Below are 55829 nucleotides of genomic sequence, written 5' to 3' on the forward strand. Positions count from 1 at the left end.
CGAGTTTGCGCGGACCCCACGAAAAGCGAGCACCGCAGGTTGCCCGTAGCGCAGCGAAGGGACGCCCACAGCAGGGTCGCCTTTCTTTTGCTTCCTTTTCTTTGGCGAAGCAAAGAAAAGGAAGTCGCCCGCCGGGGCGAGTCCCGGCCCCCACCCCCAAAACCGCATACATCAACAGCAACACCCCCACCCGGCGGAAGCCCCCCCGCCCATGACCCCCCTCCCATCCCTCCAGTCCCTCCCCAGAGAAACCCGAGACACCCTCTTCCTCCTATCCGTCATCACCCTCATCCTCCTCCCTCAAACCCCCAACCTCCCGTGGTGGTGCACCCTCCTGGCCGCCATAGTCCTCATCTGGCGCGGCACCCTGGCCATCCAAGCCAAGCCTCTGCCGACAAAGTGGTGGCGAGCCGCCCTGTTGGCGCTGACCCTCATAGCCACTTTCTCCACTCACCGCACCCTCCTGGGCCGCGACGCAGGCGTCACCCTCATCGTCATCCTGCTAGCCCTCAAGACGCTTGAGCTGCGAGCCCGCCGAGACGCCTTCGTGATCTTCTTCCTGGGCTTCTTCACGATGCTCACGAACTTCTTCTATTCGCAATCGCTCCTGACAGCCTTCGCGATGCTGCTGGCTCTGCTGGGCCTCCTGACGGCGCTGGTCAACGCCCACATGCCCGTCGGCAAACCCCCGCTGTCGCAAGCCGCGCGCACTGCAGGCTGGATGGCGCTGCTCGGCGCACCGATCATGCTGGTGCTGTTCATGCTGTTCCCGCGAATGGCCCCCCTCTGGGGAACGCCGACCGATGCAATGGCCGGGCGCACCGGGCTGTCGAACACCATGCGCGTGGGCGCGATCGCGCAACTGGCGCTGGACGACGGCATCGCCGCACGCATCAAGTTCGACGACGGACGCCTTCCGCCACGCGCCAGCCTCTACTTCCGCGGGCCCGTGCTGTCGGAATTCGATGGTCGTGAATGGACGGCCCAGTCCCCTTTCATACGCCGGCAAATGCCTCTCAACCTGCGTGTGCAGGGCGAACCCTCGCGCTATGAGGTCACGCTGGAGCCCTCCAGCCGGCCCATGCTGCTGACGCTCGACGCCACGCCCAATCGGCCGGAGCTTCCCGGCTTCGAGGTCTTAGGCACCTCTGACTTGCAATGGGTCACGAACCGACCGCTCACCGATCTCGCGCGCTATCGCGCCGAAAGCTTCACGCAGTTCGAGTACGGGCCGGCGCGCCGCACGGCCGCCTTGCAGTCCTTCGTGGCGCTGCCCCGCGGGTCGAATCCGCGCACTGTGGCGCTCGCAGCGCAGATGCGCAACGACCCGGCCCTGCGCGGCGCTTCGACGCAGGCCTATGTCCAGGCCGTTCTGCAGCGCCTTCGCACGGGCGGCTATTCGTACACGCTCGAACCCGGCCTCTACGGGGACAACACCGCCGACGAGTTCTGGTTCGACATCAAGGCGGGCTTCTGCGAACACATCGCGTCGGCATTCGTCGTGCTGATGCGCGCGCTGGACATTCCGTCGCGTATCGTCACCGGCTACCAGGGCGGCGAGCTCAATGGCGTGGACAACTACTGGATGCTGCGCCACAGCGATGCACACGCCTGGGCCGAGGTCTGGCAGGAAGGCACGGGCTGGGTCCGCGTCGACCCGACCGGCGCGATATCGCCCGACCGGGTCGGCCAGTTCCGGCGTCTCGTGGCGCAGCCGGGGCTCATCGAAGGCGCATTCGAAGTCGTGACTCCGAGCCTTGCGCACAACCTTCGCGCCGCGTGGGAAGCCGTCAACAACGGTTGGAACCAATGGGTGCTCAACTACACGCAAAGCCGCCAGCTCGATCTTCTGAAGAACCTCGGATTCGAAGCGCCAAGCATGCAGGACCTCATCATGGTGCTGCTGGTGCTGATGGTGGCGGCCAGCGTGGCCGGCGCCGGCTGGACCCTGTGGGAACGCAGCCGGCATGACCCCTGGCTGCGGTTGCTGGGCCAGGCGCGCGCGCGCCTGAAGCAGGCGGGCATCGATGTGCCGGAGACTGCACCACCGCGCCAGATGGCGGCACGCCTGACCGAGCACTTCGGTGCGAATGCACAGGCGGCGCATGACTGGCTGCTCCGGCTCGAAGCGCAGCGTTATGCCAAGACGCCAGGCGCCGGGCTGTCGGCATTGCGCTCCGAGTTCCGCCGACTGTCGTGGCCGCGCTGAAACCGCATGTGAAGTTTTCCGGCGCACGCCGCGTGAACGGCACAATGCGCGCCATGCCTCGCCCTCTGACCGTCACTTCGGCCCTTTCCCTCTCCGTTTCCCTGACCTTCTCGGCCGCATTCGTCACTTCGATACCCGCTTCCGCGGCGCAGGGGGTGCACAAGAAGGCCGCCACTGCCGCCCAGAGCGGCATCCCTTACGCCACGCGCACCGACGCGATGCAGTTCGCCGACGAGGTCGCCGATCGCCGCAAGCTCGATCGCCAATGGGTGCGCGCCACCATCGGCAGCGCCAAGCAACTGCAGAACGTCCCGCGCCTGATGCTGCCCGCCCCCGTCGGCACGCCAAAGAACTGGTATGCCTATCGCGGCCGCTTCATCGACCCGGTGCGCATCTCGGCGGGCGTGCGCTTCTGGCGAAACAACGCCGACACGCTCGCACGTGCCCAAGCACAGTTCGGCGTGCCGCCAGAAATCATCGTCGGGATCATCGGCGTCGAGACCATCTATGGACGCAACATGGGCAGCTTCCGCGTCATCGACGCGCTGGCGACCTTGTCCTTCGACTTCCCGCAGGCGCATCCACGCGCCGCCGAGCGGCAGGCCTTCTTTCGCAGCGAACTCGAAAGCTTCCTGAGCACCGAAAGCCGCACGGCTGAAGATCCATTGGCGCCGCTGGGCAGCTACGCCGGCGCGATGGGCATGCCGCAGTTCATGCCGAGCAGCATCGCCAAGTACGCTGTCGACTTCGACGGCGACGGGCGCATCGACCTGGTCAACAACCCCGTCGACGTGATCGGCTCGGTGGCGAACTATTTCAAGGCCTTTGGCTGGCAACCGGGCATGCCGCCCATCTTTCCAGTGAGCTTCGACGAATCGCGACTCCAGAAAGCGGTGCTGCTGGCGCCGGACATCGTGCCGACCTTCAGCGCGGACGCCTTCGTGGCGGGCGGCGCCGTGCTTCAAGGTGAGGCACTCAGGTTCAAGGGACTGCTCGCGCTCATCGAACTGCAGAACGGCGCGGAAGCCCCCAGCTATGTGGCCGGGACACAGAATTTCTACGTGATCACGCGCTACAACTGGAGCAGCTACTACGCGATGTCCGTCATCGAACTCGGACGCGAAGTGCGCGCCGCAATGGATCAGTGATTTCTCTCTGTGGCGGACATCCGCCTCCGGCCGGAGCACGCACTTGCCACAAGAATTCCATCTCGATGCCTACGTCAGTTTCACGCTCGCGGTCTTGCTGCTCTTCGTCGGCAAGGCGTGCACGCGCCGCTTCGAACTTCTGCGGCGCTACAGCATTCCGGAGCCCGTCGTGGGCGGGCTCGTGTGCATCGCCGTCGTCAGCCTGCTTTTCCTCGCCTTTGGGCTGAAGGTCGATTTCCAGCTCGGCGTGCGCGACGTCCTGCTGCTGTATTTCTTCGCGGCGATCGGCCTTGCTTCGGATGTGCGGACCTTGAGCAAGGGCGGGCGACCGCTGGCGGTGCTGCTAGGGCTCTCCGCGGGCTACATGGTGATGCAGAACCTGCTCGGCATGGCCGTCGCGACCGGCTTCGGACTCGATCGGCGCGCGGGACTTCTGACGGGCTCCATCTCCCTCACCGGCGGCGTCGGGACCACTCTGGCGTGGGCTCCGCATTTCGTCAGCGACCTGGGCATCGGCAACGCGGAAGTCATCGGCCTGTCCGCCAACATGGCGGGGTTGATCGCCGCATGTGCGATCGGCGGGCCGCTCGCTGCCTACCTGATGCACAAGCATCGCCTCGTCTCTTCGTCCGAGGCCACTCTGGAGCCGGGCGCCCACTACGAGGACGAGAACCGCACCCGCCTGGACTACAACAGCGTGCTGCTCGCGCTGCTCTGGCTAAACGTGGCGTTGATCATGGGTCGCGGCATCAGCGACCTGATCGCGATGACAGGGCTGAGATTGCCTGCATTCGTCGGAAGCCTGGTGGCCGGCATCCTGGTGCGCAACCTCACGGCCTTGTTCACTGCGCAAAAGGGCCAGTTGTGGCACTGGGACCGCATGCGCGCGGGCGTGTCCCTGATCGCCGACATCTGCCTCGGCGTCTTCCTGACGATGGCGCTGATGGGCCTGCAGCTCTGGCAGATGCACGGCGTTGCGCTCTTCGTGCTGACTGCGGTGGTGCTGCAGGTGATCATGGCGGTCGCCTTCACCGTCTTCGTGGTCTACCTTTGCATGGGGCGCGACTATGAATCGGCCGTCATCTGCGCCGGCTTCGGCGGCATTGCACTCGGCTCGACCGCGACGGCCATCGCCAACATGAGCGCCGTAGCGCGTGAACACGGCCCGGCACCACGCGCGTTCGTGGTCGTGCCGCTGGTCTGCGGATTCTTCATCGACCTGGTGAATGCCTTCGTGATCGGCTTCATGGCCCGATGACTCAAGGCGCCCTGTGCAGCCGGTGCAACGCAATCTCCGGCGGACAGTTGAGCCTGACGTCGACCACTGACGAGCCGCAGCCCACCGAGGTGTAGCCGACCATTCCTTGATGCCGCCACGGACCTCGCGCCGTGAAGCGTGGTACGTCAGCGTCGGTGAGGATGGGTATGCCGCCCGGCAGGCAGATCTGTCCGCCGTGCGTGTGGCCGCTGAGCATCAGGCTGATGTCGGCGTGCGCCGCGAGCCGATAAGGCTCCGGCGTGTGCGAAAGCAGGATCGCGCAGGCGTCCGGCGCGATGTCGGCAGTGGCCTTGTGAAAGTTATGCGTTCGAAAGTAGTGCGCATCGTCGATGCCGGCCAGCGCGAGCGCATCACCATCGCGTTCGATACGCACCGCTTCATTCATGAGCACGCGGATGCCCAGTTCCTCCATGCCTGGCACCATGCGAATGGAGTCGTGATTACCCAGCACCGCGTAAACCGGCTCGCCCAGGTGAGGCCGCAAGCGCGCCAGCGCCTGGAGTGTCGGCGCATAAGGCCCGAAGCTCCGAAACCGGAAGTCGCCGGTCAGCACGCAGACGTCATGGGCCACGCCGCGCAGACTTTCGATCAAGCGCTCCAGATGGACTTCGCTCATGTCGATGTGGAGATCGCTCAGGTGCAGCACCCGGAAGCCCTCGAAGGCCGCCGGCAGACGCCCGAGCCGGACCTCGTTGTCCCGTACTCGGATGTCCAATACATTGCGCCGGCCGCGCGAGCGCAACCCCGTCATGTTGAGCCCGAGGCGGATCATGCTCTGAAAGGAGAACCACTTCTGCAGATGGAAGTAGCGCGTGCTCCGCCGAACGCTGAGAGCCTCATGCTCGCCTTCCAGGCCCAGGCGTTGGTGGAGGTGCGCACGACCGATCCGCGCCTCGAGCACGGCAAGATCCCTGCGTTCTTCTTCGCTGCAGTCGGAAAAGTTCATGGCCAGTCGACTTTACCTGCGCGCCGGGACTTGCGCGGGGACGTAGTTGTCGGGCTAGCGTTGAAGGCGGTCCATTCACATAATCCGTTCACCTGAACCAGGAGGCGCCGTGCGATCCACCTTTGCAGATCAACGACTTCAATCCAAATGGCTGTTGGCGCTTTATGCGCTGATGCTGCTGTTCACCGGCTGCGCATCGATCAAGCCGGATCCGCTTCCCTCGTGGAACGAAGGCAGCACCAAGCAGTCGATCGTCGCCTTTGTCGCCAAGGTCACGGCGCAGGGCTCGCAGGATTTCGTGCCGCCACCCGAGCGCATCGCGGTCTTCGACAACGACGGCACGCTCTGGGCCGAGCAGCCGATGTACTCGCAGGTGTTCTTCGTCGTGGATCGCGTCAAGGCGCTCGCGCCGCAGCATCCGGAGTGGAAGACGACAGAGCCTTTTGCGTCTGTGCTGAGAGGCGATATCAAAGGCGCAATGGCGGGCGGCGAGAAATCCATCCTCGCGCTGGTGGCGGCCACGAGCACCGGCATGTCGAGCGCCGAGTTCGATTCGCTGGTGCGTGACTGGATCGCAACGGCGAAGCATCCACGCTTCAACCAGCCGTACACCGCGATGGTGTACCAGCCAATGCTCGAACTGATGGCCTACTTGCGCGCAAACGGCTTCAAGACCTTCATCGTCTCAGGCGGCGGCATGTCCTTCATGCGGCCTTGGACCGAAAAAGTCTATGGCGTCCCGCCCGAGCAGGTGGTGGGCAGCAGCGGCAAGACGCGTTTCGAGGAGCGAGGCGACACGCCGGTGATCATGCGCTTGGCGGAACTGGACTTCATCGATGACGGCCCCGGCAAGCCCGTCGGCATCCAGACGCACATCGGTCGCCGACCCATCTTCGCCTTCGGCAATTCAGACGGTGACCTGCAGATGCTGCAGTGGACCGCTGCCGGCCCGGGCGCGAGCTTCATGGGCATCGTCCATCACACGGACGCGGCGCGAGAGTGGGCCTACGACAGCCCATCGAGCGTCGGCAAGCTCAGTCCACCGACACTCGACATCGCGCGCGCCAAGGGCTGGACGGTTGTCGACATGAAACGGGACTGGGGCGTGGTCTTCCCGTTCCAGGCCGCAAAGAACTAGCGGTGCTGCTCCACGTGACGGGCGAAGTTGTCCAGGATGGCTTGCCAACCTTCGCGTTGCTGCTCGATCGGATAGGTCGACTCGCTATCGAAGGTCACACGCACTTTCACGCCATCGGCGCCCTCGGCAAACTCGACTTCGCCGGTGCGGTCGCCGAATGAATATTCGATGCGTGAATGCGGCACGATCTTGGTGTAAGTGCCGGCGAAGTCGAATCCCATGCTGCCGTTTTTCGCCTCCATGCGCGAGGTGAAGGTGCCACCGACGCGCAGATCGACGGTGGCAGCGGTCGTGTGCCAGTCGTCGGACGCGGCGTTCCATTGCTTGATGTCTTCGGGGGTCGTGTAGGCGCGCCAGACTTCGGCAATGGGAGCGGCGATGGTGGTTTCTACAGTGATTTTCATAAAGACTCAAAGGATTGGGTTGGTCTCGATCAGTCCGAACCGCATGCAGCGAATTCGCGGCCAAGATCATAGGGGCAGCCCGTCAGCCCCGGCACGAGATGGACGGGCCGGCCGGCGGCACAATCAGCCCGATGCAAAGCCCGCCCTCCCCCGACGACGATGACGCCGCCGCCGCGCAAATCGTGCGTTTGCGCGCTGCGTGGGCCGGGGCCTGGCGGGCGCTCGGCAGCGACGCACCAAGCGATCCCCTCCTCTCGCAATTGCTGGCCCGCTACGCCGAGCCGCATCGCCACTATCACTCGCTCCACCATCTGGACGAATGCCTGCGGCTTCTGGAGGCTCACCGCGCAGCGGCCGAGCACCCGACGGAGGTGGCGCTCGCGCTCTGGTTCCATGACGCGATCTACGACGTCAACCGCCACGACAACGAAGCGCAAAGCGCCGCCTGGGCCGTCGAGGCGTTGACCGCTGCCGGTCTGCCCGGCGAGGTCATCCGCAGAGTGCATGCGCTGGTGATGGCCACGCGCCATGATGCAGTCCCGGAGGGCCGCGATGCAGCGCTGCTCGTTGACATCGATCTCTCGATCCTGGGCGCCCCGCCGCCGCGGTTTGCGGAATACGAGCGCCAGATTCGCGCGGAGTACGCCCACGTCCCCGCAGAGCAATTCGAAGAGCGACGGCGCGCCATCCTTTCTCGTTTTCTCGAACGACGGCCGCTCTATGTGACGCCCGGACTCCGCGCCGAACGCGAGGCGCAGGCGCGCGCCAACCTCCAGTCCGCCATCGACGCGGCGGCAAACCGAGCGCCAACCCCGGCGCCATCTGTGGAGGCGTTGCTGGCGCTCGCCATCCAGCAAGTCAACGCAGGAAATGGCGCGCAAGCAAGAGCACTTTGCGACCAGGCATCGGCAGCGCACGGACCTCATCCTGCGGTTCTTCAGTTGCTCGCGCTGCTCGATCTGCAGAAAGGCGACATCCCCGAGGCGCAGGAACACGTCAGGCAAAGCCTCGCGATGCGCCCCGCGCACGGACCGACGCTCGCACTGGCCGGAGACATCGCGCGTGCAGCCGCCGCACCTGAAGAAGCGTTGGCCCTGTTCGAGCGCGCTCATGGCCTGCAGCCCGATCGCCCCGAACGCCGTCACGCCGTCGGTGCCGCGTGGTTCGAACTCGCGCTGAAGCGTCAGGACGCCGGCGATCTTGCCGGCGCTGCCGCCGCCCTGCGAAGTGCGCTGTTCCTGCTGCCGCACTATGCGGAGGCGGAAGTGAATCTAGGCATCGTGCTGCAGGAAAGCGGCGACATGAACGGCGCGATGCAAGCCTATGGCCGCGCCTATCGCCTGCGCGAAGACACCTTTGGTCGCATCGCCCATGCGCTGGGCGCAGCGAGCACAGGACAGCTCTGGCTCGACCTCGACGCACTTCGCACCGCGCTGCGCGACACGCCCGCCGCCTGACCCGACTCTTCAGGTCCTCAGGTCCTCAAGCCCGATCCCGCTTGGATCGATAACCCCTGCGATAGACGCCAGGAGCGGCCATGATCCCGGCCGACACTTCGTTGTAGCGTTCAATGTGCTGCGGCGACATGGCTTCGCACACCAACGCAGGAGCCTCGCGCCGCACGGGGTAGCACTGGGCCACTGGCGTCCCACGCGGGAGTACGCCGCAGAAGTCGGGCTCGGTCCACAGGGCCGGAAAGTTGATTCCGATGTCGATGAACTTGTCCGAGTCGACCATGCCGGTGATCAGCCGAAACGGCAGATCATCGCGATGGACCGGATGCACCACCATCAGCGACCAGTCCGCCTCGAGCTCGATGGTCCAGAAGCTGTTGAACTTCAATGCGGAGCGCCCTTCATGCGAAAAGGGAGAGCCTTCGATCTGCTCCGGCACATGAAAGCTCAAAGGCGCGCGCGGATGCGCAGCCGAGGCTAACGGCGGCAAGGGCCAGTCCCAGCTGAATTGCATGCGCTCCACATGAACATCGCAAGGCAGCAGCATCAGAAAACCATGCGTCATCGCATCGACGAAGGGCGGGCACTGCTTCACCGTCCGCACGGCGCGCTGATGCACGGCCGATTGCACCCGCGGCGGCATCGTGCGCAGCCAGTCGGGCAGCATGGCGTGCGCCGGCACCGGGCGCGGCAGCAGCTCGATCAGCGCCGGGTCGCAGCGAAAGGTGATGTTCATGCGCCGGAAGGATATGCGCTCCGCCGATCTGCGCAACCGGCGGAGTGACAGCTCATGCGGGGCGCCGCTTCAGCGGACCCGCCCATCCCTCCACGCACCCACGAGCTTGTCGTAGTTGATGGTCTCGCCCTGCGGCTTTTCGTTGGCGAGCTTCTTCCACGGCGCGCCCTTGTCGCTCAGCCACTTGTCTGGCGACGACTTGGGGTTGAGCTTGGGCGCGCAGTGCGCCATGCCTGCGCGCTGCAGGCGCGCCATGACGTCGTCCATCTCGCTCGCGAGGTTGTCCATGGCCTGCTGCGGCGTCTTTTCGCCGGTGACGGCGACCGCCACGTTCTTCCACCAGAGCTGCGCGAGCTTCGGATAGTCGGGCACGTTGTTGCCGGTCGGTGTCCACGCGACACGCGCAGGACTGCGATAGAACTCGATCAGGCCGCCATACTTCGGTGCGTTCTGCGTGAAGTAATCGGAGCGGATGTCGCTGTCCCGGATGAAGGTCAACCCGACGATCGATTTCTTGAGCGACGTCGTTTTCGCGGTCACGAACTGCGCATAGAGCCAGGCCGCCGCGGCCCGGTTCGGATCGTTGGACTTGAGAAAGGTCCACGAACCCACGTCCTGGTAGCCGTTCTGCATACCCTGCTTCCAGTACGGGCCGTTGGGTCCAGGCGCCATCCGCCACTTCGGCGTGCCATCGGCGTTCACCACAGGCAGCCCTTGCTTGATCATGTCGGCCGTGAACGCGGTGTACCAGAAGATCTGCTGCGCGATCTGGCCTTGCGCGGGCACCGGGCCGGACTCGCCGAAGGTCATCCCGGTGGCTTCCTTGGGCGCGTACTTCTTCATCCAGTCGATGTACTTGGTCAACGCATAGACGGCGGCAGGCGAATTGGCGCCGCCGCCGCGCTCGACCGATGCGCCAACCGGCGTGCACTTGTCCGCCGCCACGCGGATGCCCCATTCGTCGACCGGAAGACCGTTGGGAATACCGACATCGGCCTCGCCCGCCATCGACAGCCATGCATCGGTGAATCGCCAGCCAAGCGAGGGGTCCTTCTTGCCATAGTCCATGTGGCCGTAGATCGGCTTGCCATCGATGGTCTTGACGTCTTCGCTGAAGAAGGCGGCGATGTCTTCGTAGGCGCTCCAGTTCAGCGGTACGCCGAGTTCATATCCGTACTTGGCCTTGAACTTGTCCTGCAGGTCCTTTCGCGCGAACAAGTCGGCGCGGAACCAATACAGATTGGCGAACTGCTGGTCGGGCAATTGGTAGAGCTTGCCGTCGGGCGCCGTGGTGAAGCTCGTGCCGATGAAGTCCTTCAGGTCGAGCCCCGGATTGGTGTATTCCTTCCACGGCCCCGCCATCTGATCGGTAAGCGACAGCGCTGTGCCATAGCGGTAGTGGGTTCCGATGTGGTCCGAGTCGTTGATCCAGCCGTCGTAGATCGACTTGCCGGACTGCATCGAGGTCTGCAGTTTCTCGACGACGTCGCCTTCCTGGATGATGTCGTGCTTCACCTTGATGCCAGTGATTTCCTCGAAGGCCCTGGCCATTGTCTTTGACTCGTACTCGTGCGTCGTCAGCGTCTCGGACACTACGGCGATTTCCTTCACACCCTTGTCCTGCAGCTTCTTGGCCGCGTCGATGAACCATTTCATTTCGGCCATCTGCTGGTCTTTGCTCAGGGTCGACGGCTGGAATTCGCTGTCGATCCATTTCTTGGCCTCCGCCTCTCCCGCCCCGGCGCTCTGCATGGCGAATGTCGCCGCGGCCAGAGCCAATGCTGTGTAGCGAATCTTCATGAGTGTCTCCTCGATGGCGCTTCCCGGTTCTGGAGGAGTCGGCTCCGGGAAAGCGGAGAGCCGGTCCAGTTGAAAAAGGGAAAGGTCGACGCGTCAGCCCTTGCGCATGATCAGTCCGACCACGAGCATGGACAGCACAAAGCTGATCCAGATCGACGGCTCTTCCTCAAGGCTCATCCATTCCTGGAACTTGCCTGCGAGGCCGATGAAGATGAGATTGATATAGGCAGCAGTGAGCAACCCGATGAAGAGCCGGTCGCCTCGCGTTGTCTCCAGCGGCAGCCAGCCACGGCGCAAGGTGGTCGGCGACTTGAGTTCCCACACAGTCATGCCGACGAGCATCAGCGCAATGCAGCTGAAGAAAATGGCCACCGGTGTGGTCCAGACCATCCAATCGAACATCGCACTCTCCTTGTCAGACGCGGCCCATCGCGAAACCCTTGGCGATGTAGTGCCGAACGAACCAGATCACGATGGCGCCGGGCACGATGGTCAGGACACCCGCCGCGGCCAGCGTCGCCCAGTCCATCCCGGCGGCACTCACGGTGCGCGTCATGGTCGCGACGATCGGCTTGGCATTCACGCTGGTCAGCGTGCGCGCCAGCAGGAGCTCCACCCAGCTGAACATGAAGCAGAAAAAGGCCGCGACGCCGACGCCCGCCTTGATCAACGGCAGGAAGATCGTGAGAAAGAAGCGCGGGAACGAATAGCCGTCGATGTAGGCCGTCTCGTCGATCTCCCGCGGAATGCCGCTCATGAAGCCTTCGAGAATCCACACCGCAAGCGGCACGTTGAACAGCAAGTGCGCCAGAGCCACGCCCAGATGCGTGTCCATGAGGCCGACGGTCGTGTAGAGCTGAAAGAACGGCAGCAGGAAGACCGCCGGCGGTGTCATGCGGTTGGTCAGAAGCCAGAAGAAGACGTGCTTGTCTCCAAGGAACGAATAGCGCGAAAACGCATAGGCAGCCGGCAGCGCCACCGTGAGCGAGATCACGGTGTTGATGCCTACGTAGATGAGGCTGTTGATATAGCCCGAATACCACGACTCGTCCGTGAAGATGCGCTTGTAGTTCTCCCACGTCAGGTGCTGGGGAAAGAACGAGAAGCTCGAGAGGATCTCCTCGTTCGTCTTGAAGCTCATGTTGATCATCCAGTAGATGGGCAACAGCGCGAAGACGATGTACAGCACCAGAAAGAGGCTGCGCTTGCGCAGGCGGTCTTCGCTCATGGCGCCTCCTCGGCGGTGTCGTGCGTGCCGACACGCAGCATCCAGTTGTAAAGGACGAAGCACAGCAGCAGGATGATGAGGAAATAAATCAGCGAGAAAGCCGCCGCTGGCCCGAGATCGAACTGACCGACAGCCTTCTGCGTGAGGTATTGGCTGAGGAAGGTGGTCGCATTGCCGGGCCCGCCGCCCGTCAGCACGAAGGGCTCCGTGTAGATCATGAAGCTGTCCATGAAGCGCAGCAGCACCGCGATCACCAGCACGCCGCGCATCTTCGGCAGCTGGATATAGCGAAACACCGCGAACTTGCTCGCCCCGTCGATGCGCGCCGCCTGGTAGTAGGCATCGGGTATCGAACGCAAGCCGGCGTAGCACAGGAGCGCCACGAGAGGCGTCCAGTGCCAGACGTCCATCAGCAGCACGGTCAGCCAGGCGTGCGTCGCGTTGCCCGTGTAGTTGTAGTCGATGCCCAGCTTCCGCAGCGCATAGCCGAACAGGCCGATGTCCGCCCGGCCGAAGATCTGCCATATGGTGCCGACCACGTTCCATGGAATCAGCAGCGACAGCGCAACGATGACCAGCACTGCCGACGAACGCCAGCCGGTGGACGGCATCGACAGCGCAAGGCAGATGCCGAGCGGGATCTCGATCAGGAGCACCGCCAGCGAAAAGCCGAGCTGGCGCAACAGCGCTTCATGCAGTTCGCTGTCGCGCATGACGGAGGCGAACCATTCGGTGCCCACGAAGACTCGGCGGTCGGGCGAAATGATGTCCTGCACCGAGTAGTTCACCACGGTCATCAGCGGGATGATGGCCGAGAAGGCCACGCAGACCAGCACCGGCAGCACGAGCCACCAGGCCTTCTGGTTGATCGGTTTATTGATTCCGTTCATGTCGAAGCCTCCGGTTCAGCTCGCTTCAGGCCACCAACTCTTCGTCGCGATAGAAACAGGTATGGCGGCCCACCACGGCCAGCCAGATCGGCTCGCCGGCCGATGGGACCCGCGTCTCCAGCCCGAAGCGGGCTTTGAGCGTGTGGTCGCCGACGGCCGCGCTCAACATCAGGTGCGTTCCGACGTCCTGCACGCGTGCGACCGTGGCCATCAGTGCCCCTGGCGAGTGGGGTTCGGCCAGCGCGACGTACTCCGGTCGAATGCCGATCTTCAGTGCGCCCTCAGGAAGTTCGCGTGTCGCCTGCAGCCTCGCGCCCGCAATGTCGAGAACGCCGCCCGCGCTCAGTGCCGGCAGGAAGTTCATCCCGGGCGAGCCGATGAAATGACCGACGAAGGTATGGGCCGGCCGCTCGAAAAGCGCTTCCGCACTGCCGATCTGCACGGCCTTGCCGCGCGTCATGACCACAACTTCCTCGGCGAAAGTGAGCGCCTCAACCTGGTCGTGCGTGACGTAGATCAACGTGAGCTTGAGTTCGCGATGAATCTGCTTGAGCTTGCGACGCAGTTGCCACTTGAGGTGCGGATCGATCACCGTCAGTGGCTCGTCGAAGAGCACAGCCGACACGTCGCTGCGAACGAGTCCGCGCCCGAGAGAGATCTTCTGCTTGGCGTCCGCGGCAAGGCCAGCCGCGCGCTGGTTGAGCTGCCCGCTCATGTCCAGCATTTCCGCGATCTCGCCGACGCGCTTGCGGATCTGCTCTGCGGGCATGTTCCGGTTGCGCAGCGGAAAGGCCAGGTTCTGTGCCACGGTCATCGTGTCGTAGATCACCGGGAACTGGAACACCTGCGCGATGTTGCGTTGCTGGGGCGTCTCCAGCGTCACGTCGCGGCCGTTGAATTTGACACTGCCCTTCGACGGCGCGAGCAGGCCCGAGATGATGTTGAGCATCGTCGTCTTGCCGCAGCCCGAGGGCCCAAGCAACGCGTAGGCGCCGCCGTCACGAAAGCTCATCTTGAGGGGCAGGAGCGCATAGTCGCTGTCCTGCGTGGGGTGGGTACGATAAGCGTGGGCGAGATCGAGGTCGATGCGAGCCATGTCAGCCTCCCTTGTGGCGCCAGTCGGGCGCAACGGCGAGCCGCTCGCCGCTATCGAACACATAGGCCTGAGACGCGCTGAAGTACAGGGTCACGGCCGCGCCGAGATCGAACCGATGCACGCCGGTCAATTGCGCGACGAGTTCGCCCACCAGCGTCTCGACGTGGACGAAGGTGTCCGATCCGGAGATCTCGGCCAGCTCCACCTTGCCTTGCAAAGGGATGTCGCCATTGCCGCCACCGATGTTGAGCGCGCTGGCCCGCAGGCCGACGGTGACCGCCCCATCCACCCCCGCCGGCATTGACAGCGGCAGCAGGGGACCGCCTTCGATCTGCACGCCGCCAGTGACTGCAAGGCCCGTCATCAGGTTCATCGGCGGATCGCTGAACGCACGCGCGACACGCAGCGACTGCGGCGCATGGAAGACCTCGGCAGTCGGCCCGTACTGAAGCAGCTCTCCGGCGTCCATGACCGCCGTGTAGCCACCCAGCAGCAGTGCCTCGCCCGGCTCGGTGGTGGCATAGATCACTGTCGAATCGCCCGTCGCAAAGAGCTGCGTGAGTTCCTCGCGCAAGCCTTCGCGCAACTTGTAGTCGAGGTTCACCAGCGGCTCATCGAGCAGCATCAGCGGCGCGTTCTTGGCCAGAGCGCGAGCCAGGGCCACGCGCTGTTGCTGGCCGCCGGAAAGCTCTGCGGGATAGCGGTCGAGGAACATGCCGATGTGCAGCTTGTCCGCCAATTCCCGCACGCGCGCTTCGATGTTCGGCTCGCCGCGCAGCTTGAGTGGCGATCCGATGTTGTCAGCCACCTTCAGCGACGGGTAGTTGATGAACTGCTGATACACCATGGCCACGTTCCGCTGGCGAACCGGCACGCCGGTGACATCCGTGCCGTCGACCAAGACCTTGCCTTCGGTGGGCGCGTCGAGCCCCGCCATCAGCCGCATGAGGCTCGTCTTGCCGGCCTGCGTGGCGCCGAGCAGCACGGTCACCGCACCACTGCGCGGCGCGATGCTCTGCGGATAGAGCCAGGTCTGTGCGCCGACCTTCTTGGCGACGCGATCGAGCGTCAGCTGCATGGAACTCCCCCTCCTCCTGCGAGTGCCCGCGCCTGCATCCAAGCGTCGACTTGCTCGCGCTCCGTAGGCGTGAAATGCAGGCCGAGCTTCGAGCGGCGCCAGAGCACGTCCTCGCCGCTGCATGCCCACTCCTCGTTGCGCAGGTAATGCAACTCGCGCTCGTGCAGGCCGGGTGCCACGGCGGGGCCCATGTCGTTCATCGATTGCGCATCGCCGATCACCTCCGTGATGCGCGCACCATAGGCGCGTGCAAGCCGCCGCGCAAGGCCGGCCCCCATCCACGCATGCCTGGTTCGCACCGCGGATACGAAGCGTTCGAAATCGTCGTCGGGCCGCGAAGTGCGGCTCGTGGCGCCGATCCAGGCCGAGAGATCGCCGCCCGCCATGAATGCCCCGTCGGTCCATGGAGCGCGCGCATCGCCCAGCATGCGCCCCACTTCGTCGGCTGCGTCCTCTGCCAGTTTGCGAAAGGTGGTGATCTTGCCGCCCCAAACCGACAGCAAGGGCGCCGCCGTGGTGTTGGATTCGAGCATGTAGTCGCGCGTGACCGCCGACGGGTCGCCCGAAGCATCATCGAGCAGCGGACGCACGCCCGAGTACGTCCAGACCACATCGGACGGCAGGATGGCCTTCTCGAAATACCGGCTGGCCTGGCTGCACAGGTAATCGACCTCGTCGTCGCTGATGCGCGCCGCCCCCGGGTCGTCACCCTGCAATTCGATGTCGGTCGTGCCGATCAGCGTGAAATCGTCCTGGTAGGGAATCGCGAAGATGATCCGCTTGTCCGGGTTCTGGAAGATGTAGGCGTGGTCGTGGCCGAACACGCGCGGCACGACGATGTGGCTGCCCTTGACCAGCCTCAGATGCCGCGTTGCCAGCGCTTCGCCTTGCGCCGAACGGGCCACGCCACGCAAGAAAGCTTCCGCCCATGGACCGGCGGCGTTGACCACCGCGCGGGCGTGCACCGTTCGCTGTCCTTCGCGGCCTTCAAGCACGGCGGTCCAGCCCTCGCCGTCGCGCTGAGCGCTGATGCAACGGGTGCGCGTCAGCACCTCCGCGCCTCGCGCGCGGGCGTCCAGGGCGTTCAGCACCACGAGGCGCGCATCGTCGACCCAGCCGTCCGAATACACGAAGCCGCGCCTGAATTCGGGCTTGAGCGCCGCGCCGGCCTCGTGCCGCCGAAGGTCGACCGTGCGCGAACCCGGCAACACCTCGCGCTTTGCCAGGTGGTCGTACATGAACAGGCCGATGCGGATCATCCAGGCCGGCCGCATCGACGGGTCGTGCGGCATGACGAAGCGCAGCGGCCGCATGATGTGCGGCGCACTCTTGAGCAGCACTTCACGCTCTTGCAACGCCTTGCGGACCAGCGAGAACTCGTAGTACTCCAGGTAGCGCAACCCTCCGTGGATCAGCTTGGTGGACGACGACGAGGTGTGCGCAGCGAGATCGTCCTTTTCGCAGAGCACGACGCGCCAGCCGCGCCCCGCGAGATCGCGCGCAATGCCGCAACCATTGATCCCGCCGCCGACGATCAGGACGTCGCAGTCTGCGGTGAAAGCGGATGGGGGCGATGCTTCCGGGCTCAAGGGGGTCGATTCCGTTTCTGTGGGGGTTGTCTGAGGCGTTGGTTTTTCGGTTTTTTTCATTCTGGTTCCTTAAAGCGCGATTTTCTTCGGCGTTAACCCTTAATCTTGTTCGTTTATTTTCGTTCTAAAGTTGAGCGAAATCGCGTCTGCCGCCATCCGTGAACTCAAATCCCCGCCAACTCAAGCTCCTCAACACTGTCCGCTCGCGGGGTTCGGTCACCGTCGAAGAACTGGCCGAAATGCTCGGCGTCACCCTGCAGACGGTGCGCCGGGACGTCCAGCGCCTGGCGGACGAAAAACTGCTCACGCGCTTCCATGGGGGCGTGCGCGTGCCGAGCTCGACCACTGAAAACATCGGCTATCAGCAGCGCGAAACGCTCAACGCCGAGGGCAAGGCGCGCATCGCGCGAGCCGTGGCAGCGCGGGTGCCGAACGACTGCTCGCTGATCCTCAATATCGGCACGACGACTGAAGCCATCGCGAAGGCGCTGCTGCATCACACCGGCCTGCGGGTGATCACCAACAACCTCAACGTCGCGACCATCCTCAGCGACAACCCCCATTGCGAAGTGATCGTGGCGGGCGGCTCGGTGCGGCTGCGCGACCGCGCCATCGTCGGCGAGGCGACCGTCGACTTCATCCGCCAGTTCAAAGTGGACATCGCACTCATCGGCGTGTCGAGCATCGAGGCCGACGGCACGCTGCGCGACTTCGACTTGCGCGAAGTCAAGGTGGCGCAAACCATCATCGCGCAGGCACGCGAAGTCTGGCTCGCGGCCGATGCAAGCAAATTCAACCGGCCCGCGATGATCGAACTCGCCAAGCTGTCGCAGATCGATTGCCTCTTCACCGACGCGGAACCACCACCCCCCTTTCCCGAGCTGATCGAACACGCGCAAGTCCGCTGCGAGATCGCACGCGAACACTGAAGGAACCTTTTTTCATGACCTACCTGCTCGCCCTCGACCAAGGCACGTCGAGCTCACGCAGCATCGTTTTCGATGGCGCCGGCCGCATCGTCGCCATCGCTCAACGCGAACTCACGCAGATCTATCCGCAACCCGGCTGGGTCGAACACGATCCGCTGGAGATCTGGACCAGCCAACTCGCCACCGCACGCGACGTGCTCGCCAAGGCGAAGCTCAAGGCCAGCGACATTCACGCGGTCGGCATCACCAACCAGCGCGAAACCACGCTCGTGTGGAACCGCAAGACGGGCCAGCCGGTGCACCACGCCATCGTCTGGCAGGACCGGCGCGCAGAGCCGATGTGCGCCAGGCTGCGACAGGACGGCATGGCCGACGCCATCCGGGACAAGACCGGCCTCGTGATCGACGCCTACTTCTCCGGCACCAAGCTGCGCTGGCTGCTCGACAACGTCCCCGGCGTGCGCGCGCAGGCCGAGCGCGGCGAGTTGGCCTTCGGCACCATCGACAGTTGGCTCATCTGGCAATTGACGGGCGGAAAGGTGCATGTCACCGACGTCAGCAATGCGTCGCGCACGATGCTCTTCAACGTTCACACCAATCAGTGGGACGCCGATCTGCTGAAGGCGCTTGACATTCCGGCACCGCTGATGCCCGAGGTCAAGCCGTCGAGCGCGCATTTCGCCGACACGGACGCCGGCCTGTTCGATTGCAGCCTGCCGATCGGCGGCGTGGCGGGCGACCAGCAGAGCGCGCTATTCGGCCAGGCCTGCTTCGAAGCCGGCACGGCAAAGAACACCTATGGCACCGGCTGCTTCCTGCTCATGCACACCGGCAACGCCTTCCAGCCTTCGCACAACGGGCTGCTCGTGACGAGCGCCGCGCAGACCAGCGGGCAGCCGCAATACGCAATGGAAGGCAGCGTGTTCGTCGGCGGTGCCGTCGTACAGTGGCTGCGCGACGGGCTCAAGGCCATCCCGGGCAGTGCGCATGTGCAAGCGCTGGCCGAGAGCGTGCCTGACGCCGGCGGCGTGATGATGGTGCCCGCCTTTACGGGGCTTGGCGCGCCTTATTGGGACGCCGAGGCGCGCGGCATCATCACCGGCCTGACGCGCGGAACCACCGTGGCACACATCGCGCGCGCTGCGCTCGAGAGCATTGCCTACCAGAGTGCTGCGCTGCTGCAGGCGATGAGCCGCGATGCCCTTGCGGCAGGAGGCACTCCCGTGGCCGAACTGCGCGTGGATGGCGGTGCTTCGGTGAACGACCTGCTCATGCAATTCCAGGCCGACCTGCTGGGCATCCCGGTGGTGCGGCCAGAAGTGACGGAGACCACGGCGCTGGGCGCGGCCTACCTGGCGGGGCTGTCTACCGGGGTGTACGGCAATGTGGGCGAACTGTCGAAACTCTGGCGTGTGGAGCGGCGCTTTATCCCAACGATGAGCCGAGCCAAGGCGGATGAAGCAATGGCCGGATGGGAGACGGCCGTGCGAAGGGCAACGCTGGCCGCGTAGGCTCCTGGCTCCTGAGCTCCGATACTGCTGACGTAGGACCCGGCCTACCCTTGAAGCAGCCACTGGCTGCTGCAACTTCCGCTCTCCAGAACCTATCTGAATGGGTGGCCCCAGCCCTCAATATCAGTGTGCGATGACGGAGACAGGACTCATGCGAGAAGCGATTTATTGTTTCGATACCGCCTGTGTGCGGTTTGCCATTTATCCCGACGGCGTCCGGGTGGTGGCCGCGATCAGCGAGGATCCGCTGCGCGATCTTTTCGGCGCGAGTGAAGGCGGCGAAAGCCTCGTTCGGGCCTATCTGGACAACGCGGATCTGATCAACGCCATAGCGATCGAGCGTCACCACCAGGGCGGCGGCCGGCCTGTGGTGCTCGAAACCGCGGACTTCGAAATGTCCGCCCACGAAACCTGCTGAAGCGCGCCCACGCGCAAAGTACATGCACAGCACACGCGCACGGCAGCGCGTGCCCGCTGTACGTTGCTCTTTCGTCCTACGTCCACGCAGCGCCGCCAGCACTGAGATGCCCGTCATGGGCACACTGGTTCAAGAAGCGCTTCGATTGCTGCAAGCGGCTGCCTGTGCGCGGGCTCTGCTCACCTGCGCCGGGTTGTCGCCCCAGAATGCCTTGCTCAACGGCCCGCCGCGCTTCGAGCTGGAGTGCCGTCTCGAAAGCCTCGATCAGCAGCTGACGACACTCCTCCTGGGGATGACCCGCGAGCAGCGCGAGCGGCTTCGGCTGGAGCGCGCCCTCTTCCTCCGACTGCTGCAGGAAAGCGCGGGCTTTCGGCTGCAATTCTGGAGCGACCGCGACGCGCTGGACGAGATGCCCCCTTCGCACCTGTTCGAGTGGGTTGCGCACGACGATGAACGCATGGAACTCGCACAGATCGAGAACGCGATGACTCCGAATGAAAAAGTGCGCTATGCGTCTGCAATGGTCGAGCAGTCGCCATTTCGATGAAATCCATGAGGCGGAAGAAGATGATGGGGACGGCGTCGGTCGTTGTCCTGCACGCGGAGCATGCGTCGTCCTTCGGGTCCGTCGGGCATCAGGGCCCGACACTCTGCCCAGATTCGAACTCAATCATTTCACCCATCAACCATCCATCCAATATCGCAAGGAGCTCATCCATGTCCGACGTCATCGAATTGGGCAACAGCCTGGACCATTCCGAAATCGACGTGACTGAACCGCACAACGTGAGCTATTGGATGGATCGCCTCGGCGTCACCGAAGAGGAACTGCGCAAGGCCATTGCCGACGTCGGCGTTTCAGCAGACCAGGTCGCCGTGCACCTCGGCAGGATGTGAGTTCAGCTGCGTTGCGCGAGCGCGAGCGCGAGGATGCGATCCAACGCGTCGAAGTCGATCGGCTTCTGCAAGTGGTGATCGAAGAGCCCTGCCGGAGCGCCGGCTTCCTCTGACGCAAAACCCGAGATCGCCACGATCATCGGCGGCGCGCCGCGCGCGCTGGCGCGCAGTTGCCTCGCGACTTCGGTGCCTGGAAAATCAGGCAGCTTGAGGTCGACCAAGGCGGCGTCGAATGATTCGCTGGCGGCGGCGTCGAGCGCCTGTCGACCGGTATAGGTGCAACGTGCCGTGTGGTCCTGCAGCGCGAGGATCTCCTTGAGCAGGTCGGCTGCGGCTTCGTTGTCGTCGACGATCAGAACATTCACATCAGTCTTCCCGGGTGCGGGGCCCCAGTATCGGACCGGGCGCTCGATGGGAATGTAGGACGCAGTCTCAGCTGTTTACGCCGCGGACCTTGCACCTTCGGGCAGTTGACAACCCGGATGCGGCACCGGACAGTGCCGCATGACGCGTTCCCAGCTCATCCTTTTCGGCGGCTTACTGTTCGCAAAATCCGGCGCAGCGCACCAAAACCACCGCAATGTTGCGTCGACCATCACGTGCCGCCGGGCATGGAACGCGCGCTGGATTACGTGCGCGGCGACGCTGCTGGCGCTGATCCTCACGGTGTGGGCCGGGGCCGTCGGGGCCCAAGAGGCGCCTCCGGCGGGAGCGCCGCTGACTGTTTCAAACCGGGAGGTTTTCGTCTTCCGCTCGCCGATGTTCGGCCTCACGGCACAGCAGCGGTCGGCGCGCGCGGCGGAGCGCATCGGCCAGTTGCCCTTCTCGCGGCTGCGATCGATGCCCCAGGCCAACGGCTTCACGCACGAAGGGATGGAGGGGTACGCGATCATGGTGGACGGCGGCACCGTCTTCACCGTGTTCGAAAGCGATCGGGAGCCAGGGGATCCGCCGCTGGAGCAGGTCGCAGCGAGCGCCGCTCGACGCCTGCATGATGCACTGGAGGTCCGCGCAGACCAGATGAACGGCCGCCAGTTCGCCGCATCGGCCGGCTGGACGGCGCTGGCAACGCTGATCCTCGCGGCGTTCGTCTTCGTGCTGCAACGCACCGCCCTGCGGGTCAGCGACCGCACCGGGCCGCTCCGAGCGCGCTTCGAGAATCGCAAGCTGCTCGACTGGCGCCGCATGGTCGCGCTGGGGCTGATCGGTGCGGTTCACTGGATCAAGATCGCCATCATCCTGGTCGCCGTCTATCTGTGGCTGGCCTACGTGCTGACGCGCTTCCCCTACACGCAGCCGTGGGGAGAGACGCTCGGCAGTTCGGTGATCGGATTGGCGACCAAGCTCGTGACCGGCATCATTCATTCGTTGCCGGACCTCGCGACCGTCGCCGCCATCTTCGTGCTGGCCCACCTGGCCATTCGCGGCCTGCATGCGATTTTCGAGGCCGCACGCAGCAGCGGCGTCTCGGTCGCGGCACTGCAGCCTGACACCATTGGCGCAACGCGGCGACTGACGGCCGCGCTCGTGTGGGTCTTCGCGCTCGTGATGGCCTATCCGTTCATCCCAGGGTCGCACTCGGACGCCTTCAAGGGCCTCAGCGTATTCTTCGGCGTGCTAGTCACGCTGGGGTCGTCGGGCACTGTCTCTCAGGTCATGGCGGGCTTCGTGCTCATCTATGCGCGAGCGTTGCGAGTCGGCGACTTCGTGAAGATCGGCGAATCGGAAGGCTACGTGATCGAGATGGGTGTGCTGTCGACCAAGCTGCGCAACCACGTGGATCAGGTCGTCACCCTGCCCAACACGGTCGTGGTCGCGGCGAGCATCCTGAACCAGAGCGACACCTCCAAGGCGCGCGGTATTTCGGTCACGACATCGGTGACCATCGGCTATGACTCTCCCTGGCGCCAAGTGCACGCGATGCTCGCGCTTGCGGCTGGCAGGACGGCCGAGCTTTTGTCGGAGCCGCCGCCGGTCGTCCGCCAGTTGCAGTTGCAGGATTTCTATGTCGAGTACGAGCTCAACGTCTTCATCCGGGACGGCGCCCCCAAATACGATGTGGTCAACGAGCTGAACGGACACATCCAGGACGTCTTCAATGAATACGGCGTGCAGATCATGTCGCCGCACTTCGTGTTGCAGCCGGCCGCGCCCGTCGTGGTGCCCAAGGAGGCGCTGCACGCCCCGCCTGCGGCCTGATCCTGATTCCCCGGGGGTTTTCGAGAAACGCGGAAAGTGGCATCCTCACATCGGGAGGTGCGTCGAACTTCCTCTGGAGATTTCGCATGGCTGCTCGTTCCCTCGCGTCGCTATCGCTCAGCTTCGGTCTGGTGTCGATTCCGGTGAAGCTGTATTCCGCCACGGAGAGTTCCAGTGCGGTGAGATTCAACCTCCTGACCAAGGACGGTTCGCGGGTCAAGCAGCAATACGTGTCCGAGAAGGACCCTTCGGTCGTGGTGCCGCGCTCCGAGATGGTCAAGGGTTACGAATTCGAGAAGGACCGCTACGTGCTCTTCTCACCCGACGAGCTCAAGGCAGTCGAAGAGAGCGCGACCCACACCATCGACATCGTCGCCTTCATTCCCGAGAAGGCCGTCGACCCCATCTACTACGACAAGGCCTATTTCATCGCACCCGACAAGCGCGGCGGCAAGCCCTACACACTGCTGCGCGCAGCGATGCGCAAGAGCGGCCGGTGCGCCCTGGCGAAATGGGCCTGGAAAGGCAAGCAGTACGTCGTGCAGATTCGCGCGGCCGAAGACGGGCTGGTGCTGCAGCAGCTTCTTTACGCCGACGAAGTGCGGTCAATGAAGGACCTGCAGATCGAGGAGATCAAGCCCTCTGACGCGGAGGTGCAACTGGCGCTCCAGCTCATCGACCAGATCTCGCAGGACAGCTACGACCCGACGCAGTTTGTCGACGAGGAAAAGCAGCGGATCCTGTCGGCCATCGACGCCAAGATCGAAGGCAGGCAGGTGGTGACTGCCGAGCACCACGAAGAGGCGGCTTCGGGCGGTCAGATCATCGACCTGACGGAGATGCTGCGCGCCAGCCTCGCCAAATCGGGCTCTGGGGCCGGTGCAGGGGCAGCCCCGGCGAAGCGCCAGGCACGCGCGCCCGCTGCCGCCGAAGTCGTCACGCCGCTTGCCACCAACGAGCGCAAGGGCGTCAAGCGGGCGTCCAAGACTGCTGCCGCTGCCGACGCCGTCCCTGCCAAAGCCCGCGCCAGGAAGTGACCCTCGATCATCCGGAGACTCCACACACCTTGCGCAGCATCCAGGAGATGCTGGGCCTCTCCCGGAGCGCCATCGCGGGGCTGATCGCCAACGGGTTCGTGCGCCCGGCTCGCGGGCCGCGCAACGCCTATCGTTTTTCCTTCCGCGACGTCGTGTTGCTCAGGACCGCGCACGACCTGCAGGCGGCGGACATTCCGACGCGCAAGATCCTGCGGGCGCTGCAGCGGCTGAAGGCGACGCTGCCTGAAGAACTGCCGTTGTCAGGCTTGCGGATCACGGCCGTGGGAAGTTCGATCGCCGTGCGCGACCGCGAAAGCCAGTGGGAAGCGGAGACCGGCCAGTTGCTCATGGACTTCGACATCGCCGCAACCCGAGGTGCGGTGGCCTTTGTCGACCGGCGGCGAAGCGAGGGACCGTCCGCGGATGCGGTGTCGGCAGAGGCTTTGTTCTCAGCCGGTGAAGAACTCGAACTGACGGACTTGAAGGCGGCGGAGGCTGCGTATCGCCAGGCTTTGGCCCTCGAGCCCGACCATGCGGACGCTTATCTGAATCTCGGCGCGATCCTTTGCGAATCCGGCCGGGCGGCCGAAGCCGCCGCGCTCTACGACGAAGCCTTGCGACGCATTCACGACGTGCCGCTGCTGCACTTCAATCGGGCGGTCGCGCTGGAAGACATGGGGCGCCTCGCGGAAGCGGTCGATGCCTACGAGCAATGCCTGCGGCTGGACCCCAGCATCGCCGACGCGCACTTCAACGCCGCGCGTCTGCACGACCATCTCGGCCATCGGCGTGATGCGATCCGCCATTTCAGCGCCTATCGGCGGCTGCAGAGATAGCGGTGCCTCAGGGTTCCCCTAGCGGATCAGCGCCTGGAGGTCCTTGAAGCGCGGATGTTCCGCAGTGCGCAGCCATTCGAAGCCGACCATCTCCGTCGTGACGAGTTCGGCGCCCGCACCGGCGAGGCGGTCGAAGGCGGCGTCGCGATTGCGCTCGGTGCGCGAACTGCAAGCGTCGGTCACGACCCAGACGTCGAATTCGTCTTCCAGCAGATCGAGCGCCGTCTGGAGCAGGCACACATGCGCTTCGCAGCCGGCGATCACGATCGTGTTGCGTTCTTCGGGGACAGCCTGCTTCTGCAGGTGCTTGGGAAGGCTTCGCGCGTTGCCTTGCGGCGCCTTGGCGGGCGCCCGCAGCCACTCGACGAGCCCTTCTTCGGCGCCGCTGAAATGCATCTTGGCGAGCGTGCGCTGGCACAGGGCGCGGATGTCCGGCAGGTTTTCGCCGAGTTTGGAAGGGTTCTGTTCGGTGCCCCAGACGGGCACGTCCACCAGTTGGGCGAGCTTGCCGAGGCGGACTGCATTCTTCGCGACGGCGTCCGCTTCGAGGATCGCGCGCATCAGGCGCGCCTGGTAGTCGACCAGGACCAGTTGGGATTGCGATGCGTCGAGCAACATGGAAAGCGTCTTTAAAAAAATAGCGGGGCTAGAACGTACCACCGAAAAGATCGGGTTGATGCTAAAAACACCGGCGCGCAAGCACCCAGACAAGGATGAGACGATGAACGCTCCGCTTTCGGCCGTCGCGCTGATGTCCGGCCAGGACTATCGCGAATCTCTCCGCCGCTACCGCCCCACTGTCTTCGTCGATGGTCGCCGGGTCGAGAGCGTGGCGGATGAGCAGGCTTTCCAGCCAGGCATCAATGCGATTGCACTGACTTACGACTACGCGCTCAAGGAACAATACGCGCCGCTCATGACCGCGGTGCAGCACACCAGCGGCAAGCGGGTCAACCGGCTCTCGCACATCGACACCAGTTCGGGCGACCTGCTCAACAAGCTGGAGGCCGTCAGGCTCGTGTGCCAGGAAACCGGATGCGCGCAGCGCTACCTGACGCACGATGCGCTCAACGCCATTGCGCAGGTATCGGCTCGCATCGACGACGCGCGCGGCACGACCGAGCACATGGCGCGATTCACCGAATATCTCCATCGCATCCAGGATCAGGACCTGACGCTCGGCGTGGCGATGACCGACGCCAAAGGCGACCGCAGCAAGCGCCCCCACGAACAGGCCAATGCCGACAGCTACGTGCACGTGGTGGAGCGCAACGCGGTTCGCGACGGCGTGCGCGGCATCGTCATCTCCGGCACGAAGGCGATCGTCACTGGCGCGCCTTATGTGCATGAGTTGCTCGTCATGCCGTGCCGCAACATGGGCAAGGAAGACGCTGACTTCGCGGTCTGCTGCGCCGTGCCGCTCGACGCGCCCGGCCTGACCATCGTCGCGCGGCCCGCAGGCAGGCCTGGCGAGAAGCTCGAGCACGGCGATGCCCTCTTCAGCCGCAAGTTTGGGCAAAGCACCGGCGTCTGCATGTTCGACCGCGTGTTCGTCCCATGGGACAGCGTCTTCTACGCCGGCGAGTGGGAGCACAGCAGCCATCTCACCTACAGCTATGCCACGCACCATCGCCACAGTTGCATCGGCGCGCGCGCAGGCTTCGGCGATCTGCTGATCGGCGCGGGAGCGCTGATGTGCGAGGCGAATGGCTTCGATCCCGGCCGCGAGACGCACTTGCGCGAGCAGATGGTGGAACTCATCACCATCACCGAAAGCTTCTTTGCCTGCGGCGTCGCTGCGAGCGTGTATGGCAAGGCCGACGCGCATTGCGAGGTCTTCATGCCGGACCCGGTCTTCAGCAACATCGGCAAGCTGCTGCTGGCAACCAAGATCTACGACATGCACCGCATTGCGCACTATGTGAGCGGCGGGCTGATCGTCGCCCTGCCCGGCCCCGACGAGGATCACAACCCCGAAACCGCCGCGCGGCTGTCCGAAGTGCTGCGTGCAAATCCTGACATTCCATACGAACAGCGCATCGAAACCGCCCGTTTCATCGAAGACCTGACCGCCGGCTACCAGGGTGGCTGGTACAGCACCATCAGCCTGCACGGCGGCGGCTCCCCGGCGGCGATGAAGCAGGAGATCTACCGCAACTATCCGGTCGGATCGAAGGTGGAACTGGTCGAACGCATCCTGGAGCGCGGCGTTGCGGCGGACGGCTTGGCCGCGGCGGCGCCGCACGAGCCGCAGCGCGCCATTACGCGCAATCGCCAGCCTGGTCGATGCTGCGACACCGGGTGCACGACACCCGGGCAACCGGTGATGGTGGACCTGCCTGCTCCCCGCTCCGAATGACGCGCCCCCGGCCCCTTGCCTTTTTGCGCTGGATCATCACCAGTTGCATCGCGCTGGCGCTCGCCGGATGCGGTTTGTTCTGGCAATCGCCCGAAGCGCCGGTGAAGACCGTGCTCGACAAGAGTTCATGCACGCCCGATGCCCGCACACTTCTGGTGATGCTGCCGGGCGCTTTTTCCACGCCCGACGAGTTCGTGCGCGAAGGCTTTGTCGCGGCAGTCCAGGAGCGCAAGCTCGCGGTCGACATCATGCGTGTAGACGCCAATGTCGCCTACTACCGCTACGACATGAGCATCCTCGATCACCTGCGAGACGATGTGTTTTCGCCTGCCCGCGCGCAAGGCTACACGTCCATCTGGGTGGTCGGCATTTCTGTCGGAGGCTTCGGCGGCCTGGCTTACGCGGCCGCGCATCCAGGTGACATCACGGGCATCGTCGCGCTCGCGCCGTATCTGGGTGAGCGCACCACCAGCATCGACATCGCGAATGCAGGCGGCCTCTCGCGATGGCAGCCGCCGACGGAGATGCTTCCGGGCGACAAGGGTGAGCAGCGGCTTTGGCGCTGGCTGCAGCGCTACGGCGGCAGTCGCAAGAACATGGAGCCATCCGCGACGTCCGCGACATCCGGGCTATCCGGCACAACAGAGTTGCCGAAGCTCTACCTGGGCTTCGGCGTCGACGACCGCTTTGCCTTCAGCGACCGGTTGTTGGCGGCCATGCTCCCCGACGACCATGTCTTCCTGACGCCGGGCGGGCACGATTGGCCCGAATGGCGGCGCCTCTGGCACGACATCCTGCCGAAGCTCGACTTACCCGTCTGTCTTCCGTGAGTCCGGCTCCGCGCACGTCGATTCAGTTCGGCAGCAGCCGCATCAGCTTGCCATTCGACTCGTCAGTGAGGATGTAGAGCCATCCGTCGGGCCCCTGCTTCACGTCGCGTATGCGCGCGCGGCCTTCTTCGAGCAGCTTGTGCTCGGCGGCCACCTTGCCGTTCTTGAGTTCGATCCGGTCGAGGTAGCCGAACTTGAGCGACCCCACGAACAGATTGCCCTTCCATTCGGGACCATAGCGATCGCTCGTCAGAAAGGCCATGCCCGACGGCGCAATCGACGGAACCCAGTAATGGAGCGGCTGCTCCATGCCTTCCTTGTGCGTGATGCCCTCGCCAATCTTGCCGCCCCCGTAGTTCTCGCCGTAGGTGATGACCGGCCACCCATAGTTGCGCCCCGGCAGCGGGATGTTGATCTCGTCGCCGCCTTGCGGGCCGTGCTCGTGCATCCATAGCGTGCCGTCCGGCGCCAGCGTCGCGCCCTGGCCATTGCGATGCCCGTAGCTCCAGATTTCAGGCAAGGCGCCCGGCTTGCCGACAAAAGGGTTGTCCTTTGGCACCGAGCCGTCCTTGCCGATGCGGACGATCTTGCCCAGGTGGTTGTCGAGCTTTTGCGCCTCTTCCTTGCGGCTGAAGCGCTCCCCCAGCGTGAGAAAGAGATTGCCGTCCTTCGCCTCGACGATGCGGCAGCCGAAGTGGTTGCGGCTTGCCACCTTCGGCCGCTGGCTGAAGATGATCTTCAGGTTGTCCAGCCGGCTGCCATCCGCGGACAGTTCGGCGCGCGCGAGCGCGGTGCTGTTCGCGCTTCCGGCACCCTCAGGCTCCGAAAAGCAGAAATAGACCGTGCGGTTCCCGTCGAAGCCCGAGTCCGCCAGAACGTCGAGCAACCCGCCCTGGCCGCCGGTCGCGATCGGCGGAAGACCTGCAACCGGGACGCCGAGCTTGCCGTCCGCGCCGACGACGCGAAGCCGCCCCGGCCGCTCCGTGACAAGAAAGCGCCCGCCCGGCAGAAACGTGACGCCCCAAGGGTTCTCGAGACCGGAAGCAATAACCTCCGACCGGGGCGCTGCGGCGGCCAGGCCGCCAGCAATGAATGTAAGAAAAATCGCGTAACAGACGCGTGCGCAAATCCTTGTCAATGGGGAATTCATGGCACTCCTTCGAAGACGTGATCTCTGCAAACGTTTGGCCATTCAGCCTGCATTTGAAAACCTTTCGCATTACATTTGTTAAAGCCCTTATTCAAAATAATCGAAACCTTTACATTTTCTGATGTGAGAGGAAGAAGAAAATCGTTAAACGACAAGGAGTTACAGGCACAATCCCGAACCTGCCTGAAATTGACACTGCGGTGTGTCGTCCATATCCTACGCGCCATGCGATTTATCCTCCTCACCGCCAGCCTCTTGATTGCCTTCGCCGCTCATGCCGCGCCGCAACTTGAACGGGTTGACGAAAATTCGGATCCGCAGCTCTTCGACAAAACAGTCGATAAGACATTTCTCGGCCAATTCCATCAGGTCCGCCAGACCGTTGTCGATCGCACTTCCGACCTCGTGGTGACGGCCATCGGATTCCTGGGCGTTCCCTACCGGCGAGGCGGCAACACGGCCGAAACCGGTTTTGACTGCAGCGGCTTCGTCCGCGCGATGTACACCCAGACCGTAGGCCATCTGCTTCCCCGCCGTGCCGAAGAGCAAGCTGCCGCCACCCAGAAAATCGACCGTAGCGAACTGAAGCCGGGCGATCTCGTGTTCTTCAAGACCATGCGCCGCGCCTTCAGCCACGTCGGCATCTATGTCGGCGAAGGCAAGTTCATCCATTCCCCCAAGCCTGGCGCCCAGGTTCGCGTGGAAGACATGAGCGGAAGTTATTGGCAACGCCGCTTCAGCGGCGCCCGTCGCGTTCTCGCAGCCCAGGACGACACCAAGACCTCCGGCGACTGATCACCACCGGCCGGTCGCCACCCGACCGCCAAAAAAAATCCCGCTGCTCGCGGGATTTTTTTATGGCCGTCGTGCGCTAGCGTTTCACCGGCGGCAAATCCGTGCAACTGCCGTGCGCAGCCTCCGCCGCAAGCCCGATGCTTTCGCCCAGCGTCGGGTGCGGGTGGATCGTCTTGCCGATGTCGATCGCATCCGCGCCCATTTCGATGGCCAGCGCAATCTCCCCGATCATGTCGCCAGCGTGGGTTCCGACGATGCCGCCGCCGACGATGCGATGCGATTCCGCTTCAAAGAGCAGCTTCGTGAAGCCCTCGTCGCGCCCGTTGGCGATGGCGCGGCCCGAGGCCGTCCACGGGAACAGCCCCTTCTGGATCTTCACGCCTTCCGCCTTCGCCTGGTCCTCCGTCAACCCGACCCACGCCACTTCCGGATCGGTGTAGGCCACGCTCGGGATCACGCGCGCGTTGAACGCAGCGCTGGAAAGCTCGTGATCGCCCTTTTGCTCGCCCGCGATGACCTCGGCGGCAACATGCGCCTCATGCACCGCCTTGTGCTCCAGCATCGGCTGGCCGACGATGTCGCCGACCGCGAAGATGTGCGGTACGTTGGTACGCATCTGCACATCGACCGGGATGAAGCCGCGATCGCTCACAGCGACGCCCGCCTTTTCGGCGCCGATCTTCTTGCCGTTGGGGCTTCGGCCCACGGCCTGAAGCACCAGGTCATAGAGCTGCGGTTCCTTGGGCGCCTGCTCGCCTTCGAAAGTGACCCGGATTCCCTCCTTCGTTGCCTCGGCGCCCACGGTCTTCGTCTTCAGCATGATGTTGTCGAAGCGCGGGGCATTCAGCTTTTGCCAGACCTTGACCAGGTCGCGGTCCGCACCTTGCATCAAGCCATCGAGCATCTCGACGACGTCGAGCCGGGCGCCCAAGGTGGAATACACCGAGCCCATTTCGAGGCCGATGATGCCGCCGCCGAGAATGAGCATCCGCTTGGGTTCGACGCCGAGTTCGAGCGCGCCGGTCGAATCGACGACGCGCGGATCTTTCGGCATAAAGGGCAAATGCACCGCCTGCGAACCCGCGGCGATGACGCAGTGGCGGAACTTGACCGTCTGCGACTTGCCCGTTGCGTCCTTGCCGTCGCCGGTGGTTTCCTGCACCTTGACGTGGTACGGGTCGACGAATTCGCCGATGCCGCGCACTGTCGTCACCTTGCGCATCTTCGCCATCGCGGCGAGACCACCGGTGAGCCTGCCGACCACCTTGTTCTTGCGGCCGAGCAGCTTGCTCCGGTCAATCTTGGGATCGCCGTAGCTCACGCCCAGGTCGGCGAAATGCTTGACCTCGTCGATCACCGCGGCGACGTGGAGCAGCGCCTTCGATGGAATGCAGCCCACGTTGAGGCAAACGCCGCCCAGCGTCGCGTAGCGCTCCACCAGCACGACTTTGAGCCCGAGGTCCGCGGCGCGGAATGCGGCGGAGTAGCCGCCGGGACCGGCGCCGAGAACGAGCAGGTCGCATTCGACGTCCACTGAGCCCGAGTAGGTCGACGCCACTGCAGGCGCCTTCGCCGGCGCGGTGGGGCCGGGGGCGGGCTGTTGGGGTGCGGATGCTGCGGCTGGTGTGGCGGATGCCCCGGGCGCGGGCGCGGGCGCAGGCGCCGGAGCGGCAGCTGCGCCATCGGCAGCGTCCATCGTCAGCACCACCGACCCTTCGCTGACCTTGTCTCCCACCTTCACGGCCAGCGCCTTGACCACGCCGGCGTGCGACGAAGGAATCTCCATCGAGGCCTTGTCCGATTCGACGGTGATCAGCGACTGCTCGGCCTTGATCGTGTCGCCCGGCTTCACCAGGACTTCGATCACGGCGACTTCCGCGAAATCGCCGATGTCCGGCACTTTGACTTGTACTTCGCTCATTTGGACACCTTCAGTTTGAGTGTGAGAACGTCGACCGGTCCGGCCGAGTTGCGGTCGAATTCACAGGCCGCAGCCACGCCGGCCTCGGCAACATCGCGCGCGGAACGCGCCTTGTCATAGGCGGCGTGCATAGCGCCCAATGCGAAGCTGCGGCCGGAGCCGATGCTCCAGAACTGCTTGAACTCGAAGACTTCGCGGTAGCTGTAGATGCCGTAGATGCCGCTTGCATTGGCCAGCAGCATGGTGAACTGGCTCGATTCGTAGGGCTCATGCTCGTCTTCCTTCGTCTGCAGGAAGAACGCGTCCTTCAGCACCGGATGCAAAAGCGTGAAGGTGCGAAAGATCTCGTCCTTGCTGCCAAACCGAAGCGCCTCCACCGGCTGCGCCGCCAATGCGTGCTGCAGCACCAGGAAATGCGCTGCGGCGCCGGCCAGCGCAAAGATACTCTGGCCGCCGGCATCGTTGACCATGAACAGCTTGCGGTTCTCTTCGGCGCGGTACGACAGGCGCGTATCGCCGAAGGTCACGAGCGCATCGGCAGCCATCACGACCTGACCGCCCTTGCGGACGGCCACGACCGTGGTCATAGAGGCTCACGCCGCGCCGCCCCGACGAAGCCGCTCATAGCAGCACCCGGCGGAAGTCGGCAAGCACCTGGCCCAGGTAGGCGTTGAACCGGGCAGCCAGGGCGCCATCGATCACGCGATGGTCGTAAGACAGCGACAGCGGCAAGGTCAGGCGCGGCACGAACTGCTTGCCGTCCCAAACCGGCTTCATCGAACTCTTGGAAAGACCGAGGATTGCCACTTCAGGCGCATTGATGATCGGCGTGAAGTTCGTCCCGCCGATGCCGCCGAGCGAGCTGATGGAGAAACACCCGCCTTGCATGTCGGCGGAGCCCAGCTTGCCGTCGCGCGCCTTCTTGGCAAGCTCGCCCATTTCCTGGCTGATCTGGAGAACGCCCTTCTTGTCCGCGTCCTTGAGCACCGGCACCACGAGCCCGTTCGGCGTGTCTGCCGCGAAGCCGATGTGGAAGTACTGCTTGTAGACGAGCTGGTCGCCATCCAGACTGGTGTTGAATTCGGGAAACTTCTTGAGCGCCGAGACCACGGCCTTGATCACGAAAGCGAGCATCGTCACCTTGACGCCCGACTTCTCGTTTTCCTTGTTGGTGGAAACGCGGAAGGCTTCGAGTTCGGTAATGTCGGCTTCGTCGTTGTTGGTGACGTGCGGAATCATCACCCAGTTGCGATGCAGGTTGGCACCGCTGATCTTCTTGATGCGCGACAGATCCTTGCGCTCGACCGTGCCGAACTTCGTGAAGTCGACCTTCGGCCAGGGCAGCAGGCCCAGTGCTTCGCCACCGCCCGCTGCGGGCGCCTTCGCGCCTGCGGCCTTGGTGCTGGCGGCGCCGCTCATCACGGCCTTGGTGAAGTTCTGGACGTCTTCCTGCGTGATGCGCCCTTTGGGGCCACTGCCTTTGACCTCTTCGAGCGGCACGCCGAGTTCGCGCGCGAACTTGCGCACCGAAGGAGAAGCGTGCGGAAGCTTGCCACTGGGCGCGACCGTCGGATCGTGAGCGGCAGGGGCGGCCGTTGGAGCCGTCGCCGGGACGCTGGCGGACGAAGGCGCAGCAGCGGCCTGGGCCTGAGCGGGAGCCGGCGACGGTGCCGCAGCAGCGGATGCAGGTGCGGCTCCGCCAGCTGCGGAGCCCTCGATCACTGCGATCAGGTCGCCGATATTGACCTTGTCGCCGACCTTGACCTTGAGTTCCTTGAGGACGCCGGCCGCCGACGACGGAATCTCCATCGATGCCTTGTCGGACTCGACGGTGATGAGCGACTGCTCTTCCTTGATGGTGTCACCGGGCTTTGCCAGCACTTCGATCACCGCGACATCCTTGAAATCGCCGATGTCGGGAACCTTGACTTCGATGGGGCCTGAAGCGCCGGCCGCTGCCGGTGATGGTGATGGTGATGGTGCAGCCGGCGCCGCAGCAGTGGACGCTGCAGCCGCAGGCGCCGCGGCGGGAGCGGGTGCATCGCCTGCCGCGCCAGTGCTTTCAAGCACCAGCACGACCGACCCTTCCTTGACCTTGCTGCCGACTTCGACCTTGAGTTCCTTCACGACGCCGGCCTGGCTCGACGGAATTTCCATTGATGCCTTGTCCGACTCCACGGTGATCAGCGATTGCTCGGCTTTCACCGTGTCGCCGGCCTTCACCAGCACCTCGATCACTGCGACTTCATCGAAATCGCCGATGTCCGGCACCTTGACTTCCACTGTAGCCATATAAGTGTCTCCCGCCCTGGGGCGCAGTAGGTTGTTCGTTGATGTTTTATGCGTAGAGCGGGTTGATCTTGTCGGCGTTGATTCCGTACTTCTTGATCGCGTCTGCCACCTTCTGAGCTGGAACGGCACCATCTTCGGCCAGCGCCTTCAGCGCCGCAACCGCGATGAAGTGGCGATTCACCTCGAAGTGCTCGCGGAGCTTGGCGCGGAAGTCGCTGCGGCCGAAGCCGTCGGTGCCGAGCACCTTGTAGTTGCGGCCCTTCGGAATGAAGGGACGGATCTGCTCGGCATACGCCTTCATGTAGTCGGTGGACGCGACCACCGGTCCGGTGCTCGCAGAAAGCTGCTGCTCGACGAACGGAACGCGTGCCTTCTCTGTCGGATGCAGCAGGTTCCAGCGCTCCACTTCCTGGCCATCGCGCGTGAGTTCGTTGAAGCTCGGGCAACTCCAGACGGAGGCACTCACGCCCCAGTCCTTTTCCAGCAGTTCTTGCGCGGCGATGCTTTCGCGCAGGATGGTGCCGCTGCCCAGCAGTTGCACCGTCGGCGACTTGGCCTTGAGCGACGGCCCCTGCTTGCACAGGTACATGCCCTTGATGATCTGCTCTTCGGTGCCGGGCTGAAGGCCGGGCATGGGGTAGTTCTCGTTCAGCAGCGTGATGTAGTAGTAGACGTTGTCCTGCTTCTCGACCATGCGCTTGAGACCGTGATGCAGGATCACGCCGACCTCGTGCCCGAAGGTCGGGTCGTAGCTCACGCAGTTCGGGATGGTGTTTGCCAGGATGTGGCTGTGGCCGTCCTCGTGCTGCAGGCCTTCGCCGTTCAGCGTGGTGCGTCCGGACGTTCCGCCCAGCAGGAATCCGCGAGCCTGCATGTCGCCAGCCGCCCAGGCCAGGTCGCCGATCCGCTGGAAGCCGAACATCGAGTAATACACATAGAACGGCACCATGATGCGGTTGTTCGTGCTGTATGACGTGGCCGCTGCGATCCAGCTCGACATGCCGCCCGCTTCGTTGATGCCTTCCTGCAGGATCTGGCCGGCCTTGTCTTCGCGGTAGTACATGACCTGGTCCTTGTCGACCGGCGTGTACTGCTGCCCCGCGGGGTTGTAGATGCCGATCTGGCGGAACAGGCCTTCCATGCCGAAGGTACGGGCCTCGTCGACCAGGATCGGCACCACGCGCGGACCGAGCGCCTGGTCGCGCAGCAGTTGCGTCAGGAAGCGAACGTAGGCTTGCGTCGTCGAGATCTCGCGGCCTTCGGCGGTCGGTTCGAGCACGGCCTTGAAGGTTTCGAGCGCCGGCACCGTGAAGCTCTCGTCAGCCTTGACCCGGCGATGCGGCAGGTAGCCGCCGAGCGCCTTGCGGCGTTCGTGCAGGTACTTCATTTCGGGCGTGTCGTCGGCGGGCTTGTAGAACGGGAGATCGGCGATCTGGCTGTCCGGGATCGGGATGTTGAAGCGGTCGCGGAAGGCCTTGATGTCTTCATCGCCGAGCTTCTTCGTCTGGTGGACGGTGTTCTTGCCCTCGCCGATCTTGCCCATGCCGAAGCCCTTGACGGTCTTGATCAACAGCACCGTCGGCTGGCCCTTGTGCTGGACCGCGGCATGGAAAGCCGCATAGACCTTCTGCGAATCGTGGCCACCGCGGCGCAGGTTCCAGATCTCGTCGTCGCTCATCTTGGAGACCATCTCCAGCGTGCGGGGATCGCGGCCGAAGAAGTGCTTGCGCACGTAGGCGCCGTCGTTGGCCTTGAACGACTGGTAATCGCCGTCGTTCGTTTCCATCATGATCTTGCGCAGGGCGCCGTCCTTGTCCCGCGCCAGCAGCGGATCCCAGCTGCTGCCCCAGATCAGCTTGATCACGTTCCAGCCAGAACCGCGGAATTCGCCTTCAAGTTCCTGGATGATCTTGCCGTTTCCGCGCACCGGACCGTCCAGGCGCTGCAGGTTGCAGTTGATGACGAAGACCAGGTTGTCGAGATTCTCTCGTGCAGCGAGGCTGATCGCGCCGAGGGATTCGACCTCGTCCATTTCGCCGTCGCCGCAGAACACCCAGACCTTGCGGTTTTCGGTATTGGCGATGCCGCGCGCGTGCAGGTATTTGAGGAAGCGGGCCTGGTAGATGGCCATCAAGGGGCCGAGACCCATCGACACCGTGGGGAACTGCCAGAACTCGGGCATCAGCTTCGGGTGCGGGTAGCTCGACAGGCCCTTGCCGTCGACTTCCTGGCGGAAATTGAGGAGTTGCTCTTCCGTCAGACGGCCTTCGAGGTAGGCGCGAGCGTAGATGCCAGGCGAAACGTGGCCCTGGATGTAGAGGCAATCGCCGCCGTGATTTTCGCTCTCGGCGTGCCAGAAGTGATTGAAGCCGGCGCCGAACATCGATGCGAGCGAAGCAAAAGAGCCAATGTGACCGCCCAAGTCCCCGCCCTCGGGTGGGTGGTGGCGATTGGCCTTGACCACCATCGCCATTGCGTTCCAGCGCATGTACGAACGCAACCGCTCTTCGATTTCGAGATTGCCGGGAGAGCGCTCTTCCTGATCAGGCTCGATCGTGTTGACGTAGGCAGTGTTGGCCGAAAACGGTTTGTCGATGCTGCTTTGGCGGGCATGCTCAAGCAATTGTTCGAGCAGGAAATGAGCGCGTTCAGGGCCCTCGCTCTCGATGACCGCCGAAAGAGCGTCCATCCATTCACGCGTTTCCTGCGCATCCGGATCGTTCGCGGCCGAGCCGAACAGGTTCTCGGGATTTGCCGACATGCTTGTCTCCTTTTTAAGGCGGGTTGTGGCTGTAATTTAGTGCCGTAACGGCAGCGCGCGGAAGTTTCTCACAGAATTCTCGCGATTTCAAATCGTGCGTAGTCGTTTCTTGATATGAAATTTTCAGAGATTTCCGCTCGTTCTTTGCTCTCTTTGGCGCCAGGAAAGCGATGCACTGCTTTCGAAGCCTTCACCTAAACTCGATGGATGCCCTTTTCCTCCCCGATCGAGGTCGCGCGAAGCGCCGTGCACGCGTCGCCGCTGTCCTGGTGGCGCCGCTGGTGGCGCCGCCAGACGCCGATGCTGCAGGACGCGGTCGCCATGCTGGCGCCGCTCGCCGCGGTGCTGCTCTTCCTCGCGGCGATCGTTTCCGCCTTCTGGTATTTGCGGGCGGAGGAAATGGAGCGCGTCCAGGAATCGGTCAAGCGCGACGTCGAATACGCGCAGCAGCGGGTGCGCCTGCGCCTGCTGGAGCGGCAAGAGCAACTCATGCGCCTCGCGCGCGACGCGTCGAACCGTGAGATCGATGCCACTGAGTTCACCAGCCGAGCGGAATCACTGGTCAGTCAGTTCCCCGAATTGCAGGCAGTGACATGGATCGACGACCGCCGGCGCGTCAAAGCCAGCTATGCGGCGCCCAGCGTCCATCCGGCGCAGCAGCGTGCAGTCGGTGAAGTGCTCAGGCCGGGCGACACCGAAAGCAACTACGCCCTGGCGCGAGAGCTTCGACAGCCGGTCTTCTCGCTGCCGTTGGCCGGCAGCGATCCTCCGCCGATGCTTCAGCTTCATATTCCGCTCTTCGACCAAGGCTTGTTCGCCGGCATGCTGCTCGGCGAGTTCTCCATCGACGGCTTGCTGCGCTACGGCATGCCGGCCGAAGTCTCGGCGCGCTACGCGGTGTCTTTGCTCGATGCAAAGGGCGGGCTCATCGCGGGCAACACCGTCGCGAGTCCGCACGGCGCCCGCAATCGGCTCCTGCCCTGGACGGTGCGGACCAACGAGTACGAAGTGCCGGTTTCGCCAGTTGGCAATGCGCTGGTGCTTCGCGCCCAGGCCTATCGCACCTCGCAGGGGGTGGTCGGCAATGGCTTGTTCTGGCTGGTGGGCGCACTCAGCGTGCTGACAAGCTGGATGCTGATCGGCACCTGGCGCCATACGCGCCGCCGGCTGCAGGCACAGCAGGCGCTGGTCGCCGAGACCAATTTCCGCCGTGCGATGGAAAACTCGATGCTGACCGGCATGCGCGTGCTCGACCTCGAAGGCCGCATCACCTACGTCAATGCCGCCTTCTGCGCCATGACCGGCTGGAGCGAAAACGAACTCGTCGGCCAGACGCCGCCCTTCCCTTATTGGCTTGAGTCCGATCGGGAAGTCATGAACGAGCGGCTCGAAGAAGAGTTGCATGGCCGCGCCCTGCCGGGGGGTTTCCAGGTGCGCGTCAAGCGCAAGAACGGCAGCGTCTTCAATGCCCGCCTGTATGTCTCGCCGCTGATCGACGCCCGCGGGCACCAGACGGGCTGGATGACTTCGATGACCGACATCACGGAGCCGACGCGCATCCGCGAGCAGTTGTCCGCTTCTTACGAGCGCTTCACGACCGTGCTCGAAGCGCTTGACGCATCAGTCTCCGTGGCGCCGCTGGGCAGCGAGGAACTCGTGTTCGCGAACAAGCTGTACCGCCTCTGGTTCGGCTCCAACACCGTCGGGCACCTGGGCATGGTCGCGCAGGCTGGTGTTCCGGCTTCGCATACGCGGGATGAAGAACTCGATGACGTCGACGCTTTCGCCGGTCTGCCGATCGACCAGCTGACCACGGCCCAGCCAGCCAACAACGAGATTTTCGTTCCCGAGCTTGGCAAGTGGCTGGAAGTGCGGTCTCGCTATTTGACTTGGGTCGACGGGCGCTTGGCCCAGCTCGTCATCGCCACCGACATCACCCCGCGGCGCGACGCCGAGGACCTGTCGGCCGCCCAAGCCGACCGTGCGCAGGCCGCCAGCCGCTTGATCACCATGGGCGAGATGGCGTCCAGCGTGGCGCACGAGCTGAACCAGCCGCTGACCGCGATCACCAACTATTGCAACGGAATGATGTCCCGCATCAGGGGGCAGCAGATCGATTCGGACGCATTGCTGGCCGCGCTCGACAAGACTTCGAAGCAGGCGCAACGTGCCGGTCAGATCATCCAGCGCATCCGCTCGTTCGTGAAGCGCAGCGAGCCGAACCGCACGCCGGCCGAGGTCGCGACGATGGTGAGCGAAGCTGTCGAACTGGCAGGCATCGAACTGCGACGCCGGAACGTGCGACTCAACCACTATGTCGCGGCGCGCCTGCCGGTACTGCGCGTGGATCCGATCCTGATCGAACAGGTGATGGTCAACCTGCTGAAGAACGCAGCCGAGTCGATCGACCTGGCCAATCGCCCGCTGGCACGGCGCAGCGTCGAATTGCGCGTGCTCCCGAAAATCATCGATGGCCAGAACGCCGTCGAGTTCTCGGTGCAGGACACGGGCATGGGCCTCGCGCCTGAAGTGATGGACCGGCTGTACGAAGCTTTCTTCTCCACCAAGCCCGAAGGCATGGGCATCGGCCTGAATCTTTGCCGGACGATCGTCGAGTCCCACCGCGGCCGGATGCAGGCGGAGAACATCTACAATGGTTCGGATGTCGTCGGATGCCGTTTCTCCTTCTGGATACCGGTATTAGACGCTATCGATTCAATAGCAAGCAACGAGGCGAAAGTACCTGCATGAGTTTGATTCCCAAGAAGGGCACGGTCTATGTCGTCGATGACGACGAGGCGGTTCGTGATTCGTTGCAATGGCTGCTCGAAGGCAAGGACTACCGGGTCCGCTGCTTCGACTCCGCCGAGTCCTTCCTCTCCCGATATGACCCCCGCGAAGTCGCCTGCCTGATCGTCGACATCCGCATGGGCGGCATGTCGGGCATGGAGCTTCAGGACCGTCTGATCGAGCGCCGGTCGCCGCTGCCGATCGTTGTCATCACCGGCCATGGCGACGTGCCAATGGCAGTCGACAGCATGAAGAAGGGCGCCATGGATTTCATCCAGAAGCCCTTCAACGACGAAGCGCTCGTGGCGCTGGTCGAACGCATGCTCGAACACGCGCGCGGTGCGTTTGCGCAGCATCAGCAATCCGCCAGCCGCGACGCGCTGTTGTCCAAGCTCACCGGCCGCGAGGCCCAGGTGCTCGAGCGCATCGTTGCCGGACGCCTCAACAAGCAGATCGCCGACGACCTGGGCATCAGCATCAAGACGGTCGAGGCACACCGCGCCAACATCATGGAAAAGCTCAACGCAAACACAGTGGCCGATCTACTGAAGATCGCCCTGGGACAGGCGGCTCCGGCGAAAGCCTAATTGCTGGCCTGCACTGCAGCCCATCTTGCATCCACGCCTGCGCAAGCGGGCGTTTTTACTTGGAAGACAGAAAACCATGACAGCCCAATTGATCGATGGCAACGCCCTGGCCCGGAAGATTCGCGGCGACGTCACCGGGCGCATTGCCGCACTCAAGGCGCGCGGCGTCGAGCCGACGCTGGCCATCGTGCTGGTCGGTGAAGACCCGGCAAGCCAGGTCTACGTCAAGCACAAGGTCAACGACAGCACCGAGACCGGACTCACGGCCAACCTCGAGCGCTACGCGGCCAGCATGACCGAGGCCGAGCTGCTCTCGCGCATCCACGCCCTCAACGAAGATCCCAAGGTACACGGCATCCTGGTGCAGCTGCCGCTGCCGCCGCACATGGACAGCCATCGTGTCATCGAGGCCATCTCGCCTGCCAAGGACGTGGATGGCTTCCATGTTGCCAGCGCCGGGGCATTGATGGTCGGCCAACCCGGTTTCTGGCCTTGTACGCCGCACGGCTGCATGAAGATGATCGACTCTATCGGCTATGACCTGCGCGGAAAGCATGCAGTCGTCATCGGGCGCAGCAACATCGTGGGCAAGCCGATGGCGATGATGCTGCTCGCCAAGAACGCGACCGTCACGATCTGTCATAGCGCAACCAAGGATCTCGCCGCTTTCACGCGTCATGCGGACGTGGTGGTCGCAGCGGTCGGCAAGCGCAACATCCTGACGGCGGACATGGTCAAGCCCGGCGCGGTGATCATCGACGTGGGGATGAACCGCAAGGAAGACGGAAAGCTCGCCGGCGACGTGGATTTCGACGGTGTCAAGGAAGTCGCCGGCTGGATCACCCCCGTTCCGGGCGGCGTCGGCCCGATGACACGTGCGATGTTGCTCGCCAACACCCTTGAAGCTGCCGAGCGCATGACTACATAAGAACCACCCCGTTGCTTGCTCACTTCGTGTAGCCGCCTCCCCCTCAAGGGGCACCACCGGCGGCCCGGCTGAGCCGGTTCCGCGGTGGTTCCCGAAACTGCTTCGCTGCGCTTGCATTGGAAACGCCCTATGAAAAATCCGCTTCTCGATTTCACTGACCTTCCGCTGTTTGACCGGATTCGGCCTGAGCATGTCTCGCCAGCGGTGGACACTCTGCTGGCGGATGCCGAGGCTGCGCTGCAGACGGTGACGGCGCCGGATTTTCCGGCTGACTGGATGGCTATTTCCAAGGTGCTGGATGTGGCTTCGGAGCGCTTCAGCCGTGCATGGGGGGCTGTCGGGCATCTCAATGCCGTGGCTGATACGCCTGAACTGCGGGCGGCTTACAACGAAGCGATGCCGCGTGTGACGGCGTTCTGGACGCGCCTGGGGTCCGATGAACGGCTGTATGCCAAGTACAAGGCGATCGACGTCGCGACGCTCAATCCGGAGCAGCGCCAAGCGCATCGCAATGCGGTCCGCAACTTTGTTCTCGGCGGCGCCGAACTCCAGGGTGCGGCCAAGACGCGGTTCGCCGAGATCCAGGAACGCCAGGCCGAGCTGAGCCAGAAGTTCAGCGAAAACGCTCTCGATGCCACGGATGCCTTCGCCTGGTATGCGCCTCTGGGCGAACTCGAAGGACTTCCGGAAGACGTCATCAGTGCGGCCCGCGCCGCCGCCGAAGCGGACGGCAAGGAAGGCTACAAGCTGACGTTGAAAATGCCGTCGTACCTGCCGGTCATGCAGTTTGCCAAGAGCAGCGCGCTGCGCGAAAGGCTCTATCGCGCCTACGTCACGCGAGCCAGCGAACTCGGCGATCCGGCCTTTGACAACACCGATCTCATCCGCGAAATCCTCGCGCTGCGCCAGGAAGAAGCCAAGCTCTTGGGCTACCCCAATTTCGGCGAGCTTTCGATCGTGCCCAAGATGGCCGAATCCGCCGGCCAAGTGGTCAAGTTCCTGCGCGACCTCGCCGCCAAGGCCAAGCCTTACGGCGAACGCGATCTGGCCGATCTGCGTGCCTTCGCGGCCGACCAGCTCGGCATGGTCGACCCGCAGCCTTGGGACTGGAGCTACATCGGCGAGAAGCTCAAGGAAGCGCGCTATGCCTTCAGCGAGCAGGAGGTCAAGCAGTACTTCACCGCGCCGAAGGTCATGGGCGGGCTGTTCAAGATCGTGGAGACGCTGTTCGAGGTGTCGATCAAGCGCGACGTCGCGCCTGTGTGGCATCCGAGCGTCGAGTTCTATCGCATTGAGCGCGATGGCAAGAAGGTCGGACAGTTCTATCTCGATCCTTCCGCCCGTTCGGCCAAGCGCGGAGGCGCGTGGATGGACGACGTCCGGGCGCGTTGGCTGCGTCCGGACACCGGAACGCTGCAGACGCCCGTCGCGCAGCTGGTCTGCAATTTCGCCGATGGCGTGGATGGCAAGCCGCCGCTGCTGACGCATGATGACGTGACGACGCTCTTTCACGAATTCGGCCATGGCCTGCACCACATGCTCACGCAGATCAACGAGCGCGATGTCTCCGGCATCAGCGGCGTGGAGTGGGACGCTGTCGAACTGCCGAGCCAGTTCATGGAGAACTTCTGCTGGGAGTGGGACGTGCTTGCCCACATGACGTCGCACGTCGACACCGGCGAGCCGCTGCCCCGCGCGCTCTTCGAGAAGATGACCGCAGCCAAGAACTTCCAGAGCGGCCTGCAGACCCTGCGGCAGATCGAGTTCTCGTTGTTCGACATGCTGCTGCATACCGAGTACGACGCAACAGCGGCCAAACCGGGCGACGTCCTGGCACTGCTCGGCAAGGTGCGCGAAGAGGTCGCGGTGATGCCTTCGCCGCCCTTCAGCCGCACGCCCAACACCTTCAGCCACATCTTCTCGGGCGGCTACGCGGCAGGCTACTACAGCTACAAGTGGGCCGAAGTGCTGAGCGCCGACGCGTACGCCGCTTTCGAGGAGACGGCAGGCGCCAACGGCGAGCCCAGCATCGAGACCGGACGCAAATACCGCCAGGCGATCCTCGAAGCAGGCGGCAGCAGGAGCGCCATGGACTCGTTCAAGGCCTTCAGGGGCCGCGAGCCTCAGATCGACGCCCTCTTGCGCCATCAGGGAATGGCCGAAACGCAGGCGGCGTGACGGTCAGAGGGCGGCAGAGCCTGAGATACTCGGCGTCATTCGATACCGGGGAATCTCGATGAAACGCAAAACCGCCCTGACCGGCTTGGCCCTGACGCTGCTCGCCAGCGCAGCGCTCGCGCAGGCCGTCTATCGCAATGTCGATAAGAACGGCAAGGTCACGTTTTCGGACCAGCCAACTTCAGCCAGCGCCCAGCCTGCCGAGCCACGCACGGGTGTGTCGACGGTCGCCGCCAATTCAGGTTTGCCTTATGAACTGCGTCAGGTGGTGCAGCGCTATCCCGTCACGCTTTACACCGGGGACGATTGCGCTCCTTGCGGAGCAGGTCGCTCGCTGCTGATCACGCGCGGTATTCCATTCGATGAGAAGACGGTCAAGAGCAATGACGACGTTCAAGCGCTGCAACGGCTGAGCGGACAAAACGGGTTGCCCTTGCTGACGATCGGGACGCAGCAGCTCAAGGGGTTCTCCGACGCGGAGTGGTCGCAGTATCTCGATGCTGCGGGCTATCCGAAGAGTTCGCAACTGCCCACGGGTTTTCGCAATCCGCCGGCCCAGCCGCTCGTTGCTCTGAAGGCCGCTGCACCCGCCGCGCCTGCCGCTGCGCCGGTGCAGGCCCCTCCTCCTCCGCCGGCCGCAAGCAACGAGCCAACGCCGAGCAATCCTGCCGGCATCAAGTTCTGACGCTTGAAGATTGAAGATGCGCTCAGCCGAAGCGCATCGTCCTGACACCAGAAGAAGTGCCCAGCAAACAGACGCTGGCGCGCTGATGCGCGAAGACGCCAACGGTGACGACGCCGGGCCATTGATTCACTTCAGTCTCGAAGCCCAGTGGATCGGTGATCCGCAGACCCGTCACGTCGACAATGTGTTGGCCGTTGTCGGTGACGAGCGCCGTGCCGTCCTTTTCGCGGACCTGCGCCAGTCCGCCCAGTCGCGCGAACTGGCGAATGATCCGCTGCGCAGACATCGGGATCACCTCGACCGGCAACGGAAATGCTCCAAGCGTATTGACCAGCTTGGACGAATCCGCAATGCATACGAACCGCCGGGATTGCGCGGCAACGATTTTTTCGCGGGTCAGCGCGGCGCCGCCGCCCTTGATCATGTAGCCGCGGCCGTCGATCTCGTCGGCCCCGTCGATGTAGACCGCCAGCTCTTCGACTTCGTTGCTGTCAAAAACGGGAATGTCCAGCGCGCGCAGGCGCTCGGTCGACGCGACGGAGCTTGAAACCGCTCCGCGGATTTCGCTCTTGATCGTCGCCAACGCATCGATGAATTTGTTGACCGTCGAGCCGGTGCCGACACCGACGATCTCGCCTTTGACGACGTAATCCAGAGCGGCGCGACCGACCTGCGCCTTGAGTTCGTCCTGGGTCAGGGCGGGAGCTGAAGCGGGAGAAGGCATCGGGGAGAATCCTGGGCTGATTGAAGTCAAGTCGAGAATTATCCGATGCCCTTGCTGCTGCCCTCCTCGCTGTATGGACTTGCCCGTCCGTTCCTCTTCGGCTTTGACCCCGAACATGCCCACGAGCTCACACTGGATGCGCTGGCACGAACCCAGAACACACCACTCGCCCGCACCTACGCCGCACCTCGCGTCGAAGACCGAATCACGCTTGCCGGCCTCACCTTTCCGAATCGGGTCGGCCTGGCCGCCGGTCTGGACAAGAACGCACGCTGCATCGATGCTTTCGCGGCGATGGGATTTGGCTTTGTCGAAGTCGGAACCGTCACGCCGAAGGCGCAACCCGGCAACCCGCGGCCACGCATGTTCCGCCTGCCGCAGCGGGATGCACTGATTAATCGGCTCGGCTTCAACAACGAAGGACTGGACGCCTTCGTCGCCAACGTGCAACGCGCGCGCTTTCGCCGAAATGCGTCAAAAGCGCCGATGCTGCTGGGGCTCAACATCGGCAAGAACGCAGCGACGCCGATCGAACGGGCCGTGGACGACTATCTTGTGTGCCTGGACGGTGTGTATCCGCATGCGGACTACGTGACCATCAATATCTCGAGCCCCAACACAGCGAACTTGCGCTCACTCCAGAGTGACGAGGCGCTGGACGCGCTCCTCGGCGCCGTGGCCGACAAACGGGCGGCGCTTGCGGCGAGGCAAGGTCGGCGAGTCCCCCTCTTTGTCAAGATTGCGCCGGACCTCGACGAGAGCCAGGTCAAGGTGATCGCAGCCACGCTGGTCCGGCACGGCATGGACGGCGTCATCGCCACCAACACGACGCTTTCGCGAGATGCAGTGGCAGGCTTGCCGCACGCCGAAGAGGCCGGCGGCCTTTCGGGCGCGCCGGTCAGGGAAACAAGCAATCGAGTGATCGGCCAGTTGCGGGCCGCCTTGGGAAGCAGGTTTCCGATCATCGGCGTGGGCGGCATCCTGAGCGCAGCCGACGCCAAAGCAAAGATTGCGGCCGGCGCCGATGTGGTCCAGATTTACACGGGTTTGATCTACCGCGGACCGGCGCTGGTGCATCGGGCCGCCCAGGCCTTGCGCGACGAACGCGGCAGGGCCTGAGGGTCTGTCTGGGAATGCGCCGTCGCCCTCAGCGCATCCGCCAAAGAACCGGCACGAGCACGCTGGCCCAGCGCACCAGGCGGCGCGGTCCCAATGCAGCCACCACCGCCGCCGCGGCCACGCCAGCAGCTACAGGGTGTTCGCGCGCGAGGCGCATTGCCGCAGCGCTTGTCGTCTCGTTAGGCACTGGCGCTTCCCCGGCTCCCGTCGCTGCAGCCTGGAGCGTTGCGATACGCATCCGCTGCTTTTCGATTCGCGCAAGCAGCTCCGGACGACTCACCGGGCGCCGCTCACGCGGGGTCATGCTGTCACTGTCCGGGCTACCGCGGCCCAGGCTGTGTCGAAGCCACTGGCGATCGCGCTCCAGCTCTTGCAACACCGGCTCGAAGGCGGTCGAAGGTTTGCCACTCATCGACACAAGCGCGATCACTGACACGAGCCACAGCACCAGCCAGACCGCCGCCACCGACCAGGCGGCGGCAGTGCGATTCGGTGAATCCCAGAAATGGACGACGATCGCCACGGACAGCAGCGCAATCGCAATGGTCGTCAACCCGACCACCGCGATCACCAAGCCCAGCATCGATCGCAAACGCTTCTTTTCGTCTTCCCAGGCGAAACGCAGCAAGTCCAGGCGGTCTTCAGCAGCCAGGGCGCCTTCGCCCGCCAGGATGCGCACGCGCCGCCATTGGGACCTGATCCCAAAAAGCGATGACAACCACTTCACGTGTGCCCTCCGCGAGCCTCACCGCCGATGGGAGCCGCGGAAGCGGTTGGCTGTTGCGCGCTCAGGCGGGCGTGCTCAGCGGCGGCCAAGCAGCAGGCCCACCAGCACCCCCACCGCCAACGCAGCGCCGGCGATTTGCCAGGGCTCATCGTGGGCGTAGGCGTTGGCCGAGTTGGCTGCCTCACGGGCTTTCTTGCTCGCGATACGGCTCTTTTCGGCAGCCAGTTCGCGCGCGATAGCCAGCTTGCTGTCGATGCGCTGGCGAAGCGCCTTGATATGGGGAACGGAGTCGAGATCCTTGCTGGCGAGCACACCGCGAACGTCGCTCGCGATGTCTTCAGCAACGGCGTTGGCTGCCGCTTCGAGATTATTGGATGCAGTCATTTAAAGTTGTCCTCCTCAGTCACGCCGGCACCGCGCCGGCAACACACGCCGACAAACGACGCTCCGCGTCATAGTACATGCCCAAGTGCATCTACGACAGAATTCCCACGACATGATCGGCAATTGCGAGGCTGCTGGTCAACCCCGGCGATTCGATCCCGAAGAGGTTGACCAAGCCCGGCACTCCGTGCAGCGCCGGGCCTGCGATCATGAAGTCCGCAGCAGCATCTCCGGGCCCGGAGATCTTGGGGCGAATGCCGGCATATCCGGGAATCAGCGCGCCGTCCGGCAAGGCGGGCCAGTATTTGCGCACCTCGGCATAGAAGCCCTCTCCCCGCGCGGGATCGACCACCAGATCCTCGGGCGAGTCCACCCACTGAACGTCAGGACCGAACTTGGCCTGTCCGCCCAGATCGAGTGTGAGATGCACGCCCAGGCCCGCAGCCTCGGGAACGGGGTAGATCAACCGGCTGAACGGCGCCCGCCCAGCCAGCGTGAAGTAGTTGCCTTTTGCGAAATAAGCCTTGGGTACGGAAGTCGCCGGCAGGCCTTGGAATTGCCGGGCAAGCAGCGGCGCGACGAGACCGGCGGAGTTCACGACGCTCTTGCATCGCAAAAGCGTCCCGTCGATGGACTTCAATACGATGGCGTCACCCAGGCATTCGGCACTGAGGATGCCCGATTTCAGTGCAACGACCCCACCGGCCTGCTCGAGGTCGCCTTGCAGGCTCAGCATCAGGGCATGGCTGTCCACGATCCCGGTGCTGGGGGAATGCAGCGCCGCCAGGCACCGGAGCTGAGGCTCCATGGCGCGCGCCTCCTCGCCTGAGAGCAGAACCATGTCGTCTACGCCGTTGGCCGCGGCCTTGGCCTTGATCTCGGCGAGCTGCGCAACCTGCGGCTCGGCAGTGGCCACGATGAGCTTGCCGCAGCGTCGGTGCGGCAAGCCGCGTTCGATGGCGTAGTCGTAGAGCAACTGCTTGCCCTGCACGCACAGTCGTGCCTTCAGTGAGCCCTTGGGGTAATAGATGCCCGCGTGAATGACTTCACTGTTGCGAGAACTGGTGCCGGTCCCGATCGCGCCTTCCGCCTCCAGCACGATCACCTCTCTGCCCGCCAGCGCAAGCGCGCGAGCCGCCGCCAAGCCAACCACCCCGGCGCCGATGACGGCGCAATCGAATTCGTCCATGACGCAAGCTTAGCTGGCTTGCGGGCGGATCACTTCACTAGCGCCGGTTGTGGGGCGAGCGACTTGGACAGATTGCCTGGCGGCGTCGCGGGGCCCTCGTCGGGCTCGACGGGTAGCTCGGGGACATCCGGCGGGTCGGGGCTGATGGGCGGCGGAAGATCAGGGCTGGTGGCCATGGCGGTTCTCCTTCAGTTCGACTTCTACGGGAGCTCGGCGGAGGATGCAAGGGGTAAGAGACGTGGCCCGAACCAGCGGACTCAGCGCAATTTTTCGTCCCCGCGAATCTCCTGCGCCAGTTTCGCCGTCACATCCGTGCACGCCCAATTTGCTGCAAGGCTGAAGTTCGTTTTGAACTCGTCGAACTCGGCATTGCCTTCGCCGACTGCTCGTATGCGCGTGATTTCTTTGCCATCGTCAGCAGGGCCGCCGAAGGCGAGCCTCAAGCGCAACTTCGGAAGCCGCGAGCGCAACGTGACGCACAGCGCTGATCTGAAGGACCAGCGCTGGGGACAAAGAGAGAGGGGGGGAATTTGGTGGGCGGTGGAGGCTTCGAACCTCCGACCCCAGCAGTGTGAATGCTGTGCTCTACCCCTGAGCTAACCGCCCGTGGCGCAGATATTGAATACCTGCGCCGTTTGGATTTTTCGCGCCGTGTATGGCACGAAGCCTTCGATTATGCCACAGCAAAATCAGCAATTTGTCGAAAAAGAGTGCGTCCGTTGCTCGCCTTATCGAGTTGCGCCAGCACTTCGTCGTGCGCGGCAAGTTCGTGTTCGGTCGCGACCAAAACCGGCAACTCGTAGGTGCTCAGTTCCACGACAACGATGGCGCCCAGCACCGGTTCGTTCGGCACCACGTCGATCAGCAGCGCATCCTGTCCGCGCGTGAGATTGATGTAGACGTCGGCCAGCAGTTGGGCATCGAGCTTGGCGCCGTGGAAGGTGCGGTTCGAACGGTCCACCCCGAATCGGTCGCATAGCGCATCCAGCGAATTGCGCTTGCCGGGGTACACCATCTTGGCCATGGCCAGCGTGTCGGTCACCTCGCCAACGAAGCTTTGCAAGCGAGGCAGGCCGGCAAGCTCGAATTCCTTGTTGAGAAACCCGACGTCGAAAGCTGCGTTGTGAATGATCAGTTCCGCACCACGCAGATACTCCACGATGTCATTGGCCAGCGTGACGAACTTGGGTTTGTCGCGCAGAAAGTCGGACGTCAAGCCGTGGACCTTGAGGGCGTCCTCATGGCTTTCCCGCTCAGGATTGAAGTAGATGTGCAGATCGTTGCCCGTGAGCTTTCGGTTGAACAGCTCGACGCACCCGAGTTCGATGATGCGATCGCCGTTTTCAGCCGAAAGGCCCGTGGTTTCGGTATCGAGAACGATCTGCCTTGTCATCAGTGGTTTTCTTTCGCGTGATTGATCGAGTACTTCGGGATTTCGACGGTCAGGTCTGATTGTGCAAGGATTGCCTGGCAGCTCAGGCGCGACTGGGGCTCGAGGCCCCAAGCGCGATCCAGCAGGTCTTCTTCTTCTTCCTCGGCATCGTTCAGTGACTCCAGCCCTTTGCGGACCACCACGTGGCAGGTCGTGCACGCGCAGCTCATCTCGCAGGCATGCTCGATGTTGATGTCGTGCTCGAGCAGAGCCTCGCAGATCGAGGTACCCGCCGTGGCGGTGATCTCGGCGCCCTCGGGACAGTATTCGGGGTGGGGAAGGATCTTGATCGTGGGCATTGCTTGTTCTAGAGGGATTCGATCTGGCGACCCGAGAGCGCTCGCGCGATCCCGGCGTTCATCCGTTCGGCCGCGAAGGCTTCGGTGCCATCGGCGAGCGCCTTGGTCGCCGCTTCGACAGTGGCTGCGTCGCCGGTGGATCGGGCTTCGCGCAGGGCGTCCATCAACGAATGAATCGCCCCGCGTTCTTCGGGGGACAAAAGCGCACCATCTATATCCAGCGCACTCTGTGTCGCCAGCAGCATGCGATCGGCGTCCACCCGCGCCTCGACCAGTGCGCGTGCCTGCATGTCCTGTTGGGCGGTTGAGAAGCTGTCTTGCAGCATCGTGGCGATCTGGTCGTCAGAGAGCCCGTAAGAAGGCTTGACGGTAACGCTTGCCTCCACTCCGCTGCCCTGCTCCTTGGCGCTCACGCTAAGCAAGCCGTCCGCATCGACCGTGAAGGTGACCCTGATCCGTGCGGCGCCCGCGACCATCGGCGGAATGCCGCGCAGCTCGAATCGCGCCAGGCTGCGGCAATCTGCGACGAGGTCACGTTCGCCTTGCACCACGTGCAGCGCGAGCGCCGTCTGCCCGTCCTTGTATGTCGTGAAATCCTGCGCCATCGCCGTCGGAATCGTCTGGTTGCGAGGCACGATACGCTCGACCAAACCACCCATGGTTTCAATGCCGAGCGAAAGCGGAATCACATCCAGCAGCAACAGGTCATCGGCGCCCGCATTCCCGGCAAGCTGATTGGCCTGGATGGCCGCGCCCAGTGCCACCACCTCGTCAGGATTGAGATTGGTCAATGGCTCTCGACCAAAGAACTCACCGACTGCGCGCCGAATCTGCGGCATTCGCGTGGCCCCGCCAACCAGCACGACCCCCTGCATGTCCGTCGGCTGGAGCTTAGCGTCTCGCAAGGCCTTGCGAACGGCAGCGATCGTTCGTGCGGTGAGGGGCTGGGTCGCGCCTTCGAATTGGTCGCGCCGGATCTCGGCGGTCACATTGCCGGCCTGCAGGCTGGCGGAGAACAGAGTTGTTTCAGCAGACGTGAGCGCCTCCTTGGCTGCCCGAGCCGTCACCAGCAGCGCAGCCTTGTCGGTATCGCTGGACACCTTCAGGCCTGCTTGCGCGAGGACCACGTCCGCCAATACGTGATCGTAGTCGTCGCCTCCCAAGGCCGAATCGCCGCCGGTTGCAATGACCTCGAATACGCCCTGCGTCAGGCGCAGGATCGAAATGTCGAAAGTGCCACCGCCAAGATCGTAGACGGCGTACACACCCTCGCTCGCGTTGTCGAGCCCGTAGGCAATTGCTGCCGACGTCGGCTCGCTGATGAGGCGCAGCACGTTCAGTCCTGCGAGTTGAGCGGCGTCCTTGGTGGCTTGGCGCTGGCCTTCGTCGAAGTACGCGGGAACGGTGATCACCGCGCCGTACAGATCCGCATTGAAAGTGTCCTCGGCCCGATAGCGAAGGGTCGCGAGGATCTCGGCGCTGACTTCAATCGGCGACTTCTCGCCGGCCGCCGTGCGCACCCTGACCATGCCTGCGTCGTCCGTCAGGTGGTAGGCCATTGCTTCGCGATTGCCGATGTCCTGGATGCCGCGGCCCATCAAGCGCTTGACGGACGTGATGACATTGGTGGGATCGCCCACGCGTGCAGCCAACGCGTCGAAGCCGATCTGCCGGCGATCCTTGTCGAGATAGCGCACGGCCGAAGGGAGCACCACGCGGCCTTCCGCATCTGGCAAGCATTCGGCGACTCCATTGCGCACGGCAGCAACGAGCGAGTGCGTGGTTCCGAGGTCGATGCCGACCGCGATGCGGCGCTGGTGCGGATCGGGCGCGAGGCCCGGTTCTGAGATCTGGAGCAATGCCATGGCGCTATTGTCCCAATTGCTCTGACTTCGCCTCGATATCGTCGGCAAAGCGCTCTATGAACATGAGGGCTCTGACCTGCAGGGCCGCCGCAGGGTAGTCGCCTTTTTCGTCAATGAGCCAATCGAGCGAGGACATCGCGCGAGCACGGACGACTTCGACTTCGGACCGCAGTTTCTCGAGGTCGGCCGCACCGTGAGCTTCGTCGAGCTCTTCGCGCCACTCCATCTGGTGCATCAAAAAATCCGCCGGCATCGCGGTATTGTTCTCGGCGTTGATCGGCGCAGCATTCAATTGACAAATGTATGCGGCACGCTTGATCGGATCCTTCAGCCGCTGGTAGGCCTCGTTGATGCGAACTGACCACTGCATGGCAACCCGCTGAGCTGCCGCGCCCTGCGCAGCAAAACGGTCGGGATGCGCTTCCCGCTGCAGTTCTTTCCAGCGGGCGTCCAGCTTGGCGCGGTCCTGCACAAACCGGGCAGGCACCGCGAAGAGGTCGAAATCGTTGTCAGTGAGGTTCATACGTCAAAAAGCCGCCAGCACATGACATGGTGGCGGCTCGGGCTCGATGCCGGTGGAGGTCAGATGCGGAAGCTCTCGCCGCAACCGCAGCGGTCGCGCTCGTTCGGATTGTTGAACTTGAAGCCCTCATTGAGGCCTTCACGCACAAAATCGAGTTGCGTTCCGTCGATGTAGGCAAGGCTTTTGGGATCGACGAGCACCTTCACGCCGTGGTCCTCGAATACCACGTCTTCAGGCGACAGTTCGTCGACGTACTCGAGCTTGTAGGCAAGCCCTGAACAGCCTGTCGTCTTGACGCCCAGACGCACGCCCACGCCCTTCCCTCGCTTGCCGAGGTAGCGCGTGACGTGGCGCGCAGCCGATTCGGTGAGAGTCACAGCCATGTCAGTGAGCAGCCTCCGTCGCCGATGCGGCGACGCCATGCTTGGCCTTGTAGTCGCTGACCGCCGCCTTGATGGCGTCTTCGGCGAGGATCGAGCAATGGATCTTGACGGGCGGCAATGCGAGCTCTTCGGCGATCTGCGCATTCTTCAACGCAGCCGCCTCGTCGAGCGTCTTTCCCTTGACCCATTCGGTCACGAGAGACGACGAAGCAATTGCCGAACCGCAGCCGTATGTCTTGAAGCGCGCGTCCTCGATCACCCCTGTCTCGGGGTTGACCTTGATCTGGAGCTTCATGACGTCACCGCAGGCGGGTGCGCCCACCATGCCGGTGCCCACCGACTCGTCGCCCTTTTCGAAAGAGCCGACGTTGCGGGGATTTTCGTAATGGTCAATAACCTTGGATGAATAAGCCATGGGATACCTCTTTGATCTTTAATGCGCCGACCACTGGATCGTGCTGATGTCGATGCCGTCCTTGAACATCTCCCACAGCGGGCTCAGTTCGCGGAGCTTGGCGACGTTGTGCTTGATGGTCGAAACCGCGTAGTCGATCTCTTCTTCGGTCGTGAACCGGCCGATCGTCATGCGCAGACTGCTGTGAGCGAGTTCGTCACTGCGGCCGAGGGCACGTAGCACATAGCTGGGTTCGAGACTGGCCGAGGTGCAGGCAGAGCCGCTGGACACGGCCAGACCCTTGATGCCCATGATCAGCGATTCGCCTTCGACGTAGTTGAAGCTCATGTTCAGGTTGTGCGGAACCCTATGCGCGAGATCGCCATTGATGAAAACCTGTTCGACATCCTTAAGGCCGTCAAGAAGGCGCTTCTGAAGCGCGTGCGCCTTGGCAATGTCTTGCTTCATTTCGAGCTTGGCAAGGCGGAAGGCTTCGCCCATGCCCACGATCTGATGCGTAGGCAACGTACCGGAGCGCATTCCACGCTCATGGCCGCCACCATGCATCTGCGCTTCAAGACGTACGCGTGGCTTGCGGCGGACGTAGAGTGCGCCGATGCCCTTAGGCCCGTAAGTCTTGTGTGAAGCGAGGCTCATCAGGTCGATCGGCAGGTTCTTGACGTCGATCTCGACCTTGCCCGTGGCTTGCGCCGCGTCGGCATGAAAAATCACGCCCTTTTCACGGCAAATGTTTCCGAGCGCGACCATGTCCTGGATCACACCGATTTCGTTGTTCACGAACATGACGCTCGCAAGGATGGTGTCGGGACGGATGGCTGCCTTGAAGGCTTCCAGATCGAGCAGCCCGTTTTCCTGGACGTCAAGATAGGTCACGTCGAACCCTTGGCGCTCGAGTTCGCGCATGGTGTCGAGAACCGCCTTGTGCTCAGTCTTGACCGTGATCAGGTGCTTCCCCTTGCCCTTGTAGAAGTGGGCCGCACCCTTCAGCGCCAGATTGTTCGATTCGGTAGCACCGGAAGTCCAGACGATCTCACGCGGGTCAGCGCCGATCAGGTCCGCGACTTCGACTCGCGCCTTTTCGACGGCCTCCTCGGCCTCCCATCCCCAGGCATGGCTCCGCGATGCCGGATTGCCAAAATGCTCGCGCAGCCACGGGATCATCGCGTCGACGACGCGGGGATCGACGGGCGTTGTGGCGCCGTAGTCAAGATAGATCGGGAAATGGGGAGTGACGTCCATGGCTGGCTCAGGCTGGCGTGGGGTTTATCTTTGTTGAAGCTGAAGTAGCGGCGCCCCGAGGCGCCTGCAAATCACGACTTGGCGAAAACGTTGCCCAATGCAAATACCGAATTGGGCGCGTTGACCCTGATCGGCTTGACCACAGGCTGGCTCGAAATCGCGCGCTTCACGGCGGGCTTGTTTTCGATCTGAACGCCCTTGGCGATCTGGTCGTCGACCAGCTTCTGCAAAGTGACGGAGTCGAGAAATTCGACCATGCGCTGATTGAGAGAAGCCCACAGTTCGTGCGTCATGCATCGACCCGCTTCCCCGAGGCAGTTTTCCTTGCCGCCGCATTGCGTGGCATCGATGGGCTCATCGACCGAGACAATGATGTCCGCAACGGTGATATCGGCAGCCTTGCGGCCGAGCGAATAGCCGCCGCCAGGGCCACGCGTGGATTCGACCAATTCGTGCCGGCGCAGCTTGCCGAAGAGTTGTTCTAGATATGACAGCGAAATCTGCTGCCGCTGGCTGATTGCGGCCAGCGTGACCGGACCGGTGTTCTGGCGCAACGCCAGATCGATCATGGCTGTAACCGCAAAGCGGCCTTTGGTAGTGAGACGCATCGCAAGCTCCTTAGTGCTTACCGTTGAAATGACACCTTGGCCGGGACCCGTGGTGACGTCGTCTCCGCCCTGCCCGACCCCTGCTTTTCTGGTGATCCAGTGAATGGGAGTCGGCCCTTCATCGCGAAGTTTCTTTGTTGTTGAGTATTTCGCTCAAGTATAGCAGGAGCCCCTTCACTTTGCTCGGGTAAACCCGCTCGCGCCCTGCGGATCCCGGCAGTCGCGCCGCCCGCCTACACAGGGGCGATATTGTCGTGCCCGGAAGCGCCAAAGGCCTGTTCGCGCAGCACTGCCAACTGGTCCCGAACGCGCGCGGCCTTCTCGAACTCGAGGTTGCGCGCGTGCTCGAGCATGGTCTTTTCCAGGCGCTTGATCTCGCGCGCAATGTCCTTTTCGGACATGTCTTCCACCTTCGCGCGCTCAAGATCTCGCTTGGCGGCTTCTTTCCCGGTCTTCTCGCTGTAGACACCGTCGATCAGGTCCCGCACCTGCTTCACGATGCTGCGCGGCGTGATTCCGTGCGCTTCGTTGTGAGCAATCTGCCGGGCGCGGCGGCGCTCCGTCTCGTCGATGGCCTTCCTCATTGAATCCGTGACCCGATCGGCATACAGGATGGCCTTGCCATGAAGATTCCGGGCCGCACGGCCGATCGTTTGAATCAACGAGCGCTCCGCCCGCAAAAAGCCTTCCTTGTCGGCGTCCAGAATTGCAACCAGCGACACCTCGGGAATATCCAGCCCTTCGCGGAGCAGGTTGATGCCGACCAGCACGTCGAACGTGCCGAGCCGGAGGTCACGAAGAATTTCGACCCGCTCCACCGTGTC

Annotated in this window: 54 protein-coding genes and 1 tRNA gene (1 of these 55 running past the window's edge); 22 read left to right on the forward strand and 33 right to left on the reverse strand. The window is 63.7% G+C overall.

Annotated features, from left to right (window positions below; all coding sequences use genetic code 11):
- Positions 1 to 211: 211 nt before the first annotated feature.
- From AC1DEK_RS26195 to gltS, 3 genes are read left to right on the forward strand one after another with little or no spacing between them, the layout of a single operon-like run.
- Positions 212 to 2209 (forward strand): transglutaminase TgpA family protein, encoded by a 1998-nt coding sequence (locus AC1DEK_RS26195; RefSeq protein WP_478128235.1) that lies wholly within the window; start codon positions 212 to 214, stop codon positions 2207 to 2209.
- A gap of 53 nt (positions 2210 to 2262) precedes the next feature.
- Entirely contained in the window at positions 2263 to 3357 is a 1095-nt protein-coding gene (gene mltB / locus AC1DEK_RS26200) for a lytic murein transglycosylase B (RefSeq protein WP_478128236.1), read from the forward strand.
- A 43-nt stretch (positions 3358 to 3400) separates the two neighbouring features.
- Positions 3401 to 4615 carry a sodium/glutamate symporter gene (gene gltS / locus AC1DEK_RS26205; RefSeq protein WP_478128237.1) on the forward strand — a complete coding sequence of 405 codons (1215 nt, stop codon included), beginning with the start codon at positions 3401 to 3403 and terminating at the stop codon, positions 4613 to 4615.
- Between the two features lies 1 nt (position 4616).
- On the opposite strand, the gene AC1DEK_RS26210 is transcribed toward gltS, so the two are convergent.
- The gene (locus tag AC1DEK_RS26210; protein ID WP_478128238.1) at positions 4617 to 5582 is read right to left on the reverse strand and encodes a metallophosphoesterase; all 966 of its coding nucleotides are present in this window, start codon (positions 5580 to 5582) and stop codon (positions 4617 to 4619) included.
- Between the two features lie 109 nt (positions 5583 to 5691).
- Here AC1DEK_RS26210 and AC1DEK_RS26215 point away from each other — a divergent pair, with 109 nt between their 5' ends.
- Positions 5692 to 6720: an HAD family hydrolase gene (locus AC1DEK_RS26215; protein ID WP_478128239.1), complete on the forward strand. Its 1029-nt coding sequence runs from the start codon at positions 5692 to 5694 to the stop codon at positions 6718 to 6720.
- Here the strand turns inward: AC1DEK_RS26215 and AC1DEK_RS26220 are convergent.
- Positions 6717 to 7124 carry an SRPBCC family protein gene (locus AC1DEK_RS26220; protein ID WP_478128240.1) on the reverse strand — a complete coding sequence of 136 codons (408 nt, stop codon included), beginning with the start codon at positions 7122 to 7124 and terminating at the stop codon, positions 6717 to 6719. The two genes, AC1DEK_RS26215 and AC1DEK_RS26220, sit on opposite strands and share 4 nt — an antisense overlap.
- 131 nt (positions 7125 to 7255) lie before the next feature.
- On the opposite strand from AC1DEK_RS26220, the gene AC1DEK_RS26225 reads away from it, so the two are divergent.
- Positions 7256 to 8581: an HD domain-containing protein gene (locus tag AC1DEK_RS26225; RefSeq protein WP_478128241.1), complete on the forward strand. Its 1326-nt coding sequence runs from the start codon at positions 7256 to 7258 to the stop codon at positions 8579 to 8581.
- Between the two features lie 25 nt (positions 8582 to 8606).
- Here AC1DEK_RS26225 and AC1DEK_RS26230 read toward each other — a convergent pair whose 3' ends face one another.
- From AC1DEK_RS26230 to glpD, 8 genes are all read right to left on the reverse strand, one after another.
- Positions 8607 to 9314 (reverse strand): hypothetical protein, encoded by a 708-nt coding sequence (locus tag AC1DEK_RS26230; protein WP_478128242.1) that lies wholly within the window; start codon positions 9312 to 9314, stop codon positions 8607 to 8609.
- A gap of 69 nt (positions 9315 to 9383) precedes the next feature.
- Positions 9384 to 11114, reverse strand: coding sequence for an ABC transporter substrate-binding protein (locus tag AC1DEK_RS26235; protein WP_478128243.1), 1731 nt, complete (start codon positions 11112 to 11114; stop codon positions 9384 to 9386).
- Between the two features lie 93 nt (positions 11115 to 11207).
- A complete protein-coding gene (locus AC1DEK_RS26240) occupies positions 11208 to 11516 on the reverse strand; it encodes a DUF2160 domain-containing protein (protein ID WP_478128244.1) in 309 nt (102 codons plus the stop codon).
- Positions 11517 to 11529: 13 nt separating this feature from the next.
- Positions 11530 to 12342, reverse strand: coding sequence for a carbohydrate ABC transporter permease (locus AC1DEK_RS26245; protein ID WP_478128245.1), 813 nt, complete (start codon positions 12340 to 12342; stop codon positions 11530 to 11532).
- Positions 12339 to 13232, reverse strand: a complete 894-nt coding sequence (locus AC1DEK_RS26250) for a carbohydrate ABC transporter permease (protein ID WP_478128246.1) — start codon at positions 13230 to 13232, stop codon at positions 12339 to 12341. The genes AC1DEK_RS26245 and AC1DEK_RS26250 overlap by 4 nt, the downstream gene beginning before the upstream one ends.
- A 25-nt stretch (positions 13233 to 13257) precedes the next feature.
- On the reverse strand, positions 13258 to 14328 hold the full coding sequence (locus tag AC1DEK_RS26255; RefSeq protein ID WP_478128247.1) for an ABC transporter ATP-binding protein: 1071 nt from the start codon (positions 14326 to 14328) through the stop codon (positions 13258 to 13260).
- A 1-nt stretch (position 14329) separates the two neighbouring features.
- A complete protein-coding gene (locus AC1DEK_RS26260) occupies positions 14330 to 15406 on the reverse strand; it encodes an ABC transporter ATP-binding protein (RefSeq protein WP_478128248.1) in 1077 nt (358 codons plus the stop codon).
- A complete protein-coding gene (glpD, locus tag AC1DEK_RS26265; RefSeq protein WP_478128249.1) occupies positions 15397 to 17055 on the reverse strand; it encodes a glycerol-3-phosphate dehydrogenase in 1659 nt (552 codons plus the stop codon). The genes AC1DEK_RS26260 and glpD overlap by 10 nt, the downstream gene beginning before the upstream one ends.
- A gap of 98 nt (positions 17056 to 17153) precedes the next feature.
- On the opposite strand from glpD, the gene AC1DEK_RS26270 reads away from it, so the two are divergent.
- The 5 genes from AC1DEK_RS26270 to AC1DEK_RS26290 all read left to right on the forward strand — a co-directional run bounded on the left by AC1DEK_RS26270 (position 17154) and on the right by AC1DEK_RS26290 (position 20750).
- Positions 17154 to 17924, forward strand: a complete 771-nt coding sequence (locus AC1DEK_RS26270; protein WP_478128250.1) for a DeoR/GlpR family DNA-binding transcription regulator — start codon at positions 17154 to 17156, stop codon at positions 17922 to 17924.
- Between the two features lie 14 nt (positions 17925 to 17938).
- A complete protein-coding gene (gene glpK, locus AC1DEK_RS26275) occupies positions 17939 to 19435 on the forward strand; it encodes a glycerol kinase GlpK (RefSeq protein WP_478128251.1) in 1497 nt (498 codons plus the stop codon).
- Between the two features lie 151 nt (positions 19436 to 19586).
- Positions 19587 to 19853: a hypothetical protein gene (locus AC1DEK_RS26280; RefSeq protein WP_478128252.1), complete on the forward strand. Its 267-nt coding sequence runs from the start codon at positions 19587 to 19589 to the stop codon at positions 19851 to 19853.
- A gap of 115 nt (positions 19854 to 19968) precedes the next feature.
- Positions 19969 to 20400: a hypothetical protein gene (locus AC1DEK_RS26285; RefSeq protein WP_478128253.1), complete on the forward strand. Its 432-nt coding sequence runs from the start codon at positions 19969 to 19971 to the stop codon at positions 20398 to 20400.
- Positions 20401 to 20570: 170 nt separating this feature from the next.
- Positions 20571 to 20750 (forward strand): DUF3606 domain-containing protein, encoded by a 180-nt coding sequence (locus tag AC1DEK_RS26290; protein ID WP_478128254.1) that lies wholly within the window; start codon positions 20571 to 20573, stop codon positions 20748 to 20750.
- Positions 20751 to 20752: 2 nt separating this feature from the next.
- On the opposite strand, the gene AC1DEK_RS26295 is transcribed toward AC1DEK_RS26290, so the two are convergent.
- Positions 20753 to 21115: a response regulator gene (locus AC1DEK_RS26295; protein ID WP_478128255.1), complete on the reverse strand. Its 363-nt coding sequence runs from the start codon at positions 21113 to 21115 to the stop codon at positions 20753 to 20755.
- Positions 21116 to 21254: 139 nt separating this feature from the next.
- On the opposite strand from AC1DEK_RS26295, the gene AC1DEK_RS26300 reads away from it, so the two are divergent.
- The 3 genes from AC1DEK_RS26300 to AC1DEK_RS26310 all read left to right on the forward strand — a co-directional run bounded on the left by AC1DEK_RS26300 (position 21255) and on the right by AC1DEK_RS26310 (position 24822).
- The gene (locus AC1DEK_RS26300; RefSeq protein WP_478128256.1) at positions 21255 to 22949 is read left to right on the forward strand and encodes a mechanosensitive ion channel family protein; all 1695 of its coding nucleotides are present in this window, start codon (positions 21255 to 21257) and stop codon (positions 22947 to 22949) included.
- 86 nt (positions 22950 to 23035) lie between these two features.
- Positions 23036 to 23986 (forward strand): non-homologous end joining protein Ku, encoded by a 951-nt coding sequence (gene ku, locus AC1DEK_RS26305; protein ID WP_478128257.1) that lies wholly within the window; start codon positions 23036 to 23038, stop codon positions 23984 to 23986.
- Complete coding sequence (locus tag AC1DEK_RS26310; RefSeq protein ID WP_478128258.1) at positions 23983 to 24822, forward strand: tetratricopeptide repeat protein; 840 nt, start codon at positions 23983 to 23985, stop codon at positions 24820 to 24822. The genes ku and AC1DEK_RS26310 overlap by 4 nt, the downstream gene beginning before the upstream one ends.
- Positions 24823 to 24840: 18 nt before the next feature.
- Here the strand turns inward: AC1DEK_RS26310 and AC1DEK_RS26315 are convergent, their stop codons facing one another.
- Complete coding sequence (locus tag AC1DEK_RS26315; protein WP_478128259.1) at positions 24841 to 25440, reverse strand: isochorismatase family protein; 600 nt, start codon at positions 25438 to 25440, stop codon at positions 24841 to 24843.
- A gap of 103 nt (positions 25441 to 25543) precedes the next feature.
- On the opposite strand from AC1DEK_RS26315, the gene AC1DEK_RS26320 reads away from it, so the two are divergent.
- Together AC1DEK_RS26320 and AC1DEK_RS26325 are read left to right on the forward strand one after the other, a co-directional pair.
- Positions 25544 to 27181 carry a 4-hydroxyphenylacetate 3-hydroxylase family protein gene (locus AC1DEK_RS26320; RefSeq protein WP_478128260.1) on the forward strand — a complete coding sequence of 546 codons (1638 nt, stop codon included), beginning with the start codon at positions 25544 to 25546 and terminating at the stop codon, positions 27179 to 27181.
- Positions 27178 to 28011 carry an alpha/beta hydrolase gene (locus AC1DEK_RS26325; RefSeq protein WP_478128261.1) on the forward strand — a complete coding sequence of 278 codons (834 nt, stop codon included), beginning with the start codon at positions 27178 to 27180 and terminating at the stop codon, positions 28009 to 28011. The genes AC1DEK_RS26320 and AC1DEK_RS26325 overlap by 4 nt, the downstream gene beginning before the upstream one ends.
- A gap of 22 nt (positions 28012 to 28033) precedes the next feature.
- Here AC1DEK_RS26325 and AC1DEK_RS26330 read toward each other — a convergent pair whose 3' ends face one another.
- Positions 28034 to 29161, reverse strand: a complete 1128-nt coding sequence (locus AC1DEK_RS26330) for a PQQ-dependent sugar dehydrogenase (RefSeq protein WP_478128262.1) — start codon at positions 29159 to 29161, stop codon at positions 28034 to 28036.
- 225 nt (positions 29162 to 29386) lie between these two features.
- Here AC1DEK_RS26330 and AC1DEK_RS26335 point away from each other — a divergent pair, with 225 nt between their 5' ends.
- Positions 29387 to 29956 carry a C40 family peptidase gene (locus AC1DEK_RS26335; protein WP_478128325.1) on the forward strand — a complete coding sequence of 190 codons (570 nt, stop codon included), beginning with the start codon at positions 29387 to 29389 and terminating at the stop codon, positions 29954 to 29956.
- Between the two features lie 76 nt (positions 29957 to 30032).
- On the opposite strand, the gene lpdA is transcribed toward AC1DEK_RS26335, so the two are convergent.
- Genes lpdA through aceE form a run of 4 tightly spaced genes read right to left on the reverse strand, consistent with a single transcriptional unit; the run spans position 30033 to position 36930 of the window.
- Positions 30033 to 31877, reverse strand: coding sequence for a dihydrolipoyl dehydrogenase (lpdA, locus tag AC1DEK_RS26340; RefSeq protein ID WP_478128263.1), 1845 nt, complete (start codon positions 31875 to 31877; stop codon positions 30033 to 30035).
- The gene (locus AC1DEK_RS26345) at positions 31874 to 32464 is read right to left on the reverse strand and encodes an MFS transporter (RefSeq protein ID WP_478128264.1); all 591 of its coding nucleotides are present in this window, start codon (positions 32462 to 32464) and stop codon (positions 31874 to 31876) included. Before AC1DEK_RS26345 ends, lpdA begins: the two co-directional genes overlap by 4 nt.
- Before the next feature lie 34 nt (positions 32465 to 32498).
- Positions 32499 to 34169 (reverse strand): dihydrolipoyllysine-residue acetyltransferase, encoded by a 1671-nt coding sequence (gene aceF / locus AC1DEK_RS26350; RefSeq protein ID WP_478128265.1) that lies wholly within the window; start codon positions 34167 to 34169, stop codon positions 32499 to 32501.
- Between the two features lie 46 nt (positions 34170 to 34215).
- Positions 34216 to 36930 (reverse strand): pyruvate dehydrogenase (acetyl-transferring), homodimeric type, encoded by a 2715-nt coding sequence (aceE, locus tag AC1DEK_RS26355; RefSeq protein WP_478128266.1) that lies wholly within the window; start codon positions 36928 to 36930, stop codon positions 34216 to 34218.
- A gap of 207 nt (positions 36931 to 37137) precedes the next feature.
- On the opposite strand from aceE, the gene AC1DEK_RS26360 reads away from it, so the two are divergent.
- From AC1DEK_RS26360 to AC1DEK_RS26380, 5 genes are all read left to right on the forward strand, one after another.
- Positions 37138 to 39681: a PAS domain-containing sensor histidine kinase gene (locus tag AC1DEK_RS26360; RefSeq protein ID WP_478128267.1), complete on the forward strand. Its 2544-nt coding sequence runs from the start codon at positions 37138 to 37140 to the stop codon at positions 39679 to 39681.
- On the forward strand, positions 39678 to 40307 hold the full coding sequence (locus AC1DEK_RS26365; RefSeq protein ID WP_478104179.1) for a response regulator transcription factor: 630 nt from the start codon (positions 39678 to 39680) through the stop codon (positions 40305 to 40307). The genes AC1DEK_RS26360 and AC1DEK_RS26365 overlap by 4 nt, the downstream gene beginning before the upstream one ends.
- A gap of 76 nt (positions 40308 to 40383) precedes the next feature.
- A complete protein-coding gene (folD, locus tag AC1DEK_RS26370; RefSeq protein ID WP_478128268.1) occupies positions 40384 to 41235 on the forward strand; it encodes a bifunctional methylenetetrahydrofolate dehydrogenase/methenyltetrahydrofolate cyclohydrolase FolD in 852 nt (283 codons plus the stop codon).
- A 129-nt stretch (positions 41236 to 41364) separates the two neighbouring features.
- Positions 41365 to 43413 (forward strand): M3 family metallopeptidase, encoded by a 2049-nt coding sequence (locus tag AC1DEK_RS26375; protein ID WP_478128269.1) that lies wholly within the window; start codon positions 41365 to 41367, stop codon positions 43411 to 43413.
- A gap of 58 nt (positions 43414 to 43471) precedes the next feature.
- Positions 43472 to 44098, forward strand: a complete 627-nt coding sequence (locus tag AC1DEK_RS26380; protein WP_478128270.1) for a glutaredoxin family protein — start codon at positions 43472 to 43474, stop codon at positions 44096 to 44098.
- Positions 44099 to 44120: 22 nt separating this feature from the next.
- On the opposite strand, the gene rpiA is transcribed toward AC1DEK_RS26380, so the two are convergent.
- A complete protein-coding gene (gene rpiA, locus AC1DEK_RS26385) occupies positions 44121 to 44822 on the reverse strand; it encodes a ribose-5-phosphate isomerase RpiA (RefSeq protein WP_478128271.1) in 702 nt (233 codons plus the stop codon).
- Positions 44823 to 44867: 45 nt separating this feature from the next.
- Here rpiA and AC1DEK_RS26390 point away from each other — a divergent pair, with 45 nt between their 5' ends.
- Positions 44868 to 45941 (forward strand): quinone-dependent dihydroorotate dehydrogenase, encoded by a 1074-nt coding sequence (locus AC1DEK_RS26390; RefSeq protein WP_478128272.1) that lies wholly within the window; start codon positions 44868 to 44870, stop codon positions 45939 to 45941.
- Between the two features lie 28 nt (positions 45942 to 45969).
- Here AC1DEK_RS26390 and AC1DEK_RS26395 read toward each other — a convergent pair whose 3' ends face one another.
- The 15 genes from AC1DEK_RS26395 to uvrB form a co-directional block, all read right to left on the reverse strand.
- A complete protein-coding gene (locus AC1DEK_RS26395) occupies positions 45970 to 46668 on the reverse strand; it encodes a phage holin family protein (protein ID WP_478128273.1) in 699 nt (232 codons plus the stop codon).
- Between the two features lie 75 nt (positions 46669 to 46743).
- Positions 46744 to 47052, reverse strand: coding sequence for a glycine zipper domain-containing protein (locus tag AC1DEK_RS26400; protein WP_478128274.1), 309 nt, complete (start codon positions 47050 to 47052; stop codon positions 46744 to 46746).
- A gap of 91 nt (positions 47053 to 47143) precedes the next feature.
- Positions 47144 to 48241 (reverse strand): NAD(P)/FAD-dependent oxidoreductase, encoded by a 1098-nt coding sequence (locus AC1DEK_RS26405; RefSeq protein WP_478128275.1) that lies wholly within the window; start codon positions 48239 to 48241, stop codon positions 47144 to 47146.
- Positions 48242 to 48270: 29 nt separating this feature from the next.
- The gene (locus AC1DEK_RS26410) at positions 48271 to 48417 is read right to left on the reverse strand and encodes a hypothetical protein (protein ID WP_478128276.1); all 147 of its coding nucleotides are present in this window, start codon (positions 48415 to 48417) and stop codon (positions 48271 to 48273) included.
- An 81-nt stretch (positions 48418 to 48498) separates the two neighbouring features.
- Positions 48499 to 48684, reverse strand: coding sequence for a hypothetical protein (locus AC1DEK_RS26415; RefSeq protein WP_478128277.1), 186 nt, complete (start codon positions 48682 to 48684; stop codon positions 48499 to 48501).
- A gap of 88 nt (positions 48685 to 48772) precedes the next feature.
- Positions 48773 to 48847: transfer RNA gene (locus AC1DEK_RS26420), tRNA-Val, on the reverse strand.
- Between the two features lie 67 nt (positions 48848 to 48914).
- The gene (dnaQ, locus tag AC1DEK_RS26425; RefSeq protein ID WP_478128278.1) at positions 48915 to 49634 is read right to left on the reverse strand and encodes a DNA polymerase III subunit epsilon; all 720 of its coding nucleotides are present in this window, start codon (positions 49632 to 49634) and stop codon (positions 48915 to 48917) included.
- Positions 49634 to 49972, reverse strand: coding sequence for an ISC system 2Fe-2S type ferredoxin (gene fdx, locus AC1DEK_RS26430; RefSeq protein ID WP_478128279.1), 339 nt, complete (start codon positions 49970 to 49972; stop codon positions 49634 to 49636). The genes dnaQ and fdx overlap by 1 nt, the downstream gene beginning before the upstream one ends.
- An 8-nt stretch (positions 49973 to 49980) precedes the next feature.
- On the reverse strand, positions 49981 to 51837 hold the full coding sequence (hscA, locus tag AC1DEK_RS26435) for a Fe-S protein assembly chaperone HscA (RefSeq protein ID WP_478128280.1): 1857 nt from the start codon (positions 51835 to 51837) through the stop codon (positions 49981 to 49983).
- Positions 51838 to 51841: 4 nt separating this feature from the next.
- Positions 51842 to 52360 (reverse strand): Fe-S protein assembly co-chaperone HscB, encoded by a 519-nt coding sequence (gene hscB, locus AC1DEK_RS26440; RefSeq protein ID WP_478128281.1) that lies wholly within the window; start codon positions 52358 to 52360, stop codon positions 51842 to 51844.
- Positions 52361 to 52419: 59 nt separating this feature from the next.
- A complete protein-coding gene (gene iscA, locus AC1DEK_RS26445; protein ID WP_184524123.1) occupies positions 52420 to 52743 on the reverse strand; it encodes an iron-sulfur cluster assembly protein IscA in 324 nt (107 codons plus the stop codon).
- Between the two features lies 1 nt (position 52744).
- Positions 52745 to 53158 (reverse strand): Fe-S cluster assembly scaffold IscU, encoded by a 414-nt coding sequence (gene iscU, locus AC1DEK_RS26450; RefSeq protein WP_478096903.1) that lies wholly within the window; start codon positions 53156 to 53158, stop codon positions 52745 to 52747.
- Positions 53159 to 53176: 18 nt separating this feature from the next.
- On the reverse strand, positions 53177 to 54397 hold the full coding sequence (locus AC1DEK_RS26455; protein ID WP_478128282.1) for an IscS subfamily cysteine desulfurase: 1221 nt from the start codon (positions 54395 to 54397) through the stop codon (positions 53177 to 53179).
- Positions 54398 to 54468: 71 nt separating this feature from the next.
- On the reverse strand, positions 54469 to 55005 hold the full coding sequence (gene iscR, locus AC1DEK_RS26460; protein WP_478128283.1) for a Fe-S cluster assembly transcriptional regulator IscR: 537 nt from the start codon (positions 55003 to 55005) through the stop codon (positions 54469 to 54471).
- Between the two features lie 233 nt (positions 55006 to 55238).
- Positions 55239 to 55829, reverse strand: the final stretch of a protein-coding gene (gene uvrB / locus AC1DEK_RS26465) for an excinuclease ABC subunit UvrB (protein ID WP_478128284.1). It continues 1521 nt past the right edge of the window; only the last 591 of its 2112 coding nucleotides appear in the window; its start codon lies beyond the right edge, outside the window; it ends in the stop codon at positions 55239 to 55241.

The sequence above is a fragment of the Variovorax sp. 10N420 genome (genome assembly GCF_056394705.1).

What these genes read in the sequence shown, in the direction of transcription:
- AC1DEK_RS26405 (WP_478128275.1), bottom strand. Translation starts at nt 48,241, where the DNA reads ATGGACGAATTCGATTGCGCCGTCATCGGCGCCGGGGTGGTTGGCTTG.
- mltB (WP_478128236.1), top strand. Translation starts at nt 2,263, where the DNA reads ATGCCTCGCCCTCTGACCGTCACTTCGGCCCTTTCCCTCTCCGTTTCC.
- hscB (WP_478128281.1), bottom strand. Translation starts at nt 52,360, where the DNA reads ATGAACCTCACTGACAACGATTTCGACCTCTTCGCGGTGCCTGCCCGG.
- AC1DEK_RS26220 (WP_478128240.1), bottom strand. Translation starts at nt 7,124, where the DNA reads ATGAAAATCACTGTAGAAACCACCATCGCCGCTCCCATTGCCGAAGTC.
- AC1DEK_RS26455 (WP_478128282.1), bottom strand. Translation starts at nt 54,397, where the DNA reads ATGGACGTCACTCCCCATTTCCCGATCTATCTTGACTACGGCGCCACA.
- AC1DEK_RS26290 (WP_478128254.1), top strand. Translation starts at nt 20,571, where the DNA reads ATGTCCGACGTCATCGAATTGGGCAACAGCCTGGACCATTCCGAAATC.
- AC1DEK_RS26240 (WP_478128244.1), bottom strand. Translation starts at nt 11,516, where the DNA reads ATGTTCGATTGGATGGTCTGGACCACACCGGTGGCCATTTTCTTCAGC.
- AC1DEK_RS26315 (WP_478128259.1), bottom strand. Translation starts at nt 25,440, where the DNA reads ATGTTGCTCGACGCATCGCAATCCCAACTGGTCCTGGTCGACTACCAG.
- AC1DEK_RS26345 (WP_478128264.1), bottom strand. Translation starts at nt 32,464, where the DNA reads ATGACCACGGTCGTGGCCGTCCGCAAGGGCGGTCAGGTCGTGATGGCT.
- AC1DEK_RS26300 (WP_478128256.1), top strand. Translation starts at nt 21,255, where the DNA reads ATGACGCGTTCCCAGCTCATCCTTTTCGGCGGCTTACTGTTCGCAAAA.
- ku (WP_478128257.1), top strand. Translation starts at nt 23,036, where the DNA reads ATGGCTGCTCGTTCCCTCGCGTCGCTATCGCTCAGCTTCGGTCTGGTG.
- AC1DEK_RS26380 (WP_478128270.1), top strand. Translation starts at nt 43,472, where the DNA reads ATGAAACGCAAAACCGCCCTGACCGGCTTGGCCCTGACGCTGCTCGCC.
- iscR (WP_478128283.1), bottom strand. Translation starts at nt 55,005, where the DNA reads ATGCGTCTCACTACCAAAGGCCGCTTTGCGGTTACAGCCATGATCGAT.
- hscA (WP_478128280.1), bottom strand. Translation starts at nt 51,837, where the DNA reads ATGGCATTGCTCCAGATCTCAGAACCGGGCCTCGCGCCCGATCCGCAC.
- AC1DEK_RS26245 (WP_478128245.1), bottom strand. Translation starts at nt 12,342, where the DNA reads ATGAGCGAAGACCGCCTGCGCAAGCGCAGCCTCTTTCTGGTGCTGTAC.
- AC1DEK_RS26335 (WP_478128325.1), top strand. Translation starts at nt 29,387, where the DNA reads ATGCGATTTATCCTCCTCACCGCCAGCCTCTTGATTGCCTTCGCCGCT.
- folD (WP_478128268.1), top strand. Translation starts at nt 40,384, where the DNA reads ATGACAGCCCAATTGATCGATGGCAACGCCCTGGCCCGGAAGATTCGC.
- dnaQ (WP_478128278.1), bottom strand. Translation starts at nt 49,634, where the DNA reads ATGACAAGGCAGATCGTTCTCGATACCGAAACCACGGGCCTTTCGGCT.
- fdx (WP_478128279.1), bottom strand. Translation starts at nt 49,972, where the DNA reads ATGCCCACGATCAAGATCCTTCCCCACCCCGAATACTGTCCCGAGGGC.
- AC1DEK_RS26410 (WP_478128276.1), bottom strand. Translation starts at nt 48,417, where the DNA reads ATGGCCACCAGCCCTGATCTTCCGCCGCCCATCAGCCCCGACCCGCCG.
- AC1DEK_RS26285 (WP_478128253.1), top strand. Translation starts at nt 19,969, where the DNA reads ATGGGCACACTGGTTCAAGAAGCGCTTCGATTGCTGCAAGCGGCTGCC.
- AC1DEK_RS26325 (WP_478128261.1), top strand. Translation starts at nt 27,178, where the DNA reads ATGACGCGCCCCCGGCCCCTTGCCTTTTTGCGCTGGATCATCACCAGT.
- AC1DEK_RS26235 (WP_478128243.1), bottom strand. Translation starts at nt 11,114, where the DNA reads ATGAAGATTCGCTACACAGCATTGGCTCTGGCCGCGGCGACATTCGCC.
- glpD (WP_478128249.1), bottom strand. Translation starts at nt 17,055, where the DNA reads ATGAAAAAAACCGAAAAACCAACGCCTCAGACAACCCCCACAGAAACG.
- AC1DEK_RS26225 (WP_478128241.1), top strand. Translation starts at nt 7,256, where the DNA reads ATGCAAAGCCCGCCCTCCCCCGACGACGATGACGCCGCCGCCGCGCAA.
- aceE (WP_478128266.1), bottom strand. Translation starts at nt 36,930, where the DNA reads ATGTCGGCAAATCCCGAGAACCTGTTCGGCTCGGCCGCGAACGATCCG.
- iscA (WP_184524123.1), bottom strand. Translation starts at nt 52,743, where the DNA reads ATGGCTGTGACTCTCACCGAATCGGCTGCGCGCCACGTCACGCGCTAC.
- AC1DEK_RS26330 (WP_478128262.1), bottom strand. Translation starts at nt 29,161, where the DNA reads ATGAATTCCCCATTGACAAGGATTTGCGCACGCGTCTGTTACGCGATT.
- AC1DEK_RS26280 (WP_478128252.1), top strand. Translation starts at nt 19,587, where the DNA reads ATGCGAGAAGCGATTTATTGTTTCGATACCGCCTGTGTGCGGTTTGCC.
- AC1DEK_RS26230 (WP_478128242.1), bottom strand. Translation starts at nt 9,314, where the DNA reads ATGAACATCACCTTTCGCTGCGACCCGGCGCTGATCGAGCTGCTGCCG.
- AC1DEK_RS26390 (WP_478128272.1), top strand. Translation starts at nt 44,868, where the DNA reads ATGCCCTTGCTGCTGCCCTCCTCGCTGTATGGACTTGCCCGTCCGTTC.
- AC1DEK_RS26195 (WP_478128235.1), top strand. Translation starts at nt 212, where the DNA reads ATGACCCCCCTCCCATCCCTCCAGTCCCTCCCCAGAGAAACCCGAGAC.
- AC1DEK_RS26320 (WP_478128260.1), top strand. Translation starts at nt 25,544, where the DNA reads ATGAACGCTCCGCTTTCGGCCGTCGCGCTGATGTCCGGCCAGGACTAT.
- AC1DEK_RS26255 (WP_478128247.1), bottom strand. Translation starts at nt 14,328, where the DNA reads ATGGCTCGCATCGACCTCGATCTCGCCCACGCTTATCGTACCCACCCC.
- lpdA (WP_478128263.1), bottom strand. Translation starts at nt 31,877, where the DNA reads ATGAGCGAAGTACAAGTCAAAGTGCCGGACATCGGCGATTTCGCGGAA.
- AC1DEK_RS26400 (WP_478128274.1), bottom strand. Translation starts at nt 47,052, where the DNA reads ATGACTGCATCCAATAATCTCGAAGCGGCAGCCAACGCCGTTGCTGAA.
- iscU (WP_478096903.1), bottom strand. Translation starts at nt 53,158, where the DNA reads ATGGCTTATTCATCCAAGGTTATTGACCATTACGAAAATCCCCGCAAC.
- glpK (WP_478128251.1), top strand. Translation starts at nt 17,939, where the DNA reads ATGACCTACCTGCTCGCCCTCGACCAAGGCACGTCGAGCTCACGCAGC.
- AC1DEK_RS26210 (WP_478128238.1), bottom strand. Translation starts at nt 5,582, where the DNA reads ATGAACTTTTCCGACTGCAGCGAAGAAGAACGCAGGGATCTTGCCGTG.
- AC1DEK_RS26250 (WP_478128246.1), bottom strand. Translation starts at nt 13,232, where the DNA reads ATGAACGGAATCAATAAACCGATCAACCAGAAGGCCTGGTGGCTCGTG.
- AC1DEK_RS26360 (WP_478128267.1), top strand. Translation starts at nt 37,138, where the DNA reads ATGCCCTTTTCCTCCCCGATCGAGGTCGCGCGAAGCGCCGTGCACGCG.
- AC1DEK_RS26375 (WP_478128269.1), top strand. Translation starts at nt 41,365, where the DNA reads ATGAAAAATCCGCTTCTCGATTTCACTGACCTTCCGCTGTTTGACCGG.
- aceF (WP_478128265.1), bottom strand. Translation starts at nt 34,169, where the DNA reads ATGGCTACAGTGGAAGTCAAGGTGCCGGACATCGGCGATTTCGATGAA.
- rpiA (WP_478128271.1), bottom strand. Translation starts at nt 44,822, where the DNA reads ATGCCTTCTCCCGCTTCAGCTCCCGCCCTGACCCAGGACGAACTCAAG.
- AC1DEK_RS26260 (WP_478128248.1), bottom strand. Translation starts at nt 15,406, where the DNA reads ATGCAGCTGACGCTCGATCGCGTCGCCAAGAAGGTCGGCGCACAGACC.
- AC1DEK_RS26365 (WP_478104179.1), top strand. Translation starts at nt 39,678, where the DNA reads ATGAGTTTGATTCCCAAGAAGGGCACGGTCTATGTCGTCGATGACGAC.